At 50.5% G+C, this 57,671-nt stretch carries 41 protein-coding genes; 16 read left to right on the plus strand and 25 right to left on the minus strand.

What is annotated here, in order from left to right:
• Positions 1-109 precede the first annotated feature (109 nt).
• Together ABEB26_RS13535 and ABEB26_RS13540 are read right to left on the minus strand one after the other, a co-directional pair.
• Complete coding sequence (locus ABEB26_RS13535) at positions 110-1,438, minus strand: hypothetical protein (protein ID WP_345722556.1); 1,329 nt, start codon at positions 1,436-1,438, stop codon at positions 110-112.
• Between the two features lie 97 nt (positions 1,439-1,535).
• Entirely contained in the window at positions 1,536-1,865 is a 330-nt protein-coding gene (locus ABEB26_RS13540; RefSeq protein ID WP_345722557.1) for a glutaredoxin family protein, read from the minus strand.
• A gap of 130 nt (positions 1,866-1,995) precedes the next feature.
• Here ABEB26_RS13540 and ABEB26_RS13545 point away from each other — a divergent pair, with 130 nt between their 5' ends.
• The gene (locus tag ABEB26_RS13545; protein ID WP_345722558.1) at positions 1,996-5,058 is read left to right on the plus strand and encodes a GAF domain-containing protein; all 3,063 of its coding nucleotides are present in this window, start codon (positions 1,996-1,998) and stop codon (positions 5,056-5,058) included.
• Positions 5,059-5,237: 179 nt separating this feature from the next.
• Here ABEB26_RS13545 and ABEB26_RS13550 read toward each other — a convergent pair whose 3' ends face one another.
• The 6 genes from ABEB26_RS13550 to ABEB26_RS13575 all read right to left on the minus strand — a co-directional run bounded on the left by ABEB26_RS13550 (position 5,238) and on the right by ABEB26_RS13575 (position 15,538).
• A complete protein-coding gene (locus ABEB26_RS13550; protein ID WP_345722559.1) occupies positions 5,238-6,053 on the minus strand; it encodes a menaquinone biosynthetic enzyme MqnA/MqnD family protein in 816 nt (271 codons plus the stop codon).
• 76 nt (positions 6,054-6,129) lie between these two features.
• The gene (gene mqnE / locus ABEB26_RS13555) at positions 6,130-7,233 is read right to left on the minus strand and encodes an aminofutalosine synthase MqnE (protein WP_012189706.1); all 1,104 of its coding nucleotides are present in this window, start codon (positions 7,231-7,233) and stop codon (positions 6,130-6,132) included.
• 163 nt (positions 7,234-7,396) lie between these two features.
• Entirely contained in the window at positions 7,397-9,148 is a 1,752-nt protein-coding gene (locus tag ABEB26_RS13560) for a glycosyltransferase family 4 protein (protein WP_345722560.1), read from the minus strand.
• A gap of 9 nt (positions 9,149-9,157) precedes the next feature.
• Positions 9,158-11,596, minus strand: coding sequence for a glycosyltransferase family 4 protein (locus ABEB26_RS13565; RefSeq protein ID WP_345722562.1), 2,439 nt, complete (start codon positions 11,594-11,596; stop codon positions 9,158-9,160).
• Positions 11,593-12,798: a class I SAM-dependent methyltransferase gene (locus ABEB26_RS13570; RefSeq protein WP_345722563.1), complete on the minus strand. Its 1,206-nt coding sequence runs from the start codon at positions 12,796-12,798 to the stop codon at positions 11,593-11,595. The genes ABEB26_RS13565 and ABEB26_RS13570 overlap by 4 nt, the downstream gene beginning before the upstream one ends.
• 391 nt (positions 12,799-13,189) lie before the next feature.
• Positions 13,190-15,538, minus strand: a complete 2,349-nt coding sequence (locus ABEB26_RS13575; RefSeq protein ID WP_345722564.1) for a carbohydrate-binding protein — start codon at positions 15,536-15,538, stop codon at positions 13,190-13,192.
• Between the two features lie 504 nt (positions 15,539-16,042).
• Between ABEB26_RS13575 and ABEB26_RS13580 the strand changes: the two genes are divergently transcribed.
• From ABEB26_RS13580 to ABEB26_RS13595, 4 genes are all read left to right on the plus strand, one after another.
• Positions 16,043-18,355 carry a tail fiber domain-containing protein gene (locus ABEB26_RS13580; protein ID WP_345722565.1) on the plus strand — a complete coding sequence of 771 codons (2,313 nt, stop codon included), beginning with the start codon at positions 16,043-16,045 and terminating at the stop codon, positions 18,353-18,355.
• The gene (locus tag ABEB26_RS26955; protein ID WP_486348310.1) at positions 18,352-19,047 is read left to right on the plus strand and encodes a hypothetical protein; all 696 of its coding nucleotides are present in this window, start codon (positions 18,352-18,354) and stop codon (positions 19,045-19,047) included. The genes ABEB26_RS13580 and ABEB26_RS26955 overlap by 4 nt, the downstream gene beginning before the upstream one ends.
• Positions 19,048-19,295: 248 nt before the next feature.
• Positions 19,296-20,693, plus strand: coding sequence for an MFS transporter (locus ABEB26_RS13590; RefSeq protein ID WP_345722566.1), 1,398 nt, complete (start codon positions 19,296-19,298; stop codon positions 20,691-20,693).
• 71 nt (positions 20,694-20,764) lie between these two features.
• The gene (locus ABEB26_RS13595; RefSeq protein ID WP_345722567.1) at positions 20,765-22,138 is read left to right on the plus strand and encodes a cobyrinic acid a,c-diamide synthase CobB; all 1,374 of its coding nucleotides are present in this window, start codon (positions 20,765-20,767) and stop codon (positions 22,136-22,138) included.
• Between the two features lie 51 nt (positions 22,139-22,189).
• Here ABEB26_RS13595 and ABEB26_RS13600 read toward each other — a convergent pair whose 3' ends face one another.
• Complete coding sequence (locus tag ABEB26_RS13600; RefSeq protein ID WP_345722568.1) at positions 22,190-23,314, minus strand: hypothetical protein; 1,125 nt, start codon at positions 23,312-23,314, stop codon at positions 22,190-22,192.
• A 96-nt stretch (positions 23,315-23,410) separates the two neighbouring features.
• Here ABEB26_RS13600 and ABEB26_RS13605 point away from each other — a divergent pair, with 96 nt between their 5' ends.
• The 7 genes from ABEB26_RS13605 to kdpC all read left to right on the plus strand — a co-directional run bounded on the left by ABEB26_RS13605 (position 23,411) and on the right by kdpC (position 31,890).
• Positions 23,411-26,098, plus strand: a complete 2,688-nt coding sequence (locus tag ABEB26_RS13605) for a DUF4118 domain-containing protein (protein ID WP_345722569.1) — start codon at positions 23,411-23,413, stop codon at positions 26,096-26,098.
• A gap of 5 nt (positions 26,099-26,103) precedes the next feature.
• On the plus strand, positions 26,104-26,799 hold the full coding sequence (locus ABEB26_RS13610) for a response regulator (protein WP_345722570.1): 696 nt from the start codon (positions 26,104-26,106) through the stop codon (positions 26,797-26,799).
• A gap of 300 nt (positions 26,800-27,099) precedes the next feature.
• Positions 27,100-27,189 (plus strand): potassium-transporting ATPase subunit F, encoded by a 90-nt coding sequence (locus ABEB26_RS13615; RefSeq protein WP_345722571.1) that lies wholly within the window; start codon positions 27,100-27,102, stop codon positions 27,187-27,189.
• Positions 27,189-28,928 (plus strand): potassium-transporting ATPase subunit KdpA, encoded by a 1,740-nt coding sequence (gene kdpA, locus ABEB26_RS13620; protein ID WP_345722573.1) that lies wholly within the window; start codon positions 27,189-27,191, stop codon positions 28,926-28,928. The genes ABEB26_RS13615 and kdpA overlap by 1 nt, the downstream gene beginning before the upstream one ends.
• A gap of 10 nt (positions 28,929-28,938) precedes the next feature.
• Entirely contained in the window at positions 28,939-31,032 is a 2,094-nt protein-coding gene (kdpB, locus tag ABEB26_RS13625) for a potassium-transporting ATPase subunit KdpB (protein WP_345722574.1), read from the plus strand.
• A gap of 10 nt (positions 31,033-31,042) precedes the next feature.
• Positions 31,043-31,309: a hypothetical protein gene (locus ABEB26_RS13630; RefSeq protein ID WP_345722575.1), complete on the plus strand. Its 267-nt coding sequence runs from the start codon at positions 31,043-31,045 to the stop codon at positions 31,307-31,309.
• On the plus strand, positions 31,309-31,890 hold the full coding sequence (gene kdpC, locus ABEB26_RS13635) for a potassium-transporting ATPase subunit KdpC (protein ID WP_345722576.1): 582 nt from the start codon (positions 31,309-31,311) through the stop codon (positions 31,888-31,890). The genes ABEB26_RS13630 and kdpC overlap by 1 nt, the downstream gene beginning before the upstream one ends.
• 210 nt (positions 31,891-32,100) lie before the next feature.
• Here kdpC and ABEB26_RS13640 read toward each other — a convergent pair whose 3' ends face one another.
• From ABEB26_RS13640 to ABEB26_RS13705, 14 genes are all read right to left on the minus strand, one after another.
• Positions 32,101-35,367 (minus strand): tetratricopeptide repeat protein, encoded by a 3,267-nt coding sequence (locus tag ABEB26_RS13640; protein ID WP_345722577.1) that lies wholly within the window; start codon positions 35,365-35,367, stop codon positions 32,101-32,103.
• The gene (locus ABEB26_RS13645) at positions 35,351-36,247 is read right to left on the minus strand and encodes a hypothetical protein (RefSeq protein ID WP_345722578.1); all 897 of its coding nucleotides are present in this window, start codon (positions 36,245-36,247) and stop codon (positions 35,351-35,353) included. Before ABEB26_RS13645 ends, ABEB26_RS13640 begins: the two co-directional genes overlap by 17 nt.
• A gap of 67 nt (positions 36,248-36,314) precedes the next feature.
• On the minus strand, positions 36,315-37,526 hold the full coding sequence (locus ABEB26_RS13650; protein WP_345722709.1) for an NAD(P)/FAD-dependent oxidoreductase: 1,212 nt from the start codon (positions 37,524-37,526) through the stop codon (positions 36,315-36,317).
• Between the two features lie 40 nt (positions 37,527-37,566).
• Positions 37,567-38,274, minus strand: a complete 708-nt coding sequence (locus ABEB26_RS13655) for a DUF881 domain-containing protein (protein WP_345722579.1) — start codon at positions 38,272-38,274, stop codon at positions 37,567-37,569.
• The gene (locus tag ABEB26_RS13660; protein ID WP_345722580.1) at positions 38,271-39,020 is read right to left on the minus strand and encodes a DUF881 domain-containing protein; all 750 of its coding nucleotides are present in this window, start codon (positions 39,018-39,020) and stop codon (positions 38,271-38,273) included. Before ABEB26_RS13660 ends, ABEB26_RS13655 begins: the two co-directional genes overlap by 4 nt.
• A gap of 15 nt (positions 39,021-39,035) precedes the next feature.
• Positions 39,036-39,500: a YajG family lipoprotein gene (locus ABEB26_RS13665; protein ID WP_012189827.1), complete on the minus strand. Its 465-nt coding sequence runs from the start codon at positions 39,498-39,500 to the stop codon at positions 39,036-39,038.
• A gap of 49 nt (positions 39,501-39,549) precedes the next feature.
• Complete coding sequence (locus ABEB26_RS13670) at positions 39,550-40,353, minus strand: isopentenyl phosphate kinase (RefSeq protein WP_345722581.1); 804 nt, start codon at positions 40,351-40,353, stop codon at positions 39,550-39,552.
• Positions 40,346-40,741: a hypothetical protein gene (locus ABEB26_RS13675; protein WP_345722582.1), complete on the minus strand. Its 396-nt coding sequence runs from the start codon at positions 40,739-40,741 to the stop codon at positions 40,346-40,348. The genes ABEB26_RS13670 and ABEB26_RS13675 overlap by 8 nt, the downstream gene beginning before the upstream one ends.
• A 147-nt stretch (positions 40,742-40,888) precedes the next feature.
• On the minus strand, positions 40,889-43,147 hold the full coding sequence (locus ABEB26_RS13680; protein ID WP_345722583.1) for a peptidoglycan DD-metalloendopeptidase family protein: 2,259 nt from the start codon (positions 43,145-43,147) through the stop codon (positions 40,889-40,891).
• Positions 43,148-43,632: 485 nt separating this feature from the next.
• The gene (locus ABEB26_RS13685) at positions 43,633-43,863 is read right to left on the minus strand and encodes a DUF951 domain-containing protein (RefSeq protein WP_345722584.1); all 231 of its coding nucleotides are present in this window, start codon (positions 43,861-43,863) and stop codon (positions 43,633-43,635) included.
• 3 nt (positions 43,864-43,866) lie between these two features.
• Complete coding sequence (locus tag ABEB26_RS13690) at positions 43,867-44,817, minus strand: NAD(+)/NADH kinase (RefSeq protein WP_345722586.1); 951 nt, start codon at positions 44,815-44,817, stop codon at positions 43,867-43,869.
• Positions 44,818-45,034: 217 nt separating this feature from the next.
• Positions 45,035-45,298: a hypothetical protein gene (locus ABEB26_RS13695; protein WP_345722587.1), complete on the minus strand. Its 264-nt coding sequence runs from the start codon at positions 45,296-45,298 to the stop codon at positions 45,035-45,037.
• 18 nt (positions 45,299-45,316) lie between these two features.
• The gene (locus tag ABEB26_RS13700) at positions 45,317-46,015 is read right to left on the minus strand and encodes a TIGR03943 family putative permease subunit (protein WP_345722588.1); all 699 of its coding nucleotides are present in this window, start codon (positions 46,013-46,015) and stop codon (positions 45,317-45,319) included.
• 5 nt (positions 46,016-46,020) lie between these two features.
• Complete coding sequence (locus ABEB26_RS13705) at positions 46,021-47,097, minus strand: permease (RefSeq protein WP_345722589.1); 1,077 nt, start codon at positions 47,095-47,097, stop codon at positions 46,021-46,023.
• Between the two features lie 322 nt (positions 47,098-47,419).
• Here ABEB26_RS13705 and ABEB26_RS13710 point away from each other — a divergent pair, with 322 nt between their 5' ends.
• Both ABEB26_RS13710 and ABEB26_RS13715 read left to right on the plus strand, forming a co-directional pair.
• Entirely contained in the window at positions 47,420-47,839 is a 420-nt protein-coding gene (locus ABEB26_RS13710) for a hypothetical protein (RefSeq protein WP_345722590.1), read from the plus strand.
• Positions 47,836-48,078 (plus strand): helix-turn-helix transcriptional regulator, encoded by a 243-nt coding sequence (locus tag ABEB26_RS13715; RefSeq protein WP_345722591.1) that lies wholly within the window; start codon positions 47,836-47,838, stop codon positions 48,076-48,078. Before ABEB26_RS13710 ends, ABEB26_RS13715 begins: the two co-directional genes overlap by 4 nt.
• Before the next feature lie 170 nt (positions 48,079-48,248).
• Here the strand turns inward: ABEB26_RS13715 and ABEB26_RS13720 are convergent, their stop codons facing one another.
• Together ABEB26_RS13720 and ABEB26_RS13725 are read right to left on the minus strand one after the other, a co-directional pair.
• On the minus strand, positions 48,249-50,303 hold the full coding sequence (locus ABEB26_RS13720) for an alpha/beta hydrolase (RefSeq protein ID WP_345722592.1): 2,055 nt from the start codon (positions 50,301-50,303) through the stop codon (positions 48,249-48,251).
• Positions 50,304-50,403: 100 nt separating this feature from the next.
• Positions 50,404-53,379, minus strand: a complete 2,976-nt coding sequence (locus tag ABEB26_RS13725; RefSeq protein ID WP_345722594.1) for an ATP-binding protein — start codon at positions 53,377-53,379, stop codon at positions 50,404-50,406.
• A gap of 436 nt (positions 53,380-53,815) precedes the next feature.
• Here ABEB26_RS13725 and ABEB26_RS13730 point away from each other — a divergent pair, with 436 nt between their 5' ends.
• Positions 53,816-54,937, plus strand: coding sequence for a DUF3179 domain-containing protein (locus ABEB26_RS13730; RefSeq protein ID WP_345722595.1), 1,122 nt, complete (start codon positions 53,816-53,818; stop codon positions 54,935-54,937).
• 51 nt (positions 54,938-54,988) lie between these two features.
• Positions 54,989-57,607, plus strand: a complete 2,619-nt coding sequence (locus ABEB26_RS13735; RefSeq protein WP_345722596.1) for an FG-GAP-like repeat-containing protein — start codon at positions 54,989-54,991, stop codon at positions 57,605-57,607.
• Positions 57,608-57,671 lie beyond the last annotated feature (64 nt).

The raw sequence follows: 57,671 nt of genomic DNA on the forward strand, positions 1-57,671 counted from the left end.
ATATAGTATGTTTCACGCAGTCAAAACAACCGAACCACGTTTGATTGCTATTCACGAGATAGCCTGCTATTTCTCTCTTTAATTGCTCTTCGTCAGAACTAGCACGCATTCATCCCACGCCCACAAGGGGCGGGGTGTTCTGCGGCAAACCTATAAAGCGTTGAATACTACTTGGCAGGACATACCAATCCAACCAATCGATCAATAAATAGTTTGCTTGGGCTTCAAGTAAGTCTGCATTGATTAAATCTAGCGAACGTCCATCCAATTCAAGCAGTTGGGGAGCGCGAATCGCTTGCGGCAACATCGCTAATAACCCTAAAAGTTGTTGGGTGGTTGGTTGTAATGCGGCATAACTCCACTGAATGAGCTGCCCTAGGCTTTCAAAAGGCTGCATGTTCATGGTGCGAAGTTGTGTCCCAAGCGTCGCCAAATCATGGGTTGCAGCTAAACCAGCGGCTAATTCTAAAGCGAGGGGATTTCCGTCAAGCAGCTGACAAATCTGAATGAGTATTCTCCGTTGATCTAGCTTGGTTAGATCAATCGGCTGAAACGTCGTTAATCGTTCAAGCAAGAGTTGCAAGGCAGGATTCTCAGCAAGCAAGGTAGGTTGATCGTCACGTTGAACATAACCAAGCGGTTCAACATGATGTAAACATTCATTCGGCACATTTAGCCGCTGGCAGCCAGTCGATATAACTCGCACAAACGGCGCAGCCTGCAACCCATCAATCAACCAAGCCGCCAGTTCTGGTTGATTCAGATTATCAATGATCAGCAAGATTTGGCGTGAACCAAAATAGGCTTGAAACCGCTGGCGTGGATCGTCGCATAACGGATCAAGCCCAAGTTGGCTTAAACAATGCTCAGCAAGCGCCGCCAACTCAATGCCATCATTCAGCCGCAATAGGCAAATTCCATCACCAAACATTGAGCTAACCCGTTGGCTCATTTCCAAGGCCAACCGTGTTTTACCCGTTCCAGCCGCGCCAACCAAGCTAATCCAATGACAGCCTTGATCAAACAGCAATTGAATTCGCTCAAGATCGAGGGTTCGGCCAATAAAGCTGGTTTTGGGCGTGTGGTTGGGCAATTGCGCCGATTCTGAGGCAGGGTGATCATTGGCAAGTGGCACTGGTAATAAGCCACTCAAACGCTGGCAGAGTGCCTTATGTTGGCGATGAAAGGTGGCTGGATGAATTGCCAACACATCGCAATAATATTCAACTGTGGCATCGGGATAGTCGAGCAATGCGTTGAGCAAGCGCAATTCTTTGGTTTTAAGTGGATAGGTTAAGAGGTGTTGACGCAGTTGCCGAATGCCGCCAAATTCAGCGATAACCAGCGTCCAAGTAGGATGCTCCAGCAGCCGTTGCGGGTAGTTTAACAGCGTATGCACAACGTCGGCTGTCCATTGTAGTGTTTTTGGTGTGGTCATAGCAGGGTCGCCCTATCGTACCCAAATTAAGCTAAAACCATTCTCATCGGTTGGCTCTCATGCCAACCTTCGCCCCTCAACTCCGCTCAAGATACGCTTAACTCAACAAACCGTTGCGCTTCAAGAAACCACTTAAGGCCTCGTCGCTTGGCTCAGTAATCACCGTGCCACGATCATACGAGCGAGCTTGGCGGCCTGCTGGCAATGGCGCTGGCGCTTCGAATGGCACATTGCTGCCCGCTTCGGCAATCACAATTGTGGGCACACTGCGATGCCCAACCCACCCCTCAACCAAGGCTCCTGCCTCAGCATCTTGATCGATATTGATCTGGGTGTAGGCCACGTTGTTAGCGGCCAAAAAACGCTGCGAACGAGCCAAATCCGGGCAAAAGCTCGTTCGACCATACACGACGACATGTTTACTCACAAGAAACCTCCATAAGCACCGCTGGACAAGGATAAAATGAGGTGCGCTATGATCGTACTTCGCTTTATGCCATTGTCAAACGCCAGAACACCTCGTACAATGAAGGGCAGCGACGCAATGGAGAACTCCCATGCCTGATGCAAGCAATGGCCATGTGTTAATCGTCGAAGATGACCTCAGTATTAGCCGGATGTTTCAACTGCTGCTACGTGATGCTGGCTATCGCGTATCATTGGCCAACAGCAGCGAAGAAGCTTTGCAATTTGTCCGCGTCATCACTCCTGATATTATTTTGTTGGATATTTCCTTGCCCGGCATGAATGGGGTTGATCTCACTCGCCATTTGCGCAGTAACCCCGCAATTCCCTTTATTCCAATTATTCAAATCACGGCGCTCGGCGATTTGCGCACCAAAGTTGCCGCACTTGATGCTGGGGCCGATGATATTTTAGTCAAGCCAATCGAGTTATCCGAGCTTTTGGCGCGTTTGAGGGTAATGCTGCGGTTGCAAAAAAACCGCCGTGGCCTCGAAGAATCGACCCGCCAAATGCATATTTTATATGCCATCAGCCAAACGCTCAACAGTTCGCTCGATATTAATAGCATTTTGCGCGATTTGGTGCTGCAATTAGCCAATGCCTTGGGCGCAGTTCGCACCTCGATTATTTTAGTTAACGATCATAACACGCCATTTTATGCCTCGTCGGTCAAAGAAACCCTCAACACCGAGAGTATTCAACGGGTCATTCGCGATGGTGTGGCCGGATGGGTTATGCGGGCCATGAAACCGTTGATCATCGCCGATACCGCCCGCGACCCTCGCTGGATCTCGCTTGATCGTCGCACCGAAACCACCCGCTCGATTTTATCAGTACCACTAATTCATCAAGGGATTGTGGTTGGTGTGGTTACCGCAGCCCATACCCGTACCAATTATTTTACCCAAGAGCACCTTGAATTAGCCCAAAATATTGGCAACCAAAGCGTTACAGCTTTTAATCACGCCCAACTTTTTCAAACCACCGTCCAACAAAAGAGCCTGCTCGAACGCCGCTCGCAAATGTTGGAAGAATTGTTGAATGTCGGCGAGCGCTTGAGCCTCAATTTGCCCTTGCAAGATGTTTTGAATGAGTTAGCCCAAGCGATTCATCGTTCGTTGGGTTTTCGCCAAGTGATTATTCATGTGTTTGGGATTGATGATGTTGAGCCAGCCCAAGGTGTAGCCGGAGTTCAGCGCGAACAAATTCAACAACTCTGGACCAATGCCCAGATTCAGCAAAGCATTGTCCCGTTGCTGCGGGAGCGGTTTCGCATCAGTCGCTCGTATTTCGTGCCTTCAGGCTATAAGCTTGACGACGAAGAAACCAATCAACTGCCATTTGGCGCGATTGGGATTCGCCAAGCCGATTATTTGTTTGTGCCCTTGGGTAGCCCGCAACAATTGCTTGGACTGATGATCGTCGATCTGCCAAATAATTTGATCACCCCCGATTTAGCCACGATTCAGGCGCTCGAAGTCTTCGCCAACCATGGCACAACCGCAGTTAACAATAATCGCTTGTTTGCGCGAGAGCATACCCGGGCCAATCAATTGCAATTGTTGGTTGAATTAGGCCGTAATTTCGCCGAGCTGATGACTCCCGATCAACTATTGCGCTTGGTTGCCTCTTTGGTTCGCCATAGTTTTGGCTTCAACAGCGTGGCAATTTTGCTCAAGCACAATAACGAATTCATGCTGCGAGCCGGAACCCACAATTTTGCCCATAATCCCTACAACCAACCATTGAGCATCGATGCGCGAATTTTACAAGCCTTAGAGCACTACCAAAGCTGGCTCAGCAACAATAGCGAGCAGTTTTGCTTAAATTATGAGTGGGGTGAGCCAACGATCGTCGCCGAGTTGATCGTGCCCCTCCATACCCACGAAGGCATTCAAGGCCTCTTGGTGATTGGGCATAGCGATCCAAGTGCCTTAGATGGCCTCACTCAATCAATTTTAGGAGCAATTGCGGTTCAGTTGACCGTTGGGTTGGATAACGCCAAGCTGTTTTTGCGCGAACAAGAATATATTCAACAACTTAATCGAGTTAACGACATTGCCCTACAACTAACCAGTACCACCACCGAGCCAGCATTTCATGAGATTATGCAGCAAGTTGCGGCCATGTTTCAGGCTCCCCAAAGTATGTTAGTGTTGGTTGATCCCGATCAGCGCCAGATTACCCGCAGCATTGCCTACCCACAATCGTGGTTGCACGAGCTACCAGCCTTGCCAGAGTTATTGGCCAGCCTCGACGAAAGTCGCGTACAAATGCTCAACCACCAGCATGCCTCGGCTTTAGGCGAAGTATTACGTCAAGCTGAAGTGAATACTGTGGTGGTAGCCCAGTTGTATAGTGCAGAACGCTTGCAAGGCCTTTTGTTGATTAAGCCCGCTGATATGCACTATGTTTGGCGCTCGAATGACCGTAATTTGTTGCAAACCCTGGCCACGCTATTTGCCCAAGCCTTGGAAAACCAACAACTGCAAGCCCAACGCCTAGAACGTTTACGCGCCGATTTACAACGCTACATGGCTCCGCCCTTGGTTGAGCAATTGCTTAGCGAAGGTGGTTTTGGCGAGGCTAGCGAACGCGATATTGTGGTGCTATTTGCTGATTTGCGTGGGTTTACGGCGCTCAGCGAAAATCTCGCACCCCAAGTCGTGGTCAAGCAAATTCTCAATCGTTTTTTTGATGAAATGACTGCTGTACTCTATCGTTATGATGCGATTATCGATAAGTTTTTGGGCGATGGCTTGATGGCGGTTTTTGGCTCGGTGCGGCCATTGCCCAACGATGCTGAACGTGCCATGAATGCCGCAATCGATATGCAGCAAACCTTCGCCAAACTGCAAACTGAATGGCAAGCCAGCTTTGGTTATGCAATTGGCTTAGGGATTGGCATGAGTTGTGGGCGGGCAGTGGTTGGCAATATTGGCTCAGCCCAACGCATGGATTACACCGTAATTGGCGATGTGGTAAATACGGCTAGTCGCTTGGTGGGGATTGCCGAGGCTGGGCAAATTATTATCACCCAGCCGTTGGCCCAACGTTTGAAGCGGCATAAACGCCAACTTGAGGAGCTTGAACCAGTTCAACTCAAAGGCAAACGCGAATTACAAGCGATCTACGCCATTCGTAAGTCACGCTAAATCCCCTCACCCTCAGCCCCTCTCCCACTGCGGTTGGCGACGGGTGTTCTACCCTTCGGTTCCCCCTCGCTCGCTCGGCGGGAGAGGGGGCAGGGGGTGAGGGCATGAAAATCGACGGTGCATTCCACCCAACCACTGTAAAAACCTACCCCTATAGGGCTAGGGGTAAGGGAATGCACTTACTCGCTAAACCACTCCAATTGGCTTGGTTGGAAGCTTGGCACGGCATAGCGCAAAAACGTATGCAAGCCTTCCAAATCCACCGAGGTTAAGTGATAACGCAAATCGCGTAGATATTTGGCACAAACGCCAGGCGATATGCTAATCCGCGGTGCATACAGTTGAGCCAATTCATCGATGCGCATGAGATTTTCGGCTTTAGCGGCCCGCAAGGCTGGTACAATTCCAGCTTCCCGCACAGCCTCAGCTTGATCGCGCCGCACGACCCAAACTGCAAAGACAAATGGCAAGCCACTGAGTTTTAGCCATTCGTCGCCCAGATCAAAGCAGTAGGGCAAACCACGTTCGCCCAAATGCCGACGGGTGGCTGCTTCAACTAAAGCTTTATCACCAATCATCAAGCCAGCCTGACATTCTGCCAACATTGCATCAAGATTCGAGGCCATAGAACGCCACTCCGGTTGAATGCGGTAATGGCGCTCGCACAGCACTCTGAGCAAATTGATGCTGGTAGCCGAATCGGTGGTTAATGCAACTGGCTGGCCGTCGAGTTGGCGTGGATCAGCCGACCACGAAAAGAGATTGACACTATTGACTGCTCCAATCGTGGCAATCGAGAAATCACGCACCACTAACAACTCATCAGCATGCAAGGCCCATTCATAGACCGACATTGGGGCAACCGCAACCTCGCCGCGTAAAACCGCCGCATTGATCGCCGTTGGCACTCCGCGTTGGACAGGCACATGCGGCAAACGCTCGGTAATGCCATAATCCATCGGTTGTGTATTTAAATAATCAATTACACCAAGCATAAAATTTAAAAGCGTGAGTACGCTAGGCGACTCACGCGATAGGCAAGGCTTCGGGCAAATGCTCCAAACCCTGCTATTAGTTCACAGCAATGTGATTATAAAGGGCATCCCGTTCAACTGCGGTTTTGCCTGCAGTCGTCACCAGATGCACTAATTCTGCCCGTGAGATACCTTGTTCGGTTTTAGCCCCAGCAGCGTGATAGATTTCTTCTTCGATCACCGTGCCGTCAACGTCGGAAACCCCAAACGATAATGCAACTTGGGCCAAACGTGGCGTGAGCGAAATCCAGTAGGCTTTGACATGGGCAAAGTTGTCGAGCAACAAACGGCCAATCGCCAAATTCTTCAAATCCTCGAAGCCTGTCGTCCAATCAAGCTTTTTGACCCGCCCCAAATTGTTGTTTTCAGGGTGGAAGGCCAGCGGAATGTAGGTCACAAAACCGCCAGTTTTATCTTGCTGTTCGCGCAAGCGCAACAAGTGATCAACCCGTTGCTCGAGGGTTTCGATATGGCCATACAGCATGGTCGCGTTGGTTTTAATGCCTAGTTCGTGAGCGATGCCATGAATTTCCAACCAACCATCGCCATCAACCTTTTCGGGGCAGATTTTACGGCGTACTGCTGGATGGAAAATTTCAGCCCCGCCACCAGGCAAGGCATCCAGCCCAGCCTTGCGCAAAATCTCAAGGGTCGTGCGCCAATCGAGATGCGAAATTTGAGCCATATAATCAATTTCAACTGCCGTAAAGGCTTTGACGTGAACATTGGGATAATGATCCTTCAATTCACGAATGATATCGGCATAATATTCAACATCGAGATCGGGCACTAAACCGCCGACAATATGAAATTCGCGGGTGCGTTCGCTAAACAAACGCCCGACGTGATCGATAATTTGTTCAGGAGTACGCACAAAGGCATCGGGTTCGTTGCCATTACGCCGAAATGAACAAAAATTACAGTGAAACGCGCAGACATTGGTTGGCGTAATGCGGTGATTTTGCACAAAATACACCACATCGCCATTTTTGCGCCGATTCACCGTATCGGCCAACTTACCCAAGGCTAAAATATCGTTAGTTTGATACAAACGCATTCCATCGTCAAACGAAAGGCGTTCGCCTGCTTCAACTTTTTCAGCAATATCGGAGAGTGGCGACTTCGCCAACAGAATAGCCATAGACAGTTCCTTTCCGCGCTACTGTGTTCATTATATCACAATGTAACAGCAAATTTCAGCTTGATGCAACCCATTCTAGCGCTATGTAGTACAAGAATTAAAACTTCAGGCAACAACAAACAAGGGTAGTCGCGAACAACTACCCAACACTATAGCACCACTATTAATCACGATTATGCCAACGGGCTTTGGCGCGATCATAGAGCCAGTGCAGGTAGCGCGTACTTTCGCGAGCCAAGCCCAACACATTGCCTGAGCGCAATAGCTTGACAGCTTTGGTTGCTCGCTCTGGAAAGCTTTTCTTGGGAACATATGCAGCGTGCAAGCGTTCGGCAAACGCACTTAATTGCAAATACTCAGCCTGCATTAAGGCTTGTTGCGCTGCCAGATAGGCCGCTTCAGGCTGTGGCTCAGGATCGCGCTGGTCTTCGTAGGCGACAGCATAGGCGCTACGATAACAAAGCCGCCCGACTTGCGGCATACCGTTATAGCTCAATGATCCGCCAGGTGTAGTTTGAAAATCGAAGCGTAAGCCAGGTGCTTGATCGCAACTCACAACAGCATGCAGCGCCTGATTGCGGCTTGCTGGCAAGGGGGCAAACTCAAAACTCAGCCAACCATCAGCATACTGCGCCTGTTTGGTATCAACCATGGATTGGTCAGGGTTCACCAAGGCATCATAAAGTTGCAAGCGCATTGGATGTTGCGGCGCTTGGGCCAAGGGAATTTCCCAGCGACATAAGCCATCGTTCTGAGCGACAAACCGTTGTCCAACCTGGAAGCTGGCACTTAACGCTGGAGTAACCCCATCGCCAAAGGGATGTTCACTGTCGGGCATGGTTTGTGGCGTATCCAACGATTGCACAGCACTGCCAACAATTTTACCTAGTGCTTGCTCAACATCACGAGCCGAGCGTTCCCAACTCAAGGTTTTGGCATGCGCTAAGGCCGCATTGATCAGGCGTTGGCGTAAGGCTTGATCATTCAACACTTGCAGCAAGGCCTTAGCCACAGCTGCCGGCTCAGCTTGGGCTAATAATCCAGTTTTACCATGATCAACCAAAAAGTGATTGGGTGCTAAATCCAAGTCGATCACAGGGCAGCCAGTTGCCATCATCTCCGGTGGCATCAACGAAGGATTGGTCGAAGAAATAACCAAACCAGCGGTCGCCGAAGCATACAACTCGGCTAGCTCATCGGGCGTTAGAATCCCTTTGTCGGTAAACTCAAACGGTGTCCAATAATGTTTCAGGCCTTTATCGCCAAAGAGCACAATTTCGACATCAGGTCGTTGCTCTTTCACCAAAGCCAGCGCTTTGATCCCTAGGTCAAAACAGCGGCGCGGCGTTGATGGCCGAGCATAGAAAATCACCCGCGGTTTTTTGCTGGCTAGTTGAGGTCGAGGATAGTAGCGCTCGTGCTCAACCGCAAAATCAAAGGGATAGGTTGTGGCTTGATATTGCTCGTGAAGATGTTTTGCCAGCCAATGGCCCAAGGTAATACACGGCCAACCCTGTTTGTAGGTCGCCTCGGCTCGCAGCCAATCGTCACCCATTGCATAGAAAAATGGCTCGAAATCTTGCACAAAATAAGCGCGGCGAATAGCGGGATCACAGCGCTCAAAGCCACGAGTTGTGCCCCATTGAGTTGCCAACACCACATCATAGCCGCTAATTCGCTCAGGCCAGAAATAGATTTTGGCATGCACAACCCCAAAAAAGCGCTGAATATAGCGCTCGGGCCGATCAACCGAGTCGGTTGGATAGAGATCAGGATTCATGAAAATAACATTTTCATGGCCAAACATGGCTAATAAATTAATAATGCGAAAAATATTGGCATAGCCACCAGAGCCAACAATGGGGGCCGATAACAGCCAAGCAATCCGCAGACGTGGCGGTTGGGAAGATTGCATAAATATTGCTTATCCTTTGCGTGCTAGCACTCGTTGAAATAGCTGATTGAGGCGATTGCTTAGGCGCATCACACGGCCATTGGCAACTCGTTGAATATGCTGTTCCAACCCTTGCGCATAGTCTTTGGTTTGATTATAGAGCGTGGTTAAGGCTTGAATTTCATCCTTCAGGCGTTGAATGTCGCTATTGGCCGCATTCAATTGATCGATGATCACATTGTTGGCGCTGCCACGGGTCGGTCGCGGTTGATACTGCGCTCGAATCGTTTGCAACACATGAAATAATTCACGGCTACGAGCTTGCGGCGTGTAGCGAGCATGCACATCAGCTAGGGCTGCCTCGCCCAGCTGGCGGCGTAGTTCCGGGCTAGTCACCAACGCAGTCAACGCCGTAACCCATTCTTGTTGACTCGTAGCCAACATGCCATTTACGCCATGGGTGATCGCTACTTGAAAAGCTTCAATCGGCGAGGCCACCAATGGAACGCCTACCAAGCCAGCTTCCATATATTTGACTTCACTTTTGGATTGACAAAAGGGATTATCAAGCTCCAGCGGGGCCAAGGCAAAATCGACTGCGGCAATTTCGCCAGCTAACTCAGGCAATGGCACAAGCCCACGCCGCTCAATCCGATCAAGCACAGAATCAAAGGCCGACGATAACTCAAGCGGACCAACAATTCGCAAACGAACATGGGAATATTGCTGCAAAATGTGTAAAATAGCCGCTTCAGCCTGAAGAAAATCACTGTTATGGGTGGCAGTGCCGCTAAAATAGCCAATAATCACTGGATCTGTTGCTGCTGGCAGAGGTTGAGCACGACGATGGGTGGCAAAAGGTTGAGCATGATCGATCTGTTGCTGGCTCAAGGCGTTGCGCACAACATAGGCTGGCAAACCAAAAATGCGCACCTGCTCGGCTAATGGCTCAGTTGAGACAATCACCGCATCACACATCAACATTGTGCGGCGATAGCGCTCGACTCCATCGCGATACAGCGCCACATCTTCAGCCGGCCAATCCTTGATTGCATCAACATAGCTCAGCAAATCTGGCCGAAACACCAAATCATCGGTATCGAAGATCACTGGGTGTTGCAACGCTTGATGTGAGTAAATTAATTCCTCGATCATCGGATCATGAGCTACCCGATGCAAAATCAGCAAATCATAGCGTAGCGCCTTGGCAATCTCCATTGGGTCAACATACAGGCTGGTGACCTCACTCTGGATCGTATACCAATGCAGTTGTTCTTGGCGATGGCGACAACGATAATTGCCTGCGTTGCCAACATCGCAGCCAGTAAGCATATGCACTTGCTGATCAATCAGTTCAAGTTCGGCCTCAAATTGCGTGGTCAATTGGGCATAATCAGGCTGCCCAATTGGCTCTTGGAATTGGCTAAGAATCTCTCGTAGGCTGGTTTCATAGCCAGCGGCAGCGGCAGCAATCGTGTATTTAGCACAAACATGGGCATAGGCCGCTTGGCCAATCTGCTCACGTAAAGCTGGATCTTGGATTAATTGGATTAAATTGGTTTGCCATTGCTCAACCGTCTGAGCCAAAAAGCCATTCTGGCCATGCTCAATCGCCTCAGCAAAGGCCGGAATTGGCGTAGCCACCATCGGCAAACGCAAGGCTGCTGCTTCAAGATATTTAAGTTCACTGCGGCAGCGCGTAAATTGATTTTCATGATCGAGCGGTGCAATCACAATATCCGCTTGGGCCATAATGTTTGGCAACTCGGCCAAAGGTACAAATGGCGCATATTCCACTTGATCAGCAACTAGCTTGAGCAGATCAGGCAGGTCAATGTGCCCACCTAACAATAAACGAACTTGGGGATATTGCTGCAGCACAGTTACCAGCGCTGGCGCAATCAAGGCCAAATCGGCATTATGCGAAAACGTGCCGCTGAAATAGCCAATCGTGAGCTGATCATGGGTGGTGCGAGCACGATAGGCCTGCTCACACCAGGCTAACCAATCATCGCCGATGACATTGCGCTGAACCCAAACCGACTTGTGCAAGGCTGTGGCAGCCTCGGCTAGAGCGCTAGTGCTGACGGTTGCCGCCACACATTGCTCAAAGACTGGCGCATTACCAAGCGCATAGGCTCGCCAACGTTGGCGTTCAAAGCCTTGATTTTGGGCCACAATCGGCATTGCATCAACCAAACTTGGGTCAAAAAGCAGATCATCGGTTTCATACACCAATGGTCGCCCGGCGGCGGCTTGGCGCACCAATTGCCAAAAATGGCTTTGCTGAGGACGATGAATAATTACTAGATCAGCTTCGGCAATTGCGGCGATAACCGCAGGGTCGGTTTGCCAAAATAAGCTGGCCGTATGCCCACGCTGCTGCAACAGCGCAATCGCATGATCACAACGGTAGCGTTGGGTCTCGCCGCCACAGCCACTCCAAAAAACCACATTTAGTTGAGTCATCGGCGAATCCCCTTCAACAAGCGTGATAAACCTCGCGAAAGTCGCTCGATCGGCGAGGCCGCAAATTGTTGTTGCAAAGTTGTATGTTGCCAATTCAGCTGATCAAGTTGGGCTTGCACGCCACGTTTTTCAGCCTCAAGCTGCGCCGCCAACACCGAGGCATCAAGCAAACGCCGCTGAAGATCGCGATGCTCAGCTTGTAAATCAGCAATATCTTGATCAAAGCGTTGCACATTGATCAGCCAATCTAATTTCTCGATTTGCAAGCCATGCTCAGCTTTTAAATCCAGCAACTTCTGATCAAGCGTCTGCTGATATAGCACTGTATCATAGGCCGTGCTGGTCAGGATTGGTAAAACCATGCTTAATAAATCGCTAGCAGGATCAGTTGGTGTTGCCCGTAGCGAGCGCTCAACCAAGGTTTGCAACCTTACGTCAAGCTGACCAGCGGTAGCAATTAAATAGATGCGACGATAGCCAGGCCCACGTTGGTCGTAGGCATAAAAGCGTTGATTATAGAGCGCATCGAAATTGGCATGCATCGCATCACGCTGGTGTTGGCGAAACAGTAAATGCTTCAAGACCATCAACAACTGCCAATGTGGCAAATAGCCACTTTCAAAGGCAAGATAATCAAGTTGTTCGGATTGGAGCCAAGCCTCAACCAAAGTCGATTGGGGCAAACCATATTGAACATGCTCATTCAACATTGAATTATGCATGTTCAATTGGCCCAGATAATCGCGCAACATCGCCTCAGATGTCGCAACATTGGCGAGTGCGTGGGGTGCAGCTAAAAAAACTGCTCGGCTAGCAACCCGCCGTAATTCAGCCAAAAAGCTGTTGCGCCCCTCGAGTGGAATATGCTCAAGCGTGTCGCAACTCAAGACAATATCAAACGACTGATCATCAAAGGGTAATTGAGTGCCATCAGCCTGCTGATAGCCCACGCCCTCATAATCAGTGGTATCAACCACCAATGTTTCATCATTAGGAAAAAAAGCTTGAAGTGGCAGCACGCCGTTGCGTGGCGGAAAAAAGCCGCCAACATCAAGAATGCGCCAACGCTGATCGCTGGCCGCAGCAGCCTGTTTTAGCAAAAAAATTGCCTCAGCACTGACACGATAACGCTGATATTGATCAAAGGGCATCGTGAGCAGCTCATCGGAAATCCAATGCTCAAGCACAGGAATCATCGTCATTGCAACCCTTTCCAAAGTACACCTACAAAATGCGAATTATAGCATACTCTGCGCAGATCGCTAGTTGTGACACTTCTAAAATCTATCTAGCTACGATTAATGTATACATTTATTTTTATAATTCTATGTGTAATGTATATATAATCTCAATATTTATAATTAAATGATTCTATTTCTAATTGTCTATTTTACAAAATCTAGCTGATAAATCACTCAAATATTACAGATAATCAACAAAAAAACCGCAGCATTGCTGCGGTTTCAATTAAATCATGCTTTGAATCATTATTTAGATTAATATTAGAATTTCAGCTTAATATGCAATTTATGAATCTAAAAAATCTATACTAATCACATAATAATCCATCAATATCGACAATCGCTTGACTATTTAATTTTCTAGGCGATCACAGAGCTGGGCCTCGTAGAGCGAGTTGGGCACTAGGCTGCCGCTGCGAATATCGGCAAAACCACCAGCACCAGGAAATGGATACGAGGTGCTACGTGTACCTGCCTGTGAGATGCTATAGTTTTGACCAGTTGGCGGCTTTTGCACCATCATGGTGCGATTATAGTTCCAGATGACTGAATGCACATTGCCCCAGCCATGCGATGTGCCATAATCGCCACGATTGATCAGCTTGATATTGCTGGTAGCGCTGGCATTAATTGTATCGAACAACAGGCCTTGGCTCCATTGACGATGGCCTTCGCTATCCGAGCCGCCGCCCTCGGTCGAACGATGCCAAACAATTCCCGAGGTGGTTTGGATGCCATTGGAGATAAAGTTATGGCGGCCACCAGTGGCATGAACCCGCGTAAACAACACGAGTTGGCTGTTCGATTCAGCATCGAAGTTGTAAAAACGCCCGCCAGTTCGAATACCAACTGGATCAAGCGCTTGCACATCCTCAACTGTGATCCGGATTGCGCCTTGGGTAAACACCCCAGCATGGCCAAAGTGCAAGACTGTAGCATTTTTGACCCAACTATTTTCTGCCCCAACAATTCCAATTGCATCCCAAACATGGTTCTCATCCTCGCCGCCAGCGGTCTGAATATCAACTCGCAGGTTTTCAACCCCAGCGTTGGTGATGATATTACGGCTAGCAACTGGGGCAACCGTGGCTTGGCTCAGCGCCCGATCCAAATGATTGAAGATCGGCGCATCAAGCGTCAGGGTTGTGCCAGCAATCTTGGTAACTCGGCGTGTCCAAGTCATATCCAACGCACCGACCGCCCACCAAGCATCACTAACTACTCCACCACCATTGACCGCGTTGATCCATGCTTGTGATGATGGATGGCGTACAATCACTTCTTGGCCCACCGTAAAACGGGTAGGATCGGCTATATTCAAGGTTTTGCTGCCAACTTGTACAAATTGATCGGTTACGTTGGTGGCGGAGCCAGCTGTCCATGGGGTTGAATCGCCATTGCCAACCACAATTAATGTGCGTTGATGCGGCGTATTGCTAACTCCTAGCAAAATTGTTGAGTTGCTGGCATCGCTGCCATCGCCACTGCCACGTAGCACCACGCCACTTTTGTTGATCCGTAGGGTTCCGTTGATGTTGTAGCGGCCAGGTGCAAGCAACAAGGCCCCGCGTAGACCGTTAGCATCAGGCGTGCGGTTGCCAATGCTATCAAGCGCCTGCTGAATACGAGCGGTATTATCGCCGCTAACAGGGCTGAGCGTTTGGACAACCGCCACGTTTGGCAGTGGCCGTTGGCCTGAATAATAGCCAGCATAGCTAAAATCGGGAATCCGATTGCGGGCACTATCGCTGGTGTATTGCAAACGCCCATTGTTGTAGCTGACCACCGATGATTGCCAACTGCCCGCAACGATTGCTGGCGGATAGTTGGCACAAAAAGCTGGAGCATAGCCAGTTGGCGGCGGAGTCGCGGTTGGCACTGGAGTTGCGGTTGCCGTTGGTCGTGGCGTTGGGGTTGCTGTTGGCAGTGGTGTTGGGGTTGCGGGGAGACTCAAATTGATATTGCAAAGATTGAGTGAACCAACGGCTCCTGTGCCCCCAACCACTGTCGCCAAAGTATTCAAATTGCTCACATTAGCTTGTTCGCTGCGAAAAGCGTAGTTACTAGCGATTAAAACTTCGCTGGCAGATGGCGGCGTAACATAAACACTGTAATTATGGGCAGCAAGATTGATCATCACCCGAAAACGATAGCGCGTATTGGCGCTGTAAGCCAAGGTTGTGGCAGCAGCATACGTTCCGCCGTTACGTGCATCAATTGAGCCAGTTGGATTAAAGCGCACGGCGATGGCCAAACCAGTGTAATCGGTTGGCACAGCATGGGCCAGCCCAACCACGGCATTGGTTGGGCTGGCGCTTGGGGTTGCCTCAAAAGTTAGGCTGAAATTGCTAGTTTGGTTGCTTAAACTGCGGCTTTGCCAACCTGTACCCGCCGTTGGATTCAAACAGCCAGCCGTTGGCGTTGCGGTTGCAGTTGACGGAATGCTGGTCGCTGGAATTGGTGTAGCACTTGGGGCAGCACCAACCTGCTTCCAGAGCGCTGGCGTAGTGGCTGGCTCCCAACCAACTAAAGCTGTATGGGCTTGCAAACACTCATAGATCGCGCCATTGAAGCTAACTTGGCTGCCAACCGCATAGGCCGTGTTGGCAGTCCATGGGTTGGGCGCGGCGTGGGCGGGCTGGTTGAATAAGAAACTTCCAAACAATCCCAAAACAATCATCAATGAAAAAAAGCGACGCATAACTACTCCCAACAATAGGTTAAGATTATTAACTTTTTTCAATGAATGTATAAAACATAGCCTAGTCAATTGTCAAGTACAAATATTAATAAAGATTTTAGATATAGCTTAAAAATAACTCAAAAGACCTATGCACCGAGGCTTGAAACTAGTATTAAGGTGATTATTTTGCCGCGATTACGACTGGTTCTGGGCAAATGATCATCTGTGTCGCCCGACTCAGGCCACTGGAGATCAACGTCGATGGCGATAACAATCATCAAGCAGCGTGTGATCTTGGCGCATTTGAGTTTGGCGCGATCAGCATGGAGCTTAGATCTATCTGTCATTTCTTTTTAGGCTCAGGCTCTTTGCACCTAGATCTCAACTGCCAATAATGCTATAAATAAACTCATTCCCAAGGCCGCAACAGCTAGATCGTTCGGGGCACAAGCCTCGCATCGCCGTGAACGAGAGATAAGGGTGAAGAACCATGGCAGCATGTTATTCAAAGGAGCCGCAATCATGATTCGTAAACGTTATCTTTTGCTGATCGCCCTCGTTTTAGCCAGCACGTGGCTTGTGCCAGCTGCCGCTCAAGATCAAACCAACCAGCAACCTTCGGCAGTTTTAGCACCTTCAGGCGAAATAATTACCTACCAAGGCATGTTGCGCGAAAGTGGCAGTTTGGCAAATGGCGTGTTCGATTTTCAATTTGGCTTGTACGCCGAATCAACTGGCGGCACAGCTTTAGGCCTCGTCACCCGCAATGATGTGAGTGTGAGCAATGGCTTATTTACCAGCGAACTCACCTTTAGCGAAGGCTTGTTCAATGGCGAAAGTCGCTGGATCGAGCTAGCAGTTAAGGCCGATGCCAGCAGCACCTATACCACACTTACGCCACGCCAACAGGTAACCGCCGCGCCCTTGGCTTTAGCCTTGCCAGGCTTCTGGACACGCCAAAACAGCTTTAGCCCCAACTTAATTGGCGGCTACGAAGGCAACACTGCCTCATCGCTGGCGATTGGGATCACAATTAATGGTGGTGGCAACTCAGGTGGCCTGAATAGCGCATACGATAACTATAGTTCAATCGGTGGTGGGGCTGGCAATATCGTCGGCAGCAACGATGGTAGCCCTAGCAATGATGTCTATTCAACGATCGGCGGTGGCATCAACAATACTGCCAGCCAAGAATATATTGTGATTGGCGGTGGCCAAACCAACAACGTCAGCGGCGCTTGGTCAACCATCGGCGGCGGCATCAACAATGTCATTAATAATAGTCGTTATAGCGTAATTGCTGGCGGCGGCGGCACAACAGGCAACACTATTTACGATGATTATGGCACGATTGCTGGGGGTAGCGAAAATATCGCTGGCTTAACTGGCGAAGCTGTAAGCCAAATGTATGCCACCGTCGGCGGTGGCCGTGCCAATATAGCCAGTGACAACTATACAATTGTGAGCGGTGGCCGCAGCAACACTGCCAGCGACGATTATTCAACGGTTGCTGGGGGATATAACAATAGTGCAGCCGCTCAATATGCTACGATCAGCGGTGGGGGAAGCTCCAATAGTGCCCAAGCTAACCGCATTTATGATGATTATGGCACAATCGGCGGTGGCACAAATAACGCGGCAGGCGTGACTGGCGATACAACTGGCCAGCAATATGCAACGGTTAGTGGTGGCAGTGGCAACACTGCCAGCGAAGATGCTGCCACGGTTAGCGGCGGAAGTGGCAATAGTGCCACCGCCAATTTCACCACGGTTGCTGGCGGCACTGGCAACGCTGCCAGCGGCGATACCAGCAGCATCGGCGGCGGCCAACTCAATGCAGCGAGCGGTAACTATTCAGTAATCGCTGGTGGTCGCGGCAATACTGCTTCAGCGCTTATTTCGGGAGTTGGTGGCGGCCAATCGAATCAAGCTACCAACTCTGGCGCATATGTTGGTGGCGGCCAGACCAATACGGCAACTGGCCAATATGCAGTCGTGGCTGGTGGGGTCAATAATGATGCCACCAATACCTATACTGCTGTCGTTGGTGGCCTAAATAATCAAGCGGCAGGCGCGGGCACATTTGTTGGCGGTGGTCAGAACAACAACGCCAACAGCACCCTGTCGGCAATCTTGGGTGGCAGCGGCAATACAACATTGGGTGATTATAGTATTGCTGCTGGCGAAAATGCGGTTGCAGCCCACGCAGGCAGTTTTGTCTGGGCTGGTCAACAAACCCAAAAAGCTGATAGCATTTCGACAACCGCGCCAGGTCAGTTTATTGTACGTGCGCCAGGCGGAGCTTGGTTTGGTAGCAGCACTAAAGTCGATATGCCCGACGGCGCAATTTTAGCAACCGAAAGTGGTGCTTTTCTGAGCAAAGGTGGCACTTGGGCCAATTCATCGGATAAAAATCTCAAATCAAATTTTGCTGCAATCGATCCCCAAGCTGTGCTCGATCAACTTGCCAGCATTCCGGTGCAAGCTTGGAGCTACAACAGCGAAGGCGCAGCAGTTCGCCACATTGGCCCAACCGCCCAAGATTTTTATGCCGCCTTTGGCTTGGGCACTGATGATCGGCACATTGCCACGGTCGATGCTGATGGTGTGGCCCTCGCTGGAGTCCAAGGTTTATACAATTTGGCCACCAAACAAGCCCAATTACTCGATCAACAAGCTGAGCAAATGGCGGCACTTGATGCACGACTCGCAGCGTTGGAACATGGCCAAAATCCTCAAAACAGTCTCCCATGGCTGTGGTTGATCGCAATTACCGCCGCTGCGCTTGGCTTGGGCTGGATGCTTGGCCGTCGCAGCAAGGGGCAACGCGCATGAAACGTCGCTTGCTCTGGTGGGCGATCCCATTGATCGCAATTATGCTAGCAGTTCAGCTAGCCCAAGCTCAAACTGGCGGGGTTTTTAGCCTCGATTGGTCAACGATTGATAGCGGCGGGGGCAATAGCACTGGCAGCAATTTCGATCTGCATGGCTCGATTGGGCAGACCGATGCCAGTGTAGCCCATACTGGCGACAATTTCAGTATTGAAGGAGGCTTTTGGTATGGGGTCTCAACTTTAACCCCAACACCAACCAACACACCAACCAACACACCAACCGCAACGCCAACCGCAACCAATACACCAACCAATACACCAACCAATACGCCAACCAACACACCAACTGCAACCGCAACGGCGACTAATACGCCAACCAACACACCAACCGCAACCGCAACCAACACGCCAACCAATACGCCGACTGAAACTAACACACCGACCAACACGCCAACCAATACGCCGACTGAAACTAGTACACCAACCAACACGCCAACCAACACACCGACCGAAACTGGAACACCAACTGCTACAGCGACCAACACGCCAACCGTAACGGCGACGAATCCGATTCCAAGTTATAAGGTTTATCTACCCCAAACAATACGTGGTGATAGCTCGCTGCGCCAAATGAATCAGCAGCGCAAGCTCGTGCAATCGATTTTGCAGCGCGGCTTCTTGGTGGCTAATTAAGCGCCAAACAGCAAGGGCATGGAGTTAATTCCATGCCCGCTCCAATCAGCACCAATCATAATCCCGATCTAGCTTTGCACTTGTATCCGCCCACTCAAGCGCTGTTTGCTTTTAACCGTTGCTTTAACAAACCATCATCCTGTGCTTGTACCCTTGGGTGTATCCGAAAAATCCTACAATCGGCTATACTTAGGCGCACACCCACGGAACACCCATTCTTCCTCTTGCATGGCACAAGGAGACCACCAGTGGCCTATTCAGTTCCGAGCACAGATTCAGCTCATCCAGTCAATGATCGACGGGAGATCGCAGGTTGGCGGCTTTACGACTGGGCAAACTCAGGGTTTACCACCACCGTGATTGCCGCTTTGTTTGGGCCATTTTTAGAGGCCTTGGCCAAAGAGGCAGTTGGTCCCAGTGGCACAGTGCTAAGCTTAGGCATCTACAAAGTTACTGCCGAATCGCTCTACCCCGATGCAGTTTCTTTGTCGGTGTTATTACAATTTCTCTTTTTGCCTTTGCTAGGAGCGCTAGCCGACTACACCAATATCAAAAAGCAATTATTGATGTTCTTTTGTTTGCTGGGTGCGGCGGCCACCACCATGCTCTTTATCGCTACCCCGGCAACTTATCTCTTTGCGGCACTCGCCTTTGTGGTTGCCAACCTTAGTTTTGGTGCTTCAATCGTTTTCTACAATGCCTTCCTCAACGAAATTACCACCGAAGATATGCGCGATAAGGTTTCGAGCCAAGGCTTTGCTTTTGGCTACATTGGCGGCGGGGTTTTGCTTGCAGTTAATTTGGTGCTCGTGGTATTTGCCGAAACATTTGGCCTGACAACCGCCATGGCCGTGCGCATCTCCTTGGCTTCGGCGGGGCTTTGGTGGGGCATTTTTGGCTACTTTGGCATTCAACGACTCAAGAATCGCGCTTCAGCTCGCAAGGTTCCCCCAGGCCAACATTATATAACGGTCAGTGTGCGCGAACTCTGGAGTGCCTTTCGAGATCTTGGGCGTTTGCGCCAAACCTTGCGCTTTTTAATTGGCTATCTGCTCTACAACGATGGCATCCAAACCGTGATTGGCATCTCATCAGTCTTTTTGGTCAACGAGCTATTTCTGTCCAAAGGCCAAACATCCGATGATGCCCAATCGTTTTTGCTTGGTTTGGTGCTGATGATTCAATTTGTGGCTTTCGGTGGAGCCTTGGGTTTTGAACGAATTTCGCGTAAAGTTGGCACCAAACGGGCGATTTTGATCTCGCTGTTTATCTGGACAGGCGTGATCGTGTATGCCTATGCCTTTTTGGATAGCGTGTTTCAGGCATGGTTTATGGGTGCGGCAATCGCCTTGGTGCTTGGCGGTTCACAATCACTTTCCCGCGCTTTATTCTCACGCATGATTCCCCATGGCCGCGAAGCCGCCTTCTATGGCATTTATGAAATTTCTGAGCGTGGCACATCGTGGATTGGGCCGTTTATTTTTGCACGGGTGATCGCCGCCACTGGCTCGTATCGCCAAGCAATTCTTTCGTTGATTGCGCTGTTTGCAGGTGGGATTGTGATTCTGTTACTTACCAACACCACCAAAGCAATTCACGATGCTGGCAACCAATTGCCAGAAGAAGCTGCCGCCAGCCATAGCTAAATTGGTCGATTAATCGAGGTAGCCAAGCATCAGCGATTGGTGCTTGGCTTTTTTGTGGATAGGAGCATCGTTTGACTGCCCGTGTAATTATTGCTGCCGCCCATAGTGGTAGCGGCAAAACCTTGTTAACTGCTGGCTTGATTGGAGCCATTCGGCGACTAGGACTCGACGTTCAGCCCTTTAAATGTGGTCCAGATTATATTGATCCTGGCCATCATAGTTTGGTTGCTCAACGCCAGTGCCGCAATTTGGATGCCTGGTTATTTACGCCCGAACAATTGCAACGCCATTTTTGCCAAATCGCCGCCCCCGCCGATCTGGCAATTATCGAGGGCGTGATGGGATTGTTCGATGGCTATGGCGCACTTGATGATACTGGCAGCACAGCCCATATTGCCCGTTTATTGCAAGCACCAGTCGTTTTGGTGGTCGATGCTGGCGGAATGGCGCGGAGTGCCGCTGCCGTAGTAGCCGGCTTTCAGCATTTTGATCCACAGGTGCAGATCGGTGGGGTTTTGCTAAACAAGGTTGGTAGCGCTCGCCATGCCGATTTATGTGCCACAGCGATTGAGCAGCATACTGGAATTAAATGCTTGGGCTATTTGCCGCGCCAAGCTCAATTCAGCCTGCCTGAACGCCATCTTGGTTTGGTTACTGCTCATTCTGCTAAACAGACTATTTTGAAAACGCTTGATGCGGTGGCAACGACGCTAAGCAGCACCTGTCAGCTTGATCAATTGCTGAGTTTAGCCCAAAGTGCGCCGCCAATTCAGCTAGAGCCACAGCCAATCAGTTCAATTGAGTATGAACAGCGGCCAGTAATTGCGGTGGCCTACGATGCAGCGTTTAGCTTTATCTACCCTGAGATGCAAGAATGTTTGCAAGCCGCTGGAGCCGAAATTGCCTTATTCAGCCCAATCGCCGATCAGCAATTGCCCGCCAATTGCACTGGAATCATTTTGAGTGGCGGCTATCCTGAGTTGTATGCTGCCGAGTTGAGCGCCAATCAGGCCATGCTCAATGCATTACGTCAAGTTCATGTTGCAAATTTGCCGATCTATGCTGAATGTGGCGGGCTGATGTACTTGACCGAGGCGATTGTTGACCAAACAGGCCAACGCTGGCCGATGGTAGGTTTATTGCCGGGCAGCAGCCAGATGCACCAAAAAGTCAGTTTGGGCTATCGCACGATCAGCGTTTGCAATGATAATCCCTTGTTCAGTGCAGCTAGCCAAGTGCGCGGCCATGAATTTCACTATTCGCGCTGGGAAAACCCTGAGCCAGCCACAGCCGCCTATCGCATAATTGCTCCTGATGGCTCGGCTCAACAATTAGAGGGCTATCAAGCAGGCAATTTATTGGCAAGTTATATTCATCTGCATTGGCTGGCTAACCCAAACATGGCTCAACGCTTTGTCGCAGCCTGTCGCCAAGCCATCAATTAAACCAAGCACAAACCCCGCTCATACCAAGATGAGTGGGGTTGAAATTTGAACTTAGATTTGGTAGGCAAGATCCTTGATTTGGGTCAGGCTGGCATCCTGCAAGCGCCCCGCCAAGTGGCGCTCACGAATATGGCAGGCTACCCCAACCAAATGACTGGCTCGCATAATTTGGTCGCTAAGTTTAATTCGATAGGGTTGTGGTGGCGGGCGATCAGCAAAATCAACTAATTCATCGATCAAATTAGCGGTTTCAAACCAAGGCAGTGGCGGTGGGCGATCAACGATATCATGCTCAAGCCAGCCTGTCAGTGTGCCAACATAACCCGACAGCTGGTTGGCCTGATTATGAATAGTCGCGCGGATGCTATCACGCCGATAGATCGCTTGTTCGCTATCGCTATAGCGCTCGGCAATCGCCAGCTGAATCAAGCCACGCTGCACATTCACAACAAACTCACGCAAATCGCAGGGCGGAATCGGAATTGGCGGCACAAGCCAATCGCGGTCGTGCAAATGCAGCCAATTGGGTTGGGGATACGGCCACCACCACGGGCAAATATCATCGTCATCGGGGAATAAGCCCGCCAAACTCGGGGCATTGATCAGCCGCTGGAACTGGGTTTGCATTTCGACCAAGGCCAAATGTTGACTCAATTCGGCAAATGCCAGATCCTGTGAGTAAAACGCGACCGTATAGCCATCAAGGCTGCGTATAATATCTAAGACCAGTTGACCAGCTTCGGGGATCGTTTCATGGCCAAGTTGGCCGCGATAACGCCGAATACGCCGTTTGGGCCACCACCATGGTCGCGTTGGCAAGCTCTCCTCGGGGTTTGGTCGATAGCTCACCAGATCACTCGTGCCCAGCCCGATCAGTTCTTGCAAATTCGACTCAAGATCTTTGAGACCAATTTCGTAGACTTCAGCACTAAATCCAGAATCGGCCAACTGGGCACTCATCGTGAGCATGGTCAGCGAGCGCAAACAACGAACGCTGATTTGGGCGCTTGGTGGCAGTTCCATGTCATTGGTTGCGGTTAAGCCTGCATTGGGGGTACTTGCTGGAGCCGCAGCCGCCTGGCGTTGCGTGCTCAACACGCTACTGGCAGCAACCGCCGCTAAGCCGCTCGTCGTCAGAAACTTTCGCCGTGAATGAGGTTTGTTCAGTCCATCCATCACACAACTCCTTTTAGTTGATTCGATGGCGCTAGCTTAGCTCAACCTGTTGCTTAAAACTTGACATTTTCTACCAACCTATTGAAGGCTTTTTCGATGGAACATCAACGTCCAAATCCAGATCAGCTGCTCGAACGGATTCAGAGTGCCAACCAACAAGCCCAACGCGGGCGTTTGAAGGTATTTTTTGGGGCGGCAGCGGGAGTTGGCAAAACCTATGCCATGTTGCAGGCAGCCCAACAACGCCGCGCCGAAGGCATCGATGTGCTGGTTGGCTATATTGAAACTCATGGCCGTGCCGAAACTGATGCATTGTTGGTTGGCTTACCCCAACTACCAGCCTTGCAGGTTGAATATCGCGGCACAAACTTGCGTGAGTTTGACCTTGATGCCGCTTTGGAGCGCAAACCCAGCCTGATTTTGGTTGATGAATTGGCCCATAGCAACGCTCCCAATCTGCGCCATGCCAAACGCTGGCAAGATATTAACGAGTTGTTGCACGCTGGCATCGATGTCTATACCACGGTCAATGTACAGCATCTCGAAAGCCTCAATGATGTAGTAGCCCAAGTCACTGGGGTGATTGTGCGCGAAACTGTCCCCGATGCGGTGCTGGAATCCGCCGATGAGGTGGAATTGATCGATTTGCCACCTGACGAGTTGCTTGGGCGTTTGAATGAAGGCAAAATTTATATCGCCAGCCAGGCGGCCCAAGCGGCCCGCAATTTCTTTCGCAAAGGCAATTTGATTGCCTTGCGCGAATTAGCCTTGCGCCGTACTGCCGATCGGGTTGATGCCCAAATGCAGCGCTACCGCCATGATCACGCGATTCCCACGACATGGCCAACTCGCGAACGCTTGTTGGTTGGAGTTGGCCCAAGTCCACTTTCCGAGCGCTTGGTCCGCGCAACCCGACGCATGGCCAATGATCTCAAAGCTGAATGGCTGGTGGTGTATGTTGAAACCCCCAAGCATCTGCGGCTCAGCGATGCCGATCGCGATCGGGTAACTGCAACCTTGCGCCTTGCCGAAAGTTTGGGAGCACAAATTGTCACGCTGGGCGGGATCAATCCTGGTGAAGAAATGCTGCGCTATGCCCGTCAACGCAATGTTTCGAAAATTGTGGTCGGCAAGCCAGCCCAGCCACGTTGGCGCGAGTTGCTTTTTGGCTCGATCGTTGATCAACTGATTCGCCAGAGTGGTGAAATTGATGTGTATGTGATCAGCGGAGAGCACGATGATACCCATAAACCGAAAGCCAAACCAAGCCTACAAACTCGCTCACCAAAAATAAATTATGTCAAATCAAGTGGCGTGGTGCTCATCTGCACAGCCTTATCACATGCAATTTTCCCTCACCTCGAATTATCGAATTTGATTATGGTATATCTGTTGGGGGTTACTTGGGTGGCGGCACGCTACGGACGCGGGCCTGCGATCAGCGCCTCAATTTTGAGCGTAGCAGCCTTTGATTTCTTTTTCGTCCAGCCCTATTTGACCTTTGCCGTCTCCGATGTGCAATATATTTTGACCTTTATTGTGATGTTGATTGTGGCTTTAACGATCAGTACCTTGACCGTGCAAATTCAAGCGCAGGCCGAAACTGCCCGCCAACGCGAACGCCGCACCGCCGCGCTGTATGCCATGACCCGCGAATTTGCTAGCATCCGTGGCTTGGATAATTTGCTGCAAACTGCCGCCCAACACATTAGCAGCGTGTTTGAAGGCCAAACCGCGATTTTATTGCCCAATCCCAAGGGCCAACTGCGGCCAATCGTCGGTCAGCAATGGCCATTCATCAGCGATCAACGCGAACTCATTACGGCTCAATGGGTCTATGATCATCAGCAAAAAGCTGGCATGCACAGCGACACCTTGCCCAGTGCCCAAGCCATGTATCTACCGCTGATTGCGACGCGCGGGATTGTGGGCGTGTTGGCGTTGCAACCAGAACAACCCCGGCGTTTGCTTGACCCCAGCCATGTGCATTTGCTCGAAACCTTTGCCAACCAAACCACGGTGGCGATCGAGCGTGCTCACTTGGCCGAAGAAGCCCAGGCTGCCAGTGTCCAAATTGAAACTGAGCGCATGCGCAACTCGCTACTTAGTTCAGTTTCCCACGATTTACGCACACCCTTGGCGGCAATTAGCGGCGCTGCCAGCACCCTGCTCGATCAAACCAACCAACTTGATCAACACATCCAGCACGAATTAATTCAAACCATCGCCGATGAAGGCCAGCGGCTCAATCGTTTATTAAGCAATTTGTTGGATATGACGCGCTTAGAGGCTGGCGCAGTCCAAGTGCATAAAGAATGGCAATCGCTCGAAGAAGTGTTGGGCACAGCCTTGGCGCGGTTAGCTCCACACATCGATCAACGCTCCATCAGCATCGAGCTACCAAACCAAGCGTTTGTACCATTCGATAGCATCTTGATCGAGCAAGTATTGGTTAATTTGCTAGAAAATAGCCTCAAATATACGCCCAGCTCTAGTCCAATTGAAATTCGGGCGCTTGAACGAGTTGGGTTGATCGAGGTACAGATTGCTGATCATGGGCCTGGGATTCCCACCAGTGCACTTGAAACGATCTTCGAGAAGTTTTTTCGGGTGCAGGCCAAACGTTCAGCCAGCAGCGGGGTTGGCTTGGGCTTGACAATTTGTCGTGGGATTATCGAGGCTCATGGCGGTACAATTTGGGCCGAAAATCGCCCAGAAGGCGGCGCAATCTTTGCCTTCACCCTGCCAATCGAAGGCCAGCCACCGCAAATTCGAGGAGAATAGCGCTTATGTCAAATGAAATCAATGTTTTAGTGATTGAAGATGAAGCGCCAATTCGGCGTTTTTTGCGGGCCTCGCTGCCAAGCCATGGCTATAAATTGATCGAGGCTGAAAATGGCGAAGATGGCTTATTGCAAGCCGCCATGCAACGCCCAGCAATCATCATTCTCGATTTGGGACTGCCCGACCTCGATGGGTTGCAGGTAACCAAACGGCTGCGCGAATGGACGAATACGCCGATTATTGTGCTTTCGGCGCGTGGCCGCGAAGACGATAAAATTGCCGCCCTCGATGCTGGAGCTGACGATTATTTGACCAAGCCCTTTGGCATGGGCGAATTATTAGCACGTTTGCGGGTAGCCTTGCGCCATTTACAGCAGCACGGCGGCGAAAAAGGCGAGCCAGTGTTTCAGGTTGGCGTATTGCGCGTCGATTTGGTGCGGCGGCAGGTGTTTGTCGCCGAGCAAGAGGTGCATCTCACGCCCAACGAATACAATTTGTTGACAACTTTGGTGCAACATGCCGGCAAAGTTATGACCCATCGCCAGCTTTTACGCGAAGTTTGGGGGCCAGCCTACACCGAGGAAAACCACTATTTGCGGGTGTATATGGGCCAGTTGCGCCACAAACTTGAGGCTGATCCCGCCCGCCCACGCTATTTGCTGACCGAGCCAGGCGTGGGCTATCGCTTGGCAATCGAGTAATTTTTTAACCACGAAGAGCACCAACTAACGCCCTTTTTAACCACGAAGAGCACGAAGAAATTAATGTTCGTGTTGCTTCGCATTCTTCGTGGTTAATTTCATCCCGCATCCTTTTCTTGATACTTTCTTGATCTGCTTTTGATCGATTTTGATGCCTGCTTGAGGTCTTTTCTGGTTGAATAGATCTGTTCAAGTTTGATTGAGGTTTGTCATGGATCTATGGTTTCTTGGGCTGTTTGTGGTTGTCGCGCTCCTAACTTGGGGCTTGCTACGCATGTGTGCTGCGTTGGGAGGCAATCGATGAGTACGTTATATCTGATCGCAGCAATCGCAACGCTGGGCTTAGTAATTTATCTATTCTGGGCCTTGATGCAGCCTGAGGTGTTCTAATGATTAGCAATAGTGTGATCCAAATTGGGATCTTTTTGGTGGTGCTGCTGGCCTGTGTTGTGCCACTAGGCCGCTATATGGCCAACGTTTATGGCGAAAACCCGCCACTTCAAGGTTTTTTCGGCCCAATCGAGCGTTTGATCTATCGCTTGTTGGGCATCGACGCAAAGAGCGAAATGCATTGGAAGCATTATGCATTAGCCTTGTTAGGCTTCAATGCACTGGGCATGCTGTTGCTCTATGGCCTCCAACGGATGCAAGCATGGCTCCCGCTCAATCCGCAGCAATTACCAGCGGTAAGTGCCGATTCAGCCTTTAATACGGCGGCCAGTTTCGTCAGCAACACCAATTGGCAAGGCTACGCTGGCGAAACAACGATGAGCTATCTAACCCAAATGTTGGGCCTGACGGTGCAGAATTTCGTCTCGGCTGCAACGGGTATGGCTGTACTGATTGGCCTAATTCGCGGCATCGCTCGCCGCTCCACCAGCACAATTGGCAATTTTTGGGTCGATCTGACGCGCTCGACCATCTATATTTTGTTGCCATTAGCCTTAGTGTTATCAGTCACGTTGGTTTCGCAAGGAGTTGTGCAAACCTTTGATGCATCGCAAACGGTTGAGTTAATTCAGCCAATCGCCAATGCCGATGGCACGACGATCAGCCAACAAACAATTGCGCTCGGCCCAGCCGCTTCGCAAATTGCGATCAAACAGCTTGGCACTAATGGCGGGGGCTTTTTCAACGTCAATTCGGCCCATCCCTTGGAAAATCCAACGCCGTTGAGCAACTTTTTAGAATTGCTCAGTATTCTGCTGATCCCGGCGGCGCTGTGTTACACCTTTGGCCTGATGGTTGGCGATAAACGTCAAGGCTGGGCAATTCTAGCCACGATGACGATTATTTTGCTAGGCTTTACGGCCTTAGCTGTGAGCGCAGAACAAGCAGGCAATCCGCTGTATCAAAAACTGGGTGTCGATGATCAAGCTTCGGCCTTGCAGGCTGGCGGCAATCTGGAAGGCAAAGAAACCCGCTTTGGCATCGTCAACTCGGCCTTGTGGGCAACTGTAACCACCGCTGCCTCAAATGGCTCGGTCAATTCAATGCACGATTCCTATACGCCGCTCGGTGGTTTGGCTCCGATGGTGCTGATGCAGCTGGGCGAGGTCGTTTTTGGCGGCGTTGGTTCAGGCCTATATGGCATGCTGATTTTTGCAATCATCGCGGTGTTTGTGGCAGGTTTGATGGTTGGGCGCACGCCAGAATATTTGGGCAAGAAAATCGAAGCCTTTGAGATGAAAATGGCAGCGCTGATTATCTTGATTCCGTGTGTGATGACCTTGTTGATTACGGCAATTGCCGTGAGCAGCGAATCAGGCAGAGCAACGGTGTTCAATAGCGGGGCGCATGGTTTTAGCGAGGTGCTGTATGCCGCCACTTCAGCCGCCAACAACAACGGTAGCGCCTTCGCTGGCCTTGACGCAAACACCCCGTTTTATAACACATGGCTTGGGATTGCGATGTTAGTTTCGCGCTTTTGGCTGATTGTGCCAACTTTGGCGATTGCTGGCTCGTTGGCTGGCAAAAAGCTAATTCCGCAAAGCGCCGGAACCTTGCCAACCCATACGCCTTTGTTTGTGAGCTTGTTGATTGGCGTGGTGTTGATCGTCGGAGCGCTGACGTTTATTCCAGCGCTAGCACTTGGCCCAATCGTTGAACATTTATTGCTGAGTTTGTAAGGCGAGAACGATGAATCATTCATTATCAAAAAACCGCTCACTCTTTGATCGCGCAATTGTTGTGCCAGCGCTCAAGGCAGCTTTGCTCAAATTCGACCCACGTTTGCAAGTGCGCAATCCAGTGATGTTCGTGGTGTTTATTGGGGCAATGTTTACCACAGGCTTATGGATTCAGGCTTTATTAGGCAGCGGCGAAACTTCAGCCAATTTTAGTTTAGCAATCGCTAGTTGGCTTTGGCTGACGTTATTATTCGCCAATTTTGCCGAAGCTATGGCCGAAGGCCGCGGCAAAGCTCAAGCTGACACATTACGTCAATCACGGCGTGATGTGCAGGCAGTTAAATTAAGCTCTGCTCAACAGAATAGTAGCCAAACAATTGTTGCTGCTAGTGCCTTGCGTAAAGGCGATTACATTCTGGTCAGTGCTGGCGAAACGATTGCAGGCGATGGCGATGTGATCGAAGGCGTAGCAGCAGTTGATGAAAGCGCGATCACTGGTGAAAGTGCTCCCGTGATTCGCGAAAGTGGCGGTGATCGTTCGGCAGTTACTGGGGGCACGCGGGTGCTCTCCGATTGGCTGATTGTACAAATTAGCGCCAATCCAGGCGAAACCTTTCTCGACCGCATGATTGCCATGGTTGAAGGAGCCAAACGCCAAAAAACGCCTAACGAAATTGCCTTGAACATTTTGTTAACGGCCTTGACGATCATCTTTTTGATGGCAACCGCAACCCTACTACCATTTTCGATCTACAGCGTTGAGGCCGTCAAGGCGCTTGATCCCAATAGTCAAGCCTTGCCAATCACGGTCACGGCGTTGGTTGCCTTGTTGGTTTGCTTGATTCCAACCACAATTGGCGGTTTACTCTCAGCGATCGGGATCGCTGGGATGGATCGCATGATTCAAGCCAATGTGATCGCGATGTCGGGGCGGGCGGTTGAGGCGGCGGGCGATGTTGATGTGCTGTTGTTAGATAAAACTGGCACAATCACTTTGGGCAATCGCCAAGCAACCAACTTTATGCCAGCCGCAGGCGTGGATATCAACGAATTGGCTGATGCTGCCCAATTGGCTTCGCTAGCCGATGAAACGCCTGAAGGTCGTTCGATTGTGGTGCTGGCCAACCAACGCTACAACATTGCCGAACGCCAAGCCAACCAACTCGAAGCCGAATTTGTGTCCTTCACTGCCCAAACCCGCATGAGTGGCATCAATATCGCTGGTCGCCAAATTCGCAAAGGTGCGGTTGATGCGATCGAACGCTATGTGCAAGCCCAACAAGGCAATTTACCAAGCGATGTGCGAGCCAATGTTGAAACAATTGCCCGCGCTGGTGGTACGCCCTTGGTGGTCGCCGATGGCAAACGAGTTTTGGGCGTGATTCAACTCAAGGATATTGTTAAAGGTGGCATGAAAGAGCGCTTCGGCGAACTGCGGCGCATGGGCATCAAGACCGTCATGATCACTGGCGATAATCCTTTGACTGCTGCGGCAATTGCCGCTGAAGCTGGAGTTGACGATTTCTTAGCCGAGGCCACGCCCGAAGCCAAGCTCAGCTTAATTCGCGAATATCAAGCTGGCGGGCGCTTGGTGGCGATGACTGGCGACGGTACCAACGATGCACCCGCCTTGGCGCAAGCCGATGTCGCCGTGGCGATGAATACTGGCACGAACGCCGCCAAAGAAGCGGGCAATATGGTCGATCTCGATTCCAACCCAACCAAGTTGATCGAAGTGGTTGAGATTGGCAAGCAACTACTAATGACGCGCGGCGCACTGACGACGTTTTCAATCGCTAACGATATTGCCAAATATTTCGCGATTATTCCGGCGGCCTTTGCCAGCACCTACCCAGTGCTGAACCAACTCAACATCATGGGGTTGGCCTCGCCTGAAAGCGCGATTATCTCGGCGGTGATTTTTAATGCCTTGATTATTGTCTTTCTGATTCCCTTGGCTTTGCGCGGGGTGCGCTATCGGGCAGTTGCGGCAGCCCAAGCCCTACGCAGCAATTTGCTAATTTATGGGCTTGGCGGATTGATTGTGCCCTTCATCGGGATCAAACTGATCGATTTATTGTTGGTGGCCTTGGGTCTAGCCTAGGAGCAAGCTGATGAAACGCCGTACAACCACTTGGGTCTGGCTCGATGCGATCTGTGCTGGCATGATTTTGACGATTGGCGAGATCGAAATTCAGCATTTGAGCCATGCCTTAACTACATTTCTATCAATTGTTGTGTTGATCATTGGCTATGCTGCGCTTGGGATGTGGGTTTGGCATCAAACTGCGACTAATCCAGCCCCTGGTCATTTGCAATACATTCGCCGCGACCAACAAGCAACGACCTATCGCTGGATTAGCGACGAGGAGCATCAATAATGCGCACATTTTTTCGGCCAGCTTTGGCTGCAATCATCATATTCAGTGTCTTAACTGGGGTTATTTACCCGGCGTTGGTTACCCTGATTGCCCAAGTGGCTTTTCCGCGCCAAGCCAATGGCAGCTTGATTGAGCAAGCAGGTCAGCAACGTGGCTCTCGATTGATCGGTCAACAATTTGATCAGCCAGAATATTTTTGGGGACGGCTTTCGGCAACTGGCTCAGTACCCTATAATGCAGCGGCCTCAAGCGGCTCAAATTATGGACCACTCAATCCAGCCTTAGCCGAAGCAGTGCAAGCACGAATTGATGCGCTCAAGGCTGCCGATCCCAGCAATCAGTTGCCAATCCCGGTTGATTTGGTCACTGCCTCGGCCAGCGGGCTTGATCCTGAAATTTCGCCAGCTGCCGCAAATTACCAAGTACAACGGGTCGCCGCAGCACGTGGTTTGGCGGTCGAGCAAGTGAAACAATTGGTTGAGCAGCATACGAGCCAACGCACGTTAGGGGTTTTAGGCGAGCCACGGGTGAATGTGCTGCAATTAAATATCGCACTCGATCAGATTAAATCGATTGATTAGCGGCAATGATTGTGCCCTAACCCCCTAGCCCTTCACTCACTGCGGAGGGTAAGAGGTGCAGCTTACAAGCTGAGGTTTTAACGCCCCTCACCCCAACCCCTCGCCCACTGCGGCGGGCGAGGGGCGTTCCAATCTTCATGATGCGATGATTCTCCCCTCGCCTCGCTCGGCGGGTTAGGGGGTTAGGGCGTGAGGTGGGCTATTGATCATTTAGCGTTGCAGCGAATCGAGCAATCCCTCAATCCGCTGTTGCACCTTTGGCTCACGCGTGCTGGCCAAGGCTTGGGTTAATTTTTGAATCGCCTCAGGAATTTGACCAACCTCGATATAGGCCGAACCTTGAGCTTCAAGTAACACCGCCCGCTCCTCAGGATTGGCCTGATGTTGCTCAATTGCAATATCAATTAATGTAATCGATTCGCTCTCAAACTGGACAATTCGCGCCCATTCGGCTTCACTACATGGATTAGCTTTACAACGCGAAAGCTCGGTTAATGCCCAGTTGTGATAGGCTAAGGCCTGAATTCGGGCATCATACTGGCGGCTATTGACAATCGCCGTATATTGCTGACTGGCTTCTTCCCAATCGCTGTTTTGACTAGACAGCACAGCTTCTTCTAAAACCATCGGTCGTTCAAACATGACCGTGGCCAGCGACGCTTCGCGTAGCCGATCGTCAGCAGCCGCCGCCTCGTTGTCCTGCACGGTATAGGCATAGGAACGAGCATGATAGAACTCTCGCCAAACCGTTTCACGCACAATCAGCATCGCTGCTAGCAATAAACCAAACCCAACAACCGTCACCCCTGCTCGCCAGCGGCGATCCTTGCCACGCCGCACGCCTAGTTGATAAATGCCTTCACTAAAAACATAGACCCCAGCAATAAACAGCGACACACTGAAAATCGGCACGCGCACAATTGAGCCATCGGTGATAATAAACAGCACCATCACAATCAGCCCAATTATTGCCGCCAAAGTTGGTAAACGCTCATCCAAGGCAAATTCATTATCAAGCCGTAATGGGCGAATCACCGTCCAAAAAATCGTTGGGCCAATCAGCAAAATGCCGCTAAATGCCAACAATTGGAGCACTGAATAAAAGGTTGCAGGCAAAAACTCGGCAATATTGGGAATCCAACTATTGACACTAGCCATTAGCAGAATCAGCAAGACCGTGCCAACCCCAATTACTGAACCCCAAACACTGCGCAGCAAGCTAATATCGGCGCTCAAATAGCGAATCGTTGCGCCTGCTTCACTCGCCCGCTTATCAATCAGATACAGCAGGGTATTGTACCAACCAGTAATGCCATCAATTCGCAGCAACGGCTGCATGGTCGAGCGCACAAAACTGCGCGAAAACACCATCAACGGGCGTTTCCAAACCCGCCGATCAGCCGTGATGATTTCGGTCACATCCTTCCATTTGATTCGATGTGATTCTTGACCATATTGATCTTGATGAATCAGCTCATTGGGGGTGATGATATGCACAATCGGCTGATTATTGCGCAACTGATTCATCGGCATACGCCACAGCACAATCAAGCCCAGCACACTATAGCCAATCCCCGTCAATACCAACATCGTCAACGGCGCAATAATCAGCCGATACCACGGAAAAACATAGACATCGGGCGCAGGCAAAATCAAATTGCTGCTTGATTGAATGATCGTTTGGGTTTGAAGCGTTGGCGCAACAATTGCTGCAAACACCAAAATCAATGGAATCAGCAGGGTTTGGCCAACTTGCAAATAGGGCAACAGGAAGCGCGGAAAGCGTGCGACAAAGCGTTGGGTTGGCTCATCACGCAGAATTTCGCCAATTTCGCTGGGATAGCTTAATTCTGAGCGTCGCCAACTACGTAATTCATATAAAATCCGTTCGCGGCTAAGCACTGAGCCAATGCCACGCGCACGGGTCAAGCCTTCTTTGTAGGCATTTAAGGCTGCTTCAGCCTGACCCGATTCTTGCAAAGCGCGGCCAAGCGTGGTCAAGGCTCGTGATTCCCAACGACCATCATCGACTGCCCGAAATACGGTCAAGGCTTGATTCACAACCTCAATTGCTTGAGCATAATCTTGTTTGGCAATTAATGCGCGGGCAAAGGTTACCTGAACCCGAGCTTTGCGATAAGGTTCCTCGCAGCCAGGTCGTTCGAGGCTGTGCTGAGCCAAAACAATTGCTTCATCAACGCTGCCAAACAACACATCAATATCGATCAAACGCATCTCACAGCGAATCATATTGACTTGATCATTCTGTTGGCGGAAGATCGTATAGGCTGCCATAGTTTGGTCACGCGAGGCGCGGAAAATTCGCGCTAGCAGCCAATTTTGGTAGCGCAGCAAAATCACAGGTTTGGGTACGGCTGCACCTAAACGCCGCAAAATGCTCACCAAAATAAACATCGGAATGATCGCAATTGACTGGAACAGTTTGGCTAAGGCGCGTGAAATTGGATATTTCTGAATTTGTGGTTGATGCCAACCACCAGAGCTAATCGCAATTTCATTGTAGGCATCGGCAATTCCAAGGTGGGCTTCGGCCTGCTGAGCTGCCTCGATTTTAGGCGTTGCCAAGGCTTTTTGATACGACAAGATCGAAGCTGACCATTTGCCCGCCTCAACTTGCACATCGCCAAGACTGATTGCGACTAAAACCTGCAACTCAGAATCAAGATCATCGCGCTTGAGCAAAATTTCAAAGCAACTAATCGCCTCGTCAAGCCGAACCATGGCAAAATTCATCTTGCCACGATAATACAACAGCCAATCGCGCACCAATGGGGCGAGAATATTGCTTTGCTCCTCAGCCGCCAACAAAATTGCCTCGGCCTCGGCCATGCGGTGAGCATTAAAAGCGCCCTCGAATAAATTACGAAAACGCAGCAAAGCTCGTTCAACCCGCGCCGCCACGACTGCCTGAGTCAAGAGCCACGGATTATTATCATCTTGTTTTTGATGCTTAACGCTGGTTGTTGAGGCCAATAGCAAATCGTAGGTGACAATTTCACGTAGCCATGTTGCGCGATTATCGGCCATGGTCGAACCCATGCGCCGCTCGAAATAGCGATACAAACGCTGCTGAATGGGGTGCAAATCATCGGGGCGCAGCCGCCAATCTTCCAGCAAATATTGGCGCACATCGTCGATATAGGCATAACGACCCTCACCAACTTGACGCACAAAGCTATATTCGATCACTTGCTGGAGAATTTTGGCGTTGTTGCCATCCTCGCGTTCGCGCAGCACCGCCAAAATTTCTTCATCAAACCAGCGCGGAATCGCACAACGCCGCATCACCTCGGCCTGACCAGGCTTCATGCTCTCAAGAATTTGGGTGATCGAGAGTTGCAAGGCATTGCTGACGGTTGGCATAATCGGCGTGCCACAGCGCGGACAAAATAAGGTAGTAGGGCGCAAGACAGTTTCGCATGTAGGACATTGATGCGTTTCAGAGCCAGTCATCATCGCCTCCACTATCTTGAGAGCGTAGGATATTATCAGCCAACATCGCGAGCAGTTGCGGTTGTCCGGTGCTCCCTTGAAAGAGCGCTTTAATCACATTTGGATCGTCATTAAGGCCGCGGCGCTGAACCAAATATTCTTTGACATACGGTTCAGAAAATAAATCCAGCCCAGTTCGCGCGATCATCCGATCCCACTGATTATCAAGTTTGGGCACCGAACGCCCAGCAATCACCACCACCACATTTTGAATCAAGCCATCGCGCACCCGCGGCAAAAGGTGACCCATGAGCCATGCTTCAGCTTCGACCGTGACTTTATCATAGGTATCAAAGAAAAAACAGAGCGGGCCTTGAGTTGCCAAGGCAGTTAAACATTCAAAAAACGCCAAGGTCAAGCGATCTTGCAAGGCCTGACGCACCACCGCATTATCGGCATTAATCACAAACGAATTATCTTTGATCACGTTGCCTGCAACGACATCGCCAACATTCACATTCGAGCCAGAAAAACTATTGCCCTGCCCCAAGAGATTGTTGATCGCGTTGGTATTAGCCGTGCCTGTTTCGATCCGCACGGTTGGCTGAGTTACTTCGTTGATTGCTTGGGTAAATTGATTAAACGCGGCTGGCCCCAAGCCATCGCGGGCACGGCGCAACATCGCCAAATAATCATAAACAACACTATCGGCAAAATCAATTTCAGTATTCGGAATGCCCCGCCGCTGACATTCAGCTCGCATAAATTCGACAGTCCACGATTTCCCTAACCCACCGCCCGCCTCAATCATCATGATGCGTTTAGGCGTTTCACCTTGCACCATTTTTACAAAGCCAGCAGTTTGTTTTTCGCGGTTTACAAATAGTTTGTCGATGCTCTGCATAGGCGTTGCTCAACACTCCATTCAAGCCTGCGCCTGCCTCGCCAACCGACGCAGGCTTGAAACACCCCTAGATTACATTGCGCTCAGCGTGTAGTTCGCCAGCAGCAAAGCGTTCGATTCGCAACTCGTCAATCTCGATTGAGTGAGCGCGGCCATCAAGAATTTCTTCGGCAATCAGCAAACCAGTTGCGGGCGCATGCATCACGCCATGGCCGCTAAATCCGGCGGCATTCAGCCAATTAGGGCAATTGGGCATACGACCTAAAATGGGTAGGTGGTCGGGCGTAATTTCATACGAGCCAGCCCACGATTGGCGTTCAGAGAGACCAGCGCGTTCCAAAATTGGAAAACGATTGAGCATGGCTTCCAAGACCGTATCCAGCCAATCCCAATCGACCGTGGTATCGTGCGATGATGGCTCATTGAGATTGCTCAGGCCCATCAGCACGGTCTCTTGCTCTTTGCGAATGTAAGCTCCCGTGCCAACATCAATCGTCAGCGGAATATCTTTGGGCAAGGCCGGAAATGGATCGGAAACATAGATGCAGCGGCGATAGGGCTTAATTGGAATCTCAAAGCCAGCGGTTTTGCCGACCTCGCCAGCATAGGGGCCAGCAGCATTAACCACATACTGGCAATGAATTGTGCCTTGCGGGGTTTGCACCCCAACTACCTGATCATCGGCAAATTCAAAGCCTAACGCCGGAGCATCGCGTAAAACCTTCACGCCCAACTCACGGGCTTTGTTCAAATAGCCCATTGCAATGCCATGCGGGTCAACAAAGCCATCTTCAGCACAATAGGTTGCGCCAACGAGATCGCTAATATTTAATTCGGGAATATAGCCAGCGGCCTGTTCTGGCGTAAGCACCTGCACTGGTACATTTAAGCTACGTTGCAATTCGAGCACTGCTTGGTAGGCTTGCCAAGTGGCTTGATCATTAAACAAAAAGAGATAGCCATGTTGATGTAATTCGGCATGGCCGCCAATTTCTTCGGTAAAATGTTTGTAGCGTTCGATGCTATATTGGGAAAGTAAGATATTGGTGCGTGATGAGAACTGATGGCGAACCCCAGCCGCAGAACGAGCAGTCGAGCCAGTAACCTCAACTGCCTCTTTTTCTAACACCACTACCTCGGTACAGCCCCGCGCAGCAAGATGGTAGGCAACAGAAGCCCCAATGATGCCTGCCCCAATAACGACAACCTGTGCTTGGTGAACCATTCCGAACGATCTCCTTTGATGTGCAATGATGTTTGCACTATTGTACCAAAGGATGCTCTGGCGTGGCGACTGATTTTAGCCCAAAATGGCTGTGCTATTGGCCCTCTTTGGGCGCAGGTTGGGCATAGCGAAACTCAGGCTGGTTGCTGACTCGCGGCATAGTAATTACGTTAGTTGGCTCAATCGTAATATCGACCCCATCAATTTCGTTCCAAATCCGCAACAGGCCACCAACCCGATTCAATGCGCCCATCAAGGTTTCTTTATCGCCAATTGCTTGGATGGTGTAGGGGGCGTGTTGAATTTGGCCATCAAGATACAATTCGGCATTGTCATCTTCTTCGATGCGGGTTCGCGCGACAATCCGCCGCCCGTTAATCGCAATTGCTTCACCGCTGGCATTGCGCACTTCATTGGTCAGGGCAATCACATCAGCAGCTCGCAGAGGATAATTAATCGTAATCGTGACCCCGCCGCCTTGGACTTGCACCGCTCCAGTATGCAATTTATAGCGATTCAAATCGTTGGCCAATTGATCAAGCGTGCTGGTGCCATTCGATTGAGTGCGGCGATAATCTTCATTTTGCTGGCGCAAGGCAATAATTTCGCGCTCAGTCGCCGCATTACGATCGATCAAGCTAATCATTAATTCGGCCCGTTGCTCAGGCGAAAGCTTGACCACATCGTTAGCAATATTTTCATAGGTGCGCAGTTGGGTCACTACCGCAAAGCCAATCAACATACACATCAAGGTTAACAAGCTTTGGCGCAAAATCCCGCGCCGAATGCGAAAGCGCTTCATGGCGCAACCTCCAGATGGCGATTGGCCAAGGGGCCAGTGTAGGCCGGCACTTGCACTTGGGCTTTTTGCTTAACATCGACACCGATACCAAATTCGCGCTGGCGGCTCCATAAATCGCTGAGCAAAGGCGAATTACTGGCGGCATTGGCTAAAGTATTGGGGTCGCCGATTGCGCGAATCGTAAATGGCGGAGCCATTAACTCTTGGTTAATCAAAATCGTTGAGCCAACACAATAGATCGAGGTTTGGTCGGTGATGCGCTGATCGTTGATCGAAATTGCCTCAGCGCCGTTGCTCCACAGTACCCCAACCAAGGTCACAAGCTGCTGCTGATGGATGATATAACGATTCACGTCGGCAACTTCATCGGGCAACGAATTGGCGTTGCTATCGTTGAGCGTCACAACCACGCCTGGCCCACGCATCGCCACCAAGGCCGCCAATTGTTGCTGCTGATCGATTTGAGTGCGAATTTCTTCAAAGTTGCTTTGACTGGAGGTTGATTGTTGTTGCAACTCAGCTTGTTCATCGCGCAGACGACTGAGTTCAGCATTTAATTCTTGCTGATGCTCACGCAGCGTGCTGATCCGATCAACACTCAAACTAGCTGAGCTATTGCGCGAACTACTACTACTCGAAAGCGCCACTTGAGGCCGTACCGACATTAACATGCCGACAAACAAGCCCCCAAAGAGCAAAGCGAACAGCGACAAAATGGCACGATGCTGAGGTACTAGTTGACGCATAGGTGCTCCCGCAGGCTATGGCTCGACGCGGATGGTAAATTCGCGTGTATTATTGCTGGTCAGAGTTTCTTGGCTTAGTGGTTCAGCCCGTACAACCAGGCTATAAACATCAGCGTTGGCTGGTATCGCTCCCTCAGGCTCGATTCGCACAACCAAGATTTGGCCTGGAGCTAATTCAGTCACGCTTCGACTACCACTCAGCATAAGTATATCATCACTACTGCGGCGCAAACGCGCATTAACTTTAATATTGTAAGCGGTTAGCAGGCCACGATTCTCCAAAGCCACCAAAACCGCATATTTATCGCTAATTGGCAAGCGCGAACCTTGCAAGGCTGGGTCGAAATCGACGCTGACCACCGCAACATCATAATCATCACTAGCGACTGATTCTGGCGGGGCGGGCTTGGGTTCAACTGCAATTTGGCCACAACCAACCAATAAAAACAGACACCACGTGAATAATTTAAGCCGTTGCATAAAAACCTCCAAAGGCATGGCAGATCATAGATGATCAGCAAACAGGGCATTAATCAAGCTTGATAATCGTGCCAGGGCCGTTTAATTGTCCTGATAACGCAGATTGCAACTGTTGAGGACCACAAATCCAAATTTCAAGCTGCGGTGCTTGTTGGACTAATTGCCACATTGCTTCAACTTTATTGCGCATGCCTCCGGTGACATCAACGCCATGCGAGCCACCGAGCCGAGCAATAATCGCAGCGTAGTTTGTCCGATTAATCAAAGGAATTGGTTGAGCATCGGCGTGTTGGCGGGGGTCGGCATCATAGACGGCCTGTTCGCCAAGTAGGATGATTTGGGTTGGCTGGAGTGGGCCAACCAAGGCACTAAAAATCCGTTCGGTCGAGGCGACTGTACAACCTTGGGCGACATCAAGCAAGACATCGCCATAAATCACCGGAATCGTTCCAGCAGCCAACAAAGTCGCGAGCGTTTGGCTGCCAATTTGTTGAATCTCGCCAGCATTCGCCAGGCTTGAGGCCATCGGTTGAATGCCAATCGCGGGTAAATCAGCATCCAAGCAAGCTCCAACGACCGCACGATTGAGCCGCGCCATAGCATCGGCCACCCGTGCCACGCCCCACCAGCTTTGCTCGTTGATAATGCCTTGGGCGGTTTGATAGCGTTCAGCCCAATAATGGCCAAACGAGCCACCACCATGGCCCAGCAAAATCGGCTGGTTAGGATGTGCCTGTCGCCAAGCCGATAAATCGGTCACAACCTGCTTGAGCGTTTGATCGACCAAACGTTCGGCGCTGGTTTTATCGGTCAACATCGAGCCGCCAAGTTTGATAAAAATAGGCTTATTCATCGCGAATGATTAAACGCTCCACAACATGGCGACGCAAGGTTCCCTGTTCATCAAACTCTTGCCACTCTCGTTGGCGCAAAAAGACCCGTTGCGCAGCAGCAGGTTTATTTGCCAACGTGGTAGTTGGTGCTGCGGCAGGTTTTTGGCGCTTGCTCAACAAATTCGAGCCAAGATCGACGGCCAAGGCTGCTAATCCCAATGCGACTGACTTAGCCACTGGACTCCGCAAAATCGGCGATTGGCGCAGGCGGTTCGTCAAGCTGGTTGAAGCTTTGGTTGCGAGGCTAGTCGTCGTGGTAGGTTGGGCAAGGTCGGCACCACACACAGCACAATGAGTTTGGTCGAGGCTATTGCCAGTTTGGCACTGCCAACATGGTCGTTCAAGCATAAGCCACCTCCTTCACAGGTGGTACTATTGTACTAGAAATCTGGCAACACAATGTTGGGGCTTGATGAGAGTTGTAGAAGGCTAAACTGCAACGATTCGCCAAGGGTTTGATCTCAGCAAATCGTTGCTGTTGTAAATAATTATTGGTTAGCGCACAATAATTTCACGCAGGAGGGTAGCCCGATTAAAGCCTGCATATAAACGGAAACGATAGACAGAACCTGGAACAATCCATGCAGGATTTGCCTTGCCATACGGGCCTTGAGCCATTAATTTCTCTGGCTCACCATCTTTTGAAACATAAACTTGGGCTTCACTGCCATCGCCAGTGCTCCAATAGAGCATAATTTGTTGCAACCCTTGTGCACCCGCCGGAATACTACTTGGATTCGCAATCAAGCTTCGTTCACGTCGCACGGTAATTTCGCGCAACAGGGTTTCACGATTGAGGCCTGCATACAAACGGAAGCGATACTCAGAGCCAGGTGCAAACCATGCAGGGCTATCTACGCCATAGTCACCTTGCGCCATCAATCGATCAGGTCCGCCATTCTCCGAGACAAACAATTGCCCTTGAGTCCCATTGCCAGTGCCCCAAGTAATTGTGGCACTTGATGATGAAGTTGAGGCAGGAATTGGATTAGGGTTGACCATCAACCCCGCCTGAGCATTGGTACTCACGGTAAATTGACGCTCTGCCGACCATGCACTTGGACTAAGCCCATCACCAGAACGCACCTTCCATACATATGTTCCCGGCTGAGGCACGGTCACCAACCAGTTTGTGTTTGTATTCCACGAGCGGCTTTGCGACCACGAGTTATTAGTAGCGCGAACTTCTACCACATAATCGCGGTTGTTGCGTGGATAATTATCAGGATCACCCCCATCATTCCATGTCAGCTGCACATTCAGGCTATTTAATGTCGTGCCACTTGGACTCAAGCCAGTTGGCGGATTGGGAATCACATTTGCCACCGTCACAATCTGACCAACGGAATTTTCCAACTGATACCCTTCATTACGCGCTAAATTAACCTCGTTTTGATCGGTTGTAAAGAAATGATCGTTGCGGCCTGCGTGGTACATGCGTTGCAACGAAGCCATGACATATTGGCTTTGGGCTTGTTGAGCGATTAAGCCAACGCTGCCTTCATCGTGATATAGCCCGCTCGAAACCAAAACATCACGTTCGTATTGCGTCGCATACATGTGCTTAGGAGTCAGTGTATTATGGGCTAAACGATAGAGCGGTGTGCCACTTGGCAACGAACAGCCGCTGGCTGCAACAAACCCAGTAATCTGTTCATAGCGCCAATTTACATCGCCCAACCCTAGCTCACTCCAATGTTGGGTATAGAAATGGCGCAAGACTGAACCATTGAAATAGCGATAGAGCGGTTTAAGACAGACATGGGTGCTATTTTGAACGTTTACACTCAGGATTTCTGAATGATTGGCTGAATCAAGCAACCATGCACTGCTGTCATCAAGCGAGGTCGCTTTAACCTTTAATTCATAGTTGCCATTGCCATACCGACTCGTATCCCACTCCCACGACCAGCCATACGGCCCAGCCAAACCAGGATCAGGGCGATATTCACCGTAATTGGCTTTGGCTAATGGCACAAATCCATGGTTCGAGCCTGCCAAACGCCCATAGATATTGACTTCCTTGATTGTAGAATTTGTACTTTTGGCCCAACCATTGATTTTAATCCGGTTGCTCAGCTGGGCATTGGGGGCTGGCCCATCAATATAGCCCTTCAAAGAACTAGAAACGGCTATATTAGTAGAAAGAAAATTACTGTTAACCGTTTTTTCCAAAGCTCCTGAATACCAAATATTCATACTATTTGAAGTCCAACCATCGATAGTTACTTCACGGCTACTAAATTCCATATGAACATGAGCACCTGTCCACTCACCACATTTATCAGAATCTTTTGTATTCGGTGGAAGGTTATCAACAGTTGAACCTAAGACGGTTCCTTGAGCAATTCGCTCACCATCGACAACTTTCAATGTGCCTTTTTTTATATGTACATAGGCTGTTTGAAACCCATCGTCAGCTGTTAATAGAAGGGATTGAGATTTTGGCCCATCACAGATAATCAAAACAACTCCAGTATGAGCCGCCAAGATATCATGATTTTGACTTAATGGTGCAAAATCTACAGCATAGTTTAGAGCAGCAAGTTCTTTAGGTAAAAAATGCCAACCTTGAGTCAACTTCCATTCTTCACCACCACTCCAAGGAAATTTCAGGTTGGTAGCAGTCGCCACTTGAGGCGTTGCTAGCTCGTGCGTTCGATCAGTTGCCGCAACCAATGGGGCTGGCGTTGCCCAAACCATTCCAATCACTATTCCCAACAAAACCAACAGCTGAACTAAGCGTTGCCGCATGTGCGTTTCCTCGATTAAAAATTCTTCCTCATTCCAATGCCAGTTCATGGATCAACGGCAACGTTCTAGCAACATTCCATGAAGTCCCGACTATGCCACATCACTTAAAATCGTTTCACTCTAGTGCTTAATCCTCCCTATGATCAGCATATCAATCCTAACATTCAATCAATACCATCAACTGCTCTAATCTAAGCTTTATTCTAACATACAATTACATTTTAAAAACCATATCAGGATTTATCCAGCGAAAACTAGCTTTTTTTATAGGCAATAATCGATCAAGTACGAGTATAGGGGATCTATATCAAAGCTACGTTTGATATAGTAAAATTAGGGCTAAGATCAGAGCAAGCAATATAGCTCTAGAGGCTAGTAGGAGATATAGATTTGCGTTACTGGGGCAGAAGATTTTATTTCCAAGTGTGGCAATGAGCCAATTGAAAAACATATTATGGTCGAGAATAAATAAATGCCCCATAAATTTATGGGGCATTTTCGGCGTTTACCGCAGGCTTAGACTGGCCTTCAGCATCAAAATGGGCTTTGGTGCGTTGCTCGACGGTCGCGCGTGGCAGCATCACTTTATGCTCACAGGTCATGCAGCGCAAGCCGATATCGGCTCCCAAACGTGTGACCCGCCAACGATAGCCACCACATGGATGCGGTTTGCGCAATTGCACAATATCATCAAGCGCTAGATCTAAGCGTGCCACAATTTACCTCGCTTGCTGTTGGGTAAAAGCTGCGAGCGCAGCAGCAATATCAACAGTCGCTACGCCGTCGGCAAGCACTTTGACTTGCCATTGCTCGCCAGCCCGTGCCATCCATTCGCGCTCACCGTCAAGGGCAATCGCGCCACTGCGCAATTCAACGCTCTCTCCAGCAGTCAAATAGGTGGATTCGGCCAAGGCTACGGGTGTGATTAAACCTGGAGCAATTGGCACGTTGATCGTTCGTCCAGCACCCAACAACACATGCACTGCTTGCGCATCAGCAGGCGCAATGCCAGAATGGCCACCAATCGCCGAAAGCCCAACCGTGCCTGGGGTTAAACGGGTGGTAACAACCTGTTGCACTTTGCTAATTTCCCAAACTGCCCGCCCACCAAGGCTATCGGCAACGCTGGCTACATCAACTAACGCTAAATCAAGCAATTCCTGGTTGCGATAAATTTCGAGCAAAGCATGGCGCGTCACCGCCTCAGACGCAAAACATGCCATACTGCCTGCCGCCAAGCCTGCCAATGTTGGCTCGATCGTTTGAGGAAAAGCGTTGTTAGTTCCGGTTGATAGCGCTAAAATCGGGATCGAGCGCGAGCCTTTGACTGCTGCCCGAGCCGTGCCATCGCCACCAAGCGTGATTAAACAGCCAACTCCATGCTGTTCGGCCAAACGCGCAGCCAAAGTTGTATCATCAGCATGATCGTGCCATTGGCCCTCAAACGGCAGCAAGCGAAATGGCAATTGTTGGCGCTCGGCGGCGTTGCGCACAATGCCAGCATGGTCGGGCAAATACCAAACTTCGTGCACAGGCGTGGCCGCCAAGCCTTGTAAAACCCGCCGCACAATACTGGTTTTTTCATTATTCGAGACACTCGAGGCATGGCTGACCACCCGCCGAATATCTTTACTTGAAGCTGGATTGGCAATGATTGCAACACGGGTCATAAATAATAACCGATCTCCAAAATTGATCCACGAAGGGGCAAGGGGTCAGGGATCAGAGTTGAAAGCACAGCAATTCTAACTGTTGACCATCGACCTAAATCCTAATGCTTCAACCATACACCTCTCAATTAAATTTCGATAGAAACTGCATCCTTCAAAACGCTCTGCGCCTCTGCGTTAAATTCTGATCCCTGATACCTAATTACTGACCCCTCGTTTACTTTTGCAACTTGCGTAGCAACGCTGGAATATTAGGATAAAAGCCAACGCCCAACAATGGTGGCGCAACTGGGCTACCTTCGGCGTTCCAGTAGCGTTGGCGCAGATCGTGACCATTTGGCAGGCGCAGGCTATAGGGAACGCCTAGCACTTTGCCTTCCCCAACTCGCAACCCGCGTGGCTGCGAAAATTCTTTGAAAATCGCGCCAAGCAACAAACTAATTCCCGAAAAAATGATCGTTCGACGAAGCCATGGTTTCATCACAAACTCCTCATACCATTATGGATACAAATATGGTGAGCTAGGCATCTCGATTGGCACTAAAGTTCCAGCAATTTGGGGCACAACCGAGCCATTAATTTCGGCTGGCACAAAGGTTCCTTCAACCCGCACCCATTGATCATTGCTAAAATCTGCGCCGTTGTTAGCCTTGACCCGCAACGACAAGGCCGTACCATCGGCGGTGCAGCAGGTTACAACATAACGACCAACCAGCACTTCATCAGCAGGCAAATCGGGGGTACGATAAACAAAGCCTTCAAAGGCAGCCTGTTTATCACGCAGCACTTCAAGATCGCTCTGCCGCACTGCGGTTGTCCATTCGAGTAATGTCCAACTTTTGCTATCATCGGATAAATTAGTTTTCCAACGTGCCAGCAAATTATCACTCGAATTGGCATTCAAAGCCTTACCAGAGACCAGATTTGCCCCCAGCGGGCGGGCCGGCACAAGCACGGCAAAGGCCACTGGAATGGTCAATAATGCCAACATGCGTTTAGGAATAGCTGGCGCTTTGGTCAAGGCCATGCCGACTGCCGCCAACAACAGCACTACCGCCGTTGCAACTAATAAGCCAGTATAACGTGGGTGAATATACAAATTCAAGCGGTTAGTTTGCCACTTGTAGATAATCATGGCTCCCAGCCCGAACATTACTCCAACCGAAAGCCAGCGCTCAAGCACCTGACGTTGCATCATTCACCTCAGATCAAAACAACATAGCTGATCAAGCCAGCAATAATCGCAAATAAGGCCGCCAACACAACCATCGCCAACACCGCCGAGCGGCGGAAGGTGGTGGTCAGCATCAAGGTACTTTTAATATCAATCATCGGGCCAAAGACCAAAAAGGCCATGACCGCACCAGGATGGAACAAACCAAGGAACGATAAGGCCAAAAAGGCATCAACCGTGGAACAAACTGAAAGCAGCACTGCCACCAGCATCAACACCACAATCCCCAACAACGGGGCAAAAAAGCCGATACCACTATCATTTAGGGTTAGCAAGGCCGATTGGGGAATGAAGGTTTGCATCGTTGCCGCGAGTAACGAACCCATCACCAAATATTGGGCCATTTCAAAAAACTCAACGCTACCGTGAGCAATCAAGCCAGCCAAACGCCCCTTAGGTTGTTCATGGGAATGGTCGCAAGCGCCATGGTCATGGTCACAATGGCTATGATCATGCTCATCATCAGGAGTTAATGAAAGTGGCGTTAGAATTGCTTCACGCTTAATTCCAGCTCCAATAATCAAGCCAATCGTCAAGGCGATGATAATCGTAAAACTAACCCGCGCCAAGGCCCAACGCACATCACCAAAGGCAATCGAAGTTGAGATCAGCACAATCGGATTGACCACAGGAGCCGCTAAGGCAAAGGCAATTCCCATTGAGGCTGGTGCGCCTTTGCGCAACAAACGCCGACTGGTTGGAATCGCCCCACACTCGCAGACTGGAAATAGCAAGCCCAAGAGTGAGCCAAAAATTGAAGCTCCAAAAGCATTTTGCGGCACAAAACTAGCCAAATGCTGTGGTTTGACAAACTCGCCAATTAATACTGAAACAATCACCCCAGCACTCAAAAAGGGCAAGGCTTCGATAAAAATCCCTTGAAAGGTGGTAACTAAGCCTTGAAGCTTGTTGGTCAATGGGGCTAAATTGCTTGGTACAAGCCAGCCACTGGCCAGCCACAGGCCTAAAATACCAATCAGCGGCGCGAAAAACAGTAGCCATTTACGTTGGGTTTTGGGTTGAACATCGACACTGACAACAGCCATGGGGACACCTCGTTGGTTCGACTGCTGCCATGATACCCGAAAATGCTGTACCTGAAAACAGCTCGCTTGATCCAAGAAAAGCACGAAGGCTGAAACCGCGAAGGCCACCAAGCTCAATTTTTTAGCCGCAGATTAGCACAGATAAATATGATTATTTGGCGCAATCCATTGTCCCTTGCCATCACCGAAACGACCGATCACCGATCCCCAATAACCAACTGCTATGTTCTATATAATTACCCTATTGACATGTAAAATCAACATGATGTATAGTATTTCTAACATTAGATTAGATTTATTTGACATATCCAAGGAGCATTGTATGCCGTATCGAGAGAAAACTGCTTGGTTAGCACTGATCGCAATCGCTGTCACCTATGGCCCTTACTTCACCTTATCAGCGATCTTCCAGCCAGTTGACGTGCCCAACCTGCCACAACTCGGCCTATTTGCCGCCACGACCATCAGCCAACTGATCATCTTGGGCTTAGGCCATTTGTACTTAGGAATGAAAGCACCCCAAGATCGGCGCATGCCGCCCGACGAGCGCGATCAAGCCATTCAACGGCGCTCCTTCCAATCGGCCTATTATGTGCTGATGATGGGAATGATTGTGGTTGGTGGGATCATGCCTTTCACCGAACGTGGCTGGACAATCGTCAACGCCGCAATCATGATCATGGTTATCTCAGAAGTTGTACAATACAGCGTCACCGTAATTAGCTATCGCAGGTACTCATGATCGAGGGCATCCTATCTAACCGAATCCGTCTGCTACGCTTTATTAATGGCGAAATGACCCAAGCCGATCTCGGCCAGCGCATCGGCGTTACCCGCCAGACGATTGCGGCGATCGAAGCAGGCAAATACGCCCCAACCTTAGAAGCAGCCTTCCGGATTGCCCATGTCTTTCAAGTGCCCTTGGATGAAGTGTTTCAGTGGATACCACAGGATGGCGCAGGCATACAGTATGAGGGCTAACAAAAAATTGGCGATGAGCTTTTGATCACGAAGGCGAAATTGGCTATGGGCTATAGGCGTTTGGCTATCGGAATGTTTCATAATGTTGCAAGGATTGTTCCGATAGCCAAACGCCTGAAGCCTAGAACCCTCTTTTTCGAAACCTGACCCCTGACCACTAGCCCTAATATCTACTCAGCCAGCCAAATCAGATAGATCGGGGTTGACCCAACTAGCCCTGCCGAAACATCAACAAAAGTGATCGTCAGGGTATGGCCGCTGGCCGCATTAATAACTTCCCACGGAAGTTCAACCAGCTCGCCATTACTAGCAATATCATAGGTATGTTGAAAAATCACATTGGCTCCATCGCGAATGATAATCCGATCATCGACCAAGGTTGGTTGCAACGAGCTAGGACTAGCCGAAAGATAAATATGACCACCAGCCGGAATCGTGGCAGGCAACGTTGCCGTGAAGCTTGCAAATACTTCACCCTGTTGCGTCACTGCACGGGTAGGAATGCTAGCTGCATTAACTGTCAGCAAAGCTAGCAGCGTCATCCGCTGAACCAACGGGCTATACGAACGATAGGCTGTATCAATAATTAGAGCCGCGCCCGAATCAGCAGCAAGTTCATCGACAGTTGGCGTAGCACTATTTTGAATACCGCTGCTAGCGCTATCTTCAAGCGGAATCCCAATCACCAACATATCGCCTGCAACCCCAACCCCGCGCCCAAAATAATCGCCGGTCGAAACCTGCGAAGCCTTGAGATAACTTTGTTGGCTCCATGTCGTGCCATTGTGGGCATACACATAGGCGGCTCCCGCTTGGATGGCGGTCTCATCGGCACTGGGTTGTGCACTATTTTGGACACCAGCAATCCCGCTATCCTCTTCAGGTGCACCAATCACAATCGTATTAGCATCAATCGCTACACTCATGCCAAAACGATCACCCTCCGCGACATTCGACGCTTTGAGGTAGGCTTGTTGGCTCCATACTCCTGCGTTCTGGGTATAAACAAAGGCGGCTCCGGCGAACGATGATAGCTCATCAACGCTTGGGCTAGCGCCATGCTGCACGCCTGAAGTACTCGAATCTTCGTAGGGAGCGCCAACCACGATCGTATTGCCAGCGATCGCCAGATTAAAGCCAAACTGATCGCCAGGTGTAACCTGCGAGGCCTTAACAAAGACTTGTGGACTCCAAATTGGGCCGCTGCGGGCAAATACAAAAACTGCGCCTGCTGCCAAAGCCGCCTCATTGACCAAGGCGGTAGCACTATTTTGCACTCCAGTATGGCTACTATCCTCACCTGGCGCACCAACAATCACCGTATCGCCAGCCACTGCGACACTCCACCCAAACACATCGTCATTACTAATTTGGGCAGCTTTGAGATAACTTTGCTGGCTCCAATTCGTGTCAGTGCGTACAAACACATAGGCTGCACCCGCTGCGGTAGCCGTTTCATTGACCGTTGGGGTAGCACTATTTTGCACCCCAACGATGTTACTATCCTCACCATAGGCTCCAACGACAATTGTGTTTGCTTCTAAATCCACGCTCCAGCCAAACCAATCGCCAATTGTAACTTGCGAGGCCTTAAGATAACTTTGCTGACTCCAATTCGAGCCCGTGCGCACAAACACATAGGCTGCACCAGCACTATTAACTGCATTATCGACGCTCGGTGTGGCAGTATTTTGCACTCCAGCGGTGCTGCTACTCTCATAGGGCGAGCCAACCACAATCGTATCGCCAGAGATCGCCACGCTCCAGCCAAATCGATCGTTGGCGCTAACCTCAGAGGCTTTGAGGTAGGCCTGTTGCTGCCAGCCAGCATTCCCACGCACAAACACATAAGCAGCACCCGCTTGCGAAGCCAAGCCATTGATAATCGGCGTAGCCGTATTTTGCACGCCCGCCAAACTGCTGGATTCGGCTGGAACACCGACTACCACCGTATCACCAGAGACTGCCACACTCGTGCCAAAGGTCGCGCCAGTAGAGACTTGTGCAGCCTTCAAATAGCCAGCTTGAAATTTGGAGCCAGTGATCGCCGTGGTTGGTGCAAGCAGGCTTTGAATTGCCGTCCAATCGGTTGAGGTTAAGCGCTCTGCGTCCTCAGAATGTGGAGCTTGGGCGGCGATTCGGGGCAATCCAAGGCCAAAACTGATGCTGATCAACAACAATCCAAGCAGCATACGGGTATAGACGATTGGTTTTGGTGTGCTCATAGATGCTTCCTTTAATCATGGAGCTAGCTGATGCTGGGTAGCTTAACTCGCGCCCGTAATCGGATCGTAAACACGTTTACAGGCTGATTGCAGGATGGAATTAATCGATAGTTTCCGCCAACAGATGGGTTTGCCCAAGCTGGGTGCGCAGCGTCACGGCCTCGCTTTGAGCGGCAGCTGCTCCAGTTTGATCACCAAGTGCTCGCAAAATCTGGCTGAGGGTGGCCAAGGCATAAGCTTTCGTCGGCAGATCGTGAATCGCCGTGGTATGCTGAATGGCTTGAATTGTGATTTGATAAGCAGTTTGGTAATCTGCCTGCTCGTGCCACGCCGCCGCCAAGTTGCTTAGGCTAATGCCCTCACCCCAACGATCACCAATCCGTTGGCGAATACTTAATGCCTTTTGATAATAATCGATCGCACGAACTGGATCACCTTGAGCTTGCACCACAGCACCCAGATTATTCAGGGTCAACGCCTCGCCCCAACCATCCTCAAGCACTTGACAACGCGTCAAAATCGCCGCCAATTGATCCCAAGCATGTTGGGGATCGCCCTGGGCAAGCGCGATTAAGGCCAAGGTATTCTGGGCTAAATTGATACTCCGTTGATCGTGAAGCAACCTATAAAACGCCAACGCCTGCTCGTGGTAGCGCAACGCCATAGCATAATTGCCTTGCAGATAGGCCAAAAAGCCCAAACTACGCAGCGCATGGGCATAGACCTGTTTCAACGGCAACGTTTGGGCAATCGCAATCGAGCGCTGAAGGCTTTGTTCGGCGGCAGCAAACTGGCCATAGTTGCGTTGCGCGATGCCAATTTGCAACAAACAGGCGGCTATATACTGCGGCAGATCAAGCGTTTGAGCTAAATCCAAGGCCTGTTGCCCAACCTGCTCGGCAGTGCGATAATCTGCTGCTGCATTAAAATGGCTAGCCAGTGCAATTGTCAAGCGCATCAGCAAACGCTGTTGCTGAAGGCTGGTTGGTTGGCGTTGAATTTGGCTAATGCTGGTTTGCAGCACGCGAATTGCTTCGTGATACAAGCCCATAAGATCGTAGAGCTGCGATAAACCAGCAAGACTTGCATGGACCAAATGGGTCGCGCCATGTTCCAGCGCCCAAAGCCATGCCTGACGAATATTATCAAGATCGTCGCGTAAAAGCCGAATGCTTGCTTGTGGTTGCGAGCCACTAAGCGCTAGCGTATGCCGACGAACAAGGGCAAGGTAGTAAACACTATGCCGTTTGGTCGTAGTCATAGCAGTCGTTGGCATGGGCTGCAATTGTTCAGCGGCATACTGTTGGATCAACCGATGCATCGAGTAGCGACCTGCATCTTGAGCCAACCAACTTTTATCAATCAAATCGCGCACCGTTAAGTGCGCTACCCCAATAATGCTACGCATCGCCGCCAGCGACCAACTGCCCCGCAACAAACTAGCCTGACTGAGCACTCGCTGTTCGTGGCGCGAAAGCAACCGCCACGAGCCATCAAACACGGCCCGCATGCTGCGATGACGGTCGGGCAAATCGCGCACGCTGGTTTGCAGAAAATCCATATCCTGCTCAATCGCTGTGGCAATTTCATCCAACCCAAGATAGTGCACCCAACGAGCGGCCAATTCAATTGCCAACGGATTACCATCAAGCATGCGACAAATCCGATCGATCCATTCCAAGCTGGCAGGATCGGCCAACATTTGGCGGGTAGCGTTGGTTCCACGTGCCAGAAATAATTGAGCACTTGTGGCAAACGTTTGATCAGCATTTGCCAACGCCAAGCCATGCAGTTGTAGCCGCTGCTCAGCTTGGATATTAAGTGGCTCGCGTGAGGTTACCAATAACACCACATGGGGACAAACATCAAGGATCGCTTGAAGATCCATGGCTTCATGGACCAGATGCTCAAGATTATCCAAAACCAATAAGACCGAGCGCTGCCCCAAATAATGCAGCAATGCTGCTTGGGGCGTATGCAGTTGTTGCGATAAGCCTAGCGTCGTCGCGATGGTTGCACTAATTCGATGGTGATCGGATGCGAGTGATTCGCCAGCACTACCCACAAAACTCACAAACCAAACTGCTTCAAAGGCCGCTTGGGCAGCATGAGCATAGGCCAAAGCTAAGGTTGTTTTGCCAATGCCCCCTAAACCGAGCAAGGTCACCAAACGTTGCTGTTTTTGCTCAATTAAGCTGTGCAAAAGCGCCAATTCATGGGTTCGCCCAATCAGCGCTTTGCTTAGTTCAGGCAAGGTTTGCAGCGTTGGATTAGGCAGGGGCGAAGTGGCAGAAGCATTGATTAAACGCTGATAAAGCGCTTGAGTCTCGGGATCAGGGCCGATCCCCAGTTCGCGCTCAAGCGTTCGTTGGCATAACAAATACTGCTCACGCAACAGACTCTGATGGCCCAACTCGGCAAAACTGATCATCAAGCGGCGATGGGCCTGCTCATGCCATGGTAAATGCACCAATTGGGCAGTTGAAAGCCGCTGAACCTCATGAAAATCGCGCATTCGCAGGGCCGAATCGGCTAAAACATCGTAGGCCAAGATTAATTGTCGATGCCGCGCCTCGCGCTGCCGTTCCAGCCAAGCATCAAATCCACTACTCGCCTCAATCGCAAAGGGAGTCAACAAATCGCCCTGATACAACCCAACTGCGCCAGTTAATTGTTCAAGACAAGTAACACATATCACTCCATGCTCATGGTTATGGGCGTGGTAGGCGGCGATCGCTTGATCAAAACGCCAGACATCGACCTGAAGTTCAGGCCATGTTTGGGCTTGCAGCACAATCCGCGCCCGATCAGCGATCAACAACGGCGCACGCTCAGGAAAGGCCTGATACAACGGATGCAGGCTGTGTTGTAATTGCGAGAAGGTTACACGCAAATTGGTACGAGCTTTGCTACTCGAATAATCTTCCCAAAGCAAGCTTGCCAGCTGATCACGCGCCCACTGGCGACGTGGATCAAGCCAAATAAGCGCCAAAAGTGCCCGAACTTTATTCGAGCGAAATTGTAGCGGTTGATCGTTGAATGTGGCACGCACAAGGCCAAAAAAACAAAACTGCATAATCCATGTCCTTCAGTGATTACGGATTGACTACGCTAGGGCGCTAAGCTGCATTCTTAGCTGCGCTGGAATAGGTTCCCTCACCCCCAATCCCGCTCCCACGGCGGCGGGCGAGGGGAGCTAGCAATCCAAGGGTAGTTTCCACAAACGCACATGCAAAGCCAGCAAAGCCGCGTAGGGCTGGGCGAGGGGAGCTAGCAATCCAAGGGTGGTATCCACTGCGAACCACCAATTCTCTGGTTTAGCGGTGGATACCTGTTCACCACCATATGTCCTTGAGGGGGTGCAGGGGGATTAAAGCCCCCTGCGTCTCCCGCCTTGAGGCGGGACGGAAGGGTGGTGATCAATGGATTATTAAAAACCTACCCCTGCAAGGAGGGAGTAAAGGCTTACCCGACTTTGTTCAAAACCGATTCCTGAAAACTGGAGGATACCCATGATGAGCACACAACCACAATCTCCGCAATCGAACGCCCATGAACCAGCCACGCGCACATTTGGTCACGATTGGCAGACTGATTTTAACCGTCAGTTGGTTGATTATCGTGAGTTTACGCTGGGCAACCCCCGGCGTGATGGCATTCCACCAATTGATCAGCCGCAATTTGAAAGTATCGACCAAGCCAAACATTGGCTCAGCCCTGACGATCCAGTTTTAGTTGTAGCCAACCAGCAACACACCACCATCTATCCACTACAAATCTTGATGTGGCATGAAATTGTCAACGATTGGCTTGGCGATCTGCCAATTGCCGTGACCTTTTGCCCATTATGCAATATTGGCGTTGTGTTCGAGCGCCAAGTTGCCAACCAACAATTAACCTTTGGCGTTTCAGGCTTGCTGCGCAAAAGTGATTTAGTGATGTGGGATCGTCAAACCGAATCGTTGTGGCAACAAGCAACAGGGCTGGGTTTGGTTGGCCATTTTGCCGGAACTCAACTCCAAATGTTGCCAAGCCTCTTGGTTGCTTGGCACATCGCCTGCGAACAAACGCCGATGATCCGTGTGCTATCACGTCAAACTGGCTTTCGGCGCAGCTATGGCCAAAATCCTTATATTGCCTACGACCAACAAACCACTCCATGGCTATTACAACAACGCCCCAATCCCCAACTACCAGCGCTGGAACGGGTGGTTGGTTTGGTGCTTGGTAACGCCGCGCTCGCCTATCCCTTCAGTATTTTAGCACGCCAGCAGGTGATTAACGATCACTATCTGGATACCTCGATCGCCATTTTCTATCAAGCAGGAATGGCTTCGGCGGTTGATGCCGCGACAATCGCCCAATCGCATGCAACTGGCATGGGCACGGCTTGGCTGCGCCAATTAGACGACCTGCTGCTGAGCTTTGAGTGGCGTGATCAAGCGATTTACGACCGCCAAACCAATAGCCGTTGGGATATTACGGGTCGGGCGGTGACTGGCCCACTACAAGGGCGACAACTTAGCCCAATTATTCATGGTAATCATTTTTGGTTTGCCTTCGCGGCGTTAATTGGTGAACAAACCCAAACTATGCGGCTCTACTGCGATATTGAGGCGATGGATACGGTTTGATTACGCATAAAGCCTATGCTTGCCGCAGTTCAACCTTTGGAGGAAAAATCAATGCCTACTTCGCTCAAAATACTTGGCGGCTTGCTCATGGCAGCGATATTAATCATACTCACGCAGCATCCCAAGGCTCAAGCAGTTCCCGCCGCCACAATTGTGTTTGATCCGGTGGTAACGTATGCCACAACTGGCAGCGGTGCATTCGTGGCAACTGGCGATTTCAATCGTGATGGCGTGGCCGATCTCGCGGCAACCTCGCGAGCCACCAATGAAATTAATGTGTTGCTTGGCAATAGTGATGGCACATTTGCAACGACGGTGGCCTATGCAACTGGCAATTTTCCAATCTCAGTCGCCGTCAGTGATGTCAACCACGATGGCAACGACGACTTGGCGGTGGTTAATTTCGGCTCAGCGTCGGTCTCGCTGTTGCTTGGCACAGGCACAGGCAGTTTCAATGCGGCGGTTAATCTACCAACAGTTGGCGCACCAGAATCAATTCAAATCGCCGATCTGAATCGTGATGGTCACCCCGACCTAGTTGTTGGCGGATTAACAGCAACCAATAATGTTGGAGTTGCGCTCGGCAATGGTAGCGGCGGGTTCGCCAGCCCCTTGCTGAGCACAGTTGGCGGCGGAGGCTATGGTATAACCGTGGCCGATTTTAACCACGATAATCGCATGGATGTGGCCAAAACGATCTATACCGACAAAGCCTATACCGTCGGTTTCGGCAATGGCGCAGGCGGATTCACGGGCGCAATCAATTATCCATTGAGCGATCTTCCCTATGGCATCGTGCATGGCGATTGGAACCACGATGGCAACCGCGATTTAGCAATCGTCATCCGCCCGCCGACCAATCAGGTAGCGGTAGTATTTGGCAGTGCCAACGGTAGTTTTGGCGCACCAAGCTACTATCCAGTTGGCCCAACCCCCGAATGGCTCACCGCCAGCGATCTTGATAACGATGGCAATCTTGATCTAGCGGTGGCGACGATCAGCGGCAACGTATGGGTATTGCAAGGCAGCAGCAACGGCATGTTTCATGATGCTGGCTCATTTAGCGGAGCATTTGTGCCCCGGGCGGTGGCCGCTACCGATTTCAACCGCGATGGCCGCAACGATTTAACAACCAGCAATGAAGGTGCGATCGTTGGGGTCTTGCTAAATCGTAGTGATAGCCAGTGTGGTGGAATTGGCTTTAACGCAACGACCACAACGGTTGGAGCCGAAACCTTGGTTGGCAGCACCACCAGCGATATGAATAACGATGGTGATCTCGATTTGGTAATCGCCAGCCCAAGCACCAACAGCATCATTATTCGCTATGATAATGGCACTGGCTCGTTTAGCAGCGCCATCAGCATTAGCCTTGGGCTGCAACCATCCGATGTAGCGGTTGGGGATGTCAACCGCGATGGCCGCAACGATTTGATTGTGGCCGCCTTTTTAGCCAATCAAGCGCTTGTGTTGCTGAATAATGGAGCTGGAAATTTCACCACCACCAGCTATCCAACGCCCTTTAATCCAGTTGAGATCACGATTGCCGATTTCAATAACGATGGCAGCCACGATTTTGCCAGCGCCAACTACAATGCCAATTCGATCAGCGTGCGCATGGGCAATGGCAGCGGTAGTTTTGGTGCAGCAACTGATTATCCAAGCGACGCGCATCCCTTCAAACTCACCAGCGTTGATCTTGATCATAATGGCTCGATCGATCTGGCGTGGGTTAATTACGTGGCAAATACCCTGAGCGTTCGCTTGAACAATGGCAATGGCACGTTTGGCCCAAGCATCAACACGGCAGTTGGGGTTGGCCCAACCTCGGTGAGCTTTGGCGATTGGAATCGTGATAGCATTGCCGATGCAGCGGTCACCAATCGTAGTGCACATACACTTTCGATTCTGCGCGGCACAGGCACAGGAGCATTCAGTGTTACCGCCACCATGCCCAGCAATCTGTTGCCAATGGATGTTTTGAGCCACGATTTTAATCTTGATGGGCGGCTCGATTTAGCCGTCTCGTACACCTCAGAATCGAGTGTCACAATTGCTCGTGGTAATGGCGATGGAACCTTTGCGGCACTTATTGGTTTTGGCCCACGAGTTGCCAACCGTGGCTTAAGCGCAGGCGATTTTAATCACGATGGCAAGATCGATCTAGCAGGAGCCAATTATCTCTCGAATACCTTGGCCGTGCTGTTGAATAGCTGTCCGGCTGCACCACCGCAGACCCCAACGCCAACTATAAGCCCAACGCCGAGCGCAAGCAGCCAACGATCGGCCTATCTGCCACTGGTCTCGCTACGTCAAATCAGCGTGTTGGCAACGCTCAATGACCAAACGATTCCAATTCGTCCGATCACAGTTCAAGGCGAAACCTACTATACAACCACAATTCAGCTAACCACAAGCTTACCGTCAGGCGGCAAATTCTATTTTTCAGCGTCACCACAGAACATCCAACCAATCCACATTGATGATGAGTTAGTAGTGCGCATAAATGGTCAAGTACGGTTCAGCCAGATCGCTACAACTCCAGTAATCGTGGAAATTCCCCGTGCAACGCTTGAAACGTGGGTAGGTCAACCACTTGAAATTGCCTTCCGCGATATGTATGGTTCGCTGGTTGGTAGTAGTCCAGTTTGGCTCATTTGGGTTCCTTAGCGCGATGTGGTTCCCAGATTTGATCCACGAAGGACACGAAGCGCACGAAGGACGAAACCGCGAA

Origin of the sequence: Herpetosiphon gulosus (genome assembly GCF_039545135.1) — a bacterium.
GTDB lineage: Bacteria > Chloroflexota > Chloroflexia > Chloroflexales > Herpetosiphonaceae > Herpetosiphon > Herpetosiphon gulosus.

Bases quoted from the DNA above. Each gene is read 5' to 3' on its own strand.
- ABEB26_RS13535 (WP_345722556.1), bottom strand. From the start codon at position 1,438: ATGACCACACCAAAAACACTACAATGGACAGCCGACGTTGTGCATACG.
- ABEB26_RS13545 (WP_345722558.1), top strand. From the start codon at position 1,996: ATGCCTGATGCAAGCAATGGCCATGTGTTAATCGTCGAAGATGACCTC.
- ABEB26_RS13550 (WP_345722559.1), bottom strand. From the start codon at position 6,053: ATGCTTGGTGTAATTGATTATTTAAATACACAACCGATGGATTATGGC.
- mqnE (WP_012189706.1), bottom strand. From the start codon at position 7,233: ATGGCTATTCTGTTGGCGAAGTCGCCACTCTCCGATATTGCTGAAAAA.
- ABEB26_RS13560 (WP_345722560.1), bottom strand. From the start codon at position 9,148: ATGCAATCTTCCCAACCGCCACGTCTGCGGATTGCTTGGCTGTTATCG.
- ABEB26_RS13565 (WP_345722562.1), bottom strand. From the start codon at position 11,596: ATGACTCAACTAAATGTGGTTTTTTGGAGTGGCTGTGGCGGCGAGACC.
- ABEB26_RS13570 (WP_345722563.1), bottom strand. From the start codon at position 12,798: ATGACGATGATTCCTGTGCTTGAGCATTGGATTTCCGATGAGCTGCTC.
- ABEB26_RS13575 (WP_345722564.1), bottom strand. From the start codon at position 15,538: ATGCGTCGCTTTTTTTCATTGATGATTGTTTTGGGATTGTTTGGAAGT.
- ABEB26_RS13580 (WP_345722565.1), top strand. From the start codon at position 16,043: ATGATTCGTAAACGTTATCTTTTGCTGATCGCCCTCGTTTTAGCCAGC.
- ABEB26_RS26955 (WP_486348310.1), top strand. From the start codon at position 18,352: ATGAAACGTCGCTTGCTCTGGTGGGCGATCCCATTGATCGCAATTATG.
- ABEB26_RS13600 (WP_345722568.1), bottom strand. From the start codon at position 23,314: ATGGATGGACTGAACAAACCTCATTCACGGCGAAAGTTTCTGACGACG.
- ABEB26_RS13605 (WP_345722569.1), top strand. From the start codon at position 23,411: ATGGAACATCAACGTCCAAATCCAGATCAGCTGCTCGAACGGATTCAG.
- ABEB26_RS13610 (WP_345722570.1), top strand. From the start codon at position 26,104: ATGTCAAATGAAATCAATGTTTTAGTGATTGAAGATGAAGCGCCAATT.
- ABEB26_RS13615 (WP_345722571.1), top strand. From the start codon at position 27,100: ATGAGTACGTTATATCTGATCGCAGCAATCGCAACGCTGGGCTTAGTA.
- kdpA (WP_345722573.1), top strand. From the start codon at position 27,189: ATGATTAGCAATAGTGTGATCCAAATTGGGATCTTTTTGGTGGTGCTG.
- kdpB (WP_345722574.1), top strand. From the start codon at position 28,939: ATGAATCATTCATTATCAAAAAACCGCTCACTCTTTGATCGCGCAATT.
- ABEB26_RS13630 (WP_345722575.1), top strand. From the start codon at position 31,043: ATGAAACGCCGTACAACCACTTGGGTCTGGCTCGATGCGATCTGTGCT.
- kdpC (WP_345722576.1), top strand. From the start codon at position 31,309: ATGCGCACATTTTTTCGGCCAGCTTTGGCTGCAATCATCATATTCAGT.
- ABEB26_RS13640 (WP_345722577.1), bottom strand. From the start codon at position 35,367: ATGATGACTGGCTCTGAAACGCATCAATGTCCTACATGCGAAACTGTC.
- ABEB26_RS13645 (WP_345722578.1), bottom strand. From the start codon at position 36,247: ATGCAGAGCATCGACAAACTATTTGTAAACCGCGAAAAACAAACTGCT.
- ABEB26_RS13655 (WP_345722579.1), bottom strand. From the start codon at position 38,274: ATGAAGCGCTTTCGCATTCGGCGCGGGATTTTGCGCCAAAGCTTGTTA.
- ABEB26_RS13660 (WP_345722580.1), bottom strand. From the start codon at position 39,020: ATGCGTCAACTAGTACCTCAGCATCGTGCCATTTTGTCGCTGTTCGCT.
- ABEB26_RS13665 (WP_012189827.1), bottom strand. From the start codon at position 39,500: ATGCAACGGCTTAAATTATTCACGTGGTGTCTGTTTTTATTGGTTGGT.
- ABEB26_RS13670 (WP_345722581.1), bottom strand. From the start codon at position 40,353: ATGAATAAGCCTATTTTTATCAAACTTGGCGGCTCGATGTTGACCGAT.
- ABEB26_RS13675 (WP_345722582.1), bottom strand. From the start codon at position 40,741: ATGCTTGAACGACCATGTTGGCAGTGCCAAACTGGCAATAGCCTCGAC.
- ABEB26_RS13680 (WP_345722583.1), bottom strand. From the start codon at position 43,147: ATGCGGCAACGCTTAGTTCAGCTGTTGGTTTTGTTGGGAATAGTGATT.
- ABEB26_RS13690 (WP_345722586.1), bottom strand. From the start codon at position 44,817: ATGACCCGTGTTGCAATCATTGCCAATCCAGCTTCAAGTAAAGATATT.
- ABEB26_RS13695 (WP_345722587.1), bottom strand. From the start codon at position 45,298: ATGAAACCATGGCTTCGTCGAACGATCATTTTTTCGGGAATTAGTTTG.
- ABEB26_RS13700 (WP_345722588.1), bottom strand. From the start codon at position 46,015: ATGATGCAACGTCAGGTGCTTGAGCGCTGGCTTTCGGTTGGAGTAATG.
- ABEB26_RS13705 (WP_345722589.1), bottom strand. From the start codon at position 47,097: ATGGCTGTTGTCAGTGTCGATGTTCAACCCAAAACCCAACGTAAATGG.
- ABEB26_RS13710 (WP_345722590.1), top strand. From the start codon at position 47,420: ATGCCGTATCGAGAGAAAACTGCTTGGTTAGCACTGATCGCAATCGCT.
- ABEB26_RS13715 (WP_345722591.1), top strand. From the start codon at position 47,836: ATGATCGAGGGCATCCTATCTAACCGAATCCGTCTGCTACGCTTTATT.
- ABEB26_RS13720 (WP_345722592.1), bottom strand. From the start codon at position 50,303: ATGAGCACACCAAAACCAATCGTCTATACCCGTATGCTGCTTGGATTG.
- ABEB26_RS13725 (WP_345722594.1), bottom strand. From the start codon at position 53,379: ATGCAGTTTTGTTTTTTTGGCCTTGTGCGTGCCACATTCAACGATCAA.
- ABEB26_RS13730 (WP_345722595.1), top strand. From the start codon at position 53,816: ATGATGAGCACACAACCACAATCTCCGCAATCGAACGCCCATGAACCA.
- ABEB26_RS13735 (WP_345722596.1), top strand. From the start codon at position 54,989: ATGCCTACTTCGCTCAAAATACTTGGCGGCTTGCTCATGGCAGCGATA.